Source organism: Arthrobacter sp. MP_M4, from assembly GCF_035984855.1.
GTDB lineage: Bacteria > Actinomycetota > Actinomycetes > Actinomycetales > Micrococcaceae > Arthrobacter.
In genome coordinates this window covers 57,672-112,678 of record NZ_JAXCHX010000005.1, presented here as the reverse complement: position 1 = coordinate 112,678, position 55,007 = coordinate 57,672, and the positions used below count along the sequence as shown (strand labels likewise).

Below are 55,007 nucleotides of genomic sequence, written 5' to 3'. Positions count from 1 at the left end.
CGGCGCTGCTGCGGGTCGCGAAACCGTCGTGGCCGGGCGGCAGCCACAACGGCAGCGACTCCGGACCGGCCCAGTAGTTCACGCCGCGGGCTACGAGCCAGTCTGCCGGGGCAGCCACCGCCTCGGCGGTGCCGGCGGCGAGCTCGCGCGCTTCCTGGAGGTAGGCCGCGAACGGGACCGGCTCGCCAGCGGCATTCAGTGCCCCGGTAACACCGGTTTCCGCGGCGACGAGCACCCACGCTGAAAGATCCCGGACGTCGATGACCTGCGTGGCGTCCGCGGGAATGTCCGGGACCAGCACCGGATCCCCGTCCCGCGCGAAGCGGGCCGGCCAGTAGCCGTAACGGTCCGACCCGTCGCCCGGGCCGCCGATGAGGCCGGCCCGGCAAATGTGCGCCTTCTCCCCCGCGAGTTCCGCCGTCCAATGCTCAATGGCCGATTTGGCTTCGCCGTAGGTTTCGGGGTTCGGTTCCGTGTCCGGAGCGAGCGGCGCCAGCAGCGCGGCGTCCTCGGCGGCCCCGGCCCGGGAGTGGTCGGCATAGACGGACAGGCTGGAAATGAAGGTCCAGTGCCGGGCCGATCCTGCCAGCGCCTCCAGCGCCTCCCGAGCCTGGCCAGGGTGCCGGGACACCTCGATGACGGCGTCCCATCCGCCGGCGGGGGCTTCTGCGCGGGCAGGTGCATAGGCGCCGGCGCCGTCCGACCGGTCCGCACGCAGCCAGGTGGCGGCGTCGGGCGGCGGAACAACGGTGCCGCGCGCCAGGGCAGTCACGTGGTGGCCGGCAGCCAGGGCCGTGCGGACTATTTCTGCGGACAGGAACGCTGTGCCGCCAAGAACCAGGATGCGCATGGCCCCACGCTACGGCGCTAATGTTGAAGGAAACCAGAGCGTTCTGCGCCCGGCGAACGCCGGCCGCACGCACCAGCTCGCAGCAACCCTGATGTAGCAACCCAGGTGTAGCAACCCGATGTAGCAACAAGGAGCACTCCCGCGCCCATGATCAGCCTGACCACTATCGAGCCCATCATCCCTCCGGACATTTCGGCCATCAACGTCCCCGGTGTCCTCATCAGTCTGGGGGTCGGCGTCGCCATCTGGCTGGTGGCGTCGTTCATCATCGCAGGCATCACCAAGCGCGTCGCCGCCGGCAGCACGTTCTTCAAGAAACCGCACTTCCGTTGGGTGGCTCCTGCCTTCCGCGCCCTCGACCATGAACGCCGGGTGCAGCGGGCCAACACCATCGGTGCTCTGCTCAACAGCGTGGTGGGCGTCCTGGTGGCCGTCCTCACCAGCGTCTATGTGCTCAAAAACCTGAACGTGGACGTGGCGCCGATCCTGACCAGCGTCGGTATCCTCGGTATCGCCATCGGCTTCGGCGCACAGCAGCTGATCCGGGATTTCCTGGCCGGAATCTTCATCACCATCGAGGACCAGTACGGCATCGGGGACATCATCGAGACCTCTGAGGTGGTGGGCACGGTGGAGCAAATGAACCTGCGGATCACGCGGGTCCGGGCCGAAGACGGCACCATCTGGTACCTGCGGAACGGCGAGATCCTGCGCGTGGGCAACCGCTCCCAGGGAACCTACCTTCCGCCCGAAACACCGGCTGCCGACGACGCCGACGCTGCGCCGCAGCAGAAGGCCGGAGAATAGAACCATGACCATCCCCAGCGCCGCCGAACCCCGTCAACCCAAGCAGCTGTTGCAGAACGATCCGTTCGCCCGCCCCGGCTACACGGATAACTTCTACGACGCCGTGGGCGGCCACGAAACGTTCGTGAAGCTCATCGATGTGTTTTACGACGGTGTGGCCACTGATCCACTGCTGCGGCCCATGTATCCGGAAGCGGACCTTGGCCCGGCAAAACGTCGCTTCCTGATGTTTCTGGAACAGTATTGGGGCGGCCCGACGACATACGGCGAGGAACGCGGGCACCCCCGGCTGCGGATGCGGCACCAGCCCTTCCGCGTCACTCCGGAGGCGAAGGAGCGCTGGCTGCACCACATGCGCACCGCAGTGGACTCCCTGGAGCTCCCGCCCCTGCACCAAGGAACGCTCTGGGACTACATGGAGCGGGCGGCTCTCTCAATGGTAAACAGCCCATCGGGGCCCTGAAAGCAGAACGTGGAAAGACCCCGGAGGCACTTGGGGGGGATGCCTTCGGGGTCTTTCTGCACCCAGAATACCCGGCCCAGTATGAGTCCGGCAAGGTTTTGGGCGGAAACCGGTGAGCGGCAAAGACCGTTATCCAGCCGGGACGGGGCCGGTTAGGCTGACTCTCATGGCGATCATTCATCAAGCACAGCTGCACCCCACGAAGATGGAACTCCTCGAACGGTGGCTGCCGCTCCAGTCCTGGTATGCAGGCGGCTCGGCCGCCCTGAGCAAGGTGGGCTCGTTCCGCTTTGATGATCCATCCGGTGAAGTGGGGATCGAAACGATGCTCACCGCCGTTGACGGGGCCGTCTTTCAAGTCCCGCTGACCTACCGGGGCGCACCCCTGCCGGACGCGGAGTCGTCCCTCATCGGAACCATGCAGCACTCGGTCCTCGGCGAGCGGTGGGTTTACGACGCGTGCGGGGATCCGAGCTATGCCGCGGCAATCGCCGCGGCCATCCTGGCGGGCGCGCCGCAGGCTGAACAGTACCTCGACGTCGAAGGAAGGCTTGAGGCGCTGCCCCAGTCCGTGATTGTGCACAGCACCGGACAACCCGGATCGGTGCCTCCGGTCGTTGGCCTGGTTACGGCACGGGACACGGATGTGGGAACCGTCGTCCGGGCCGGGGAACTGGAGTTGCTGATCAGCCGGCGGCTCCAGCTAGAGGACGGGCAGGCCGTTACTCACGCCCTCGCCGGCACCTGGGCGGGCCAGGATGCGCCCGTGACCCTCGCGGCTGTCACCTGGCGCTGACGGGGCGGGCGCCACGCGGGTGGCCGGCCGGGGCGTCAGGCTCCGGCCAGTACAGAGGTTCTAGAGCCCGGAACCGGTGCGGGCCAGGACGTGGCCCCGGGCTCCGCTGAGCCGGAACCAGCGTCCGGACCGGTAGAGCTGTTGGTCACCGTCGGCCAGGAAGCCCAGAGTCAAGGCCGCGAAAGCAGCCCCCAGCGGGAGCCCGCCGCTGCCCGGCAGCTCTCTCCCCCACACGGTGGCACGGGCGTTGTTGACGATCAAGGCGCCGGGCTTGGCCGGGATGATGGCGGCGATCTCGGTGATGCCGGCCTCCGCGGACCGTCGCAGGGCGGAATCGGGCAGCGTGGCCACGGCTTCCCACCCCGTACGGGGTGCGCCCACGCCGGCCCACGATTCCGTAAGCGTCACCGGCGGCAGCGGCAGTTCGACGTCGTCGCCGCCGGCGCGTGCCAGCCTGTCCAGCACCGCCGAAATCGGAACTGTAACGTCCGTGTCGGCTGGCTGTGCCAGGGCCATGGTCCGCAGTCCGAGGATTGTCGGCGTCGACTCCCCCAAAAGCCGTGGCCGGAGCACGCACACGTATGCGGCGAGCACCTGCCCTGACGCCTGAAGCCGGATGGCGCCGTCGTCGATCGACTTGGCGCGGGTGGCGAAGGTGCGCAGATCTGCGAGGTCGCGGGGATCGGTGAACTGCAGGGGCTGGGTGAGGAGGTCAGACACAATCCCGACTCTACCGGCTGTGCCTCTTTGGGGTGGTGCCGGAGGGACGTCTAGAGTCGAACCATGACTGAAGCCGAAGCCGGATTGCAGGGCCCGCCCACCCAGGACCCCACCTCCTCGCTCCTCCAACTGCTCAACCTCGGCGAGCTTGAGGGTGCCCGGACGGATGAGGACATCTTCATGGGGCCTTCACAGCAGCAGCCCCGGCACCGCGTGTTCGGCGGGCAGGTGCTCGCCCAGTCCCTGATTGCGGGGAGCCGGACGGTACCCGAGGGCCGCGGCGTGCACTCCATGCACGGATACTTCCTGCGCCCGGGCGATGCCAACAAGCCGATCACCTTCGGCGTCCAGCGGTTGCGGGACGGCCGCTCGTTCTCCGCCCGCCGGGTCCACGCGTATCAGGAGGGCATGCCCATTCTGTCCATGATTGCCTCGTTCCAGGACGAGGACGAGGGGATCGAGCACCAGTCCCAGATGCCCTCCGGGATTCCGGACCCCGAGTCGCTGCCCAGCACGGCCGATCTGCTGGGCAAGTTCGATCATCCGGTGGCGCGGCACTGGGCCTATGAGCGGCCCTTCGACATCCGGCACGTCGACCCGGCGTTGTACGTCTCGGCCAAGGGCGAAAAGGAACCGCGCAACGCCGTGTGGATGAAGACGTTCGGACCGATGCCCAGCGATCCGGAACTGCACCGCGCCGCCCTGGCGTACGCGAGCGACTACACCCTGCTGGAATCCATCCTGCGCAAGCACGGGATGAGCTGGATTACCCCGGGCATGTCCGTGGCCAGCTTGGACCACGCCATGTGGTGGCACCGTCCCGTCCGCGTGGATGAGTGGCTGCTATACGTTCAGGAGTCCCCCAGCGCCCAGAGCGCCAGGGGCCTGGCCACCGGCAAGATCTTCAGCCGCGACGGCCGGCATGTGGCCACAGTAGCGCAGGAGGGCATGATCCGGGTCCCCTCAGACCTCAAAAGCAAGGTCAAAGGCGCGGTCCAGACCAAGGTCCTGGAGCACCAGATGCGCAAGGCCGACCGCGGCTGAACCGCGGCATGATAGAGGCCGGCGCCCTTGCAGGGTGCCGGCCTCTTCTGTCCCCGCTGCGTTCGGCATGGCGCTGATCCACGCCGCGGGCTGCGGGATTAGTCGCGGGTGAGGCGGCGGTGGGTCACCCGGTGCGGCTTGGCTGCATCCGGGCCGAGGCGCTCCATCTTGTTCTCCTCGTAGGATTCGAAGTTGCCCTCGAACCAGTACCACTTGGAGGGGTTCTCCTCGTCACCTTCGTAGGCGAGGATGTGAGTCGCCACCCGGTCCAGGAACCACCGGTCGTGCGAGACCACGACAGCACAGCCCGGGAATTCGAGCAGGGCATTTTCGAGGCTGCTGAGCGTCTCGACGTCGAGGTCGTTTGTGGGCTCATCCAGGAGCAGCAGGTTGCCGCCCTGTTTGAGGGTCAGCGCCAGGTTCAGGCGGTTGCGCTCACCACCGGAGAGCACTCCGGCCTTCTTCTGCTGGTCCGGGCCCTTAAACCCGAAGGCGGCCACGTAGGCGCGGGACGGCATCTCGACCTGGCCGACCTGGATGTAGTCGAGACCGTCGGAGACAACTTCCCACAGGGTCTTGTTCGGGTCGATGCCGCCGCGGCTCTGGTCCGCATAGGAAATCTTCACGGAGTCACCGATTTTCAGTTCGCCGCCGTCGAGGGGCTCAAGCCCCACGATGGTCTTGAACAGGGTGGTCTTGCCAACACCGTTGGGGCCGATGACACCGACGATGCCATTGCGCGGGAGGGTGAAGGAAAGCCCGTCAATCAGGGTGCGGTCCTCGAAGCCCTTCTGCAGGTTTTTGGCTTCCAGGACCAACCCGCCCAGGCGCGGTCCCGGCGGAATCTGGATCTCTTCGAAGTCCAGCTTGCGGGTGCGGTCCGCCTCGGCGGCCATTTCCTCGTACCGCGCGAGGCGGGCCTTGGACTTGGTCTGGCGGCCCTTGGCGTTGGAGCGGACCCATTCGAGTTCCTCGGTGAGGCGCTTGGCCTGCTTCGCGTCCTTCTTGCCTTGGACTTCGAGGCGGGCGCGCTTCTTTTCGAGGTACGTGGAGTAGTTGCCCTCGTACGGGTAGAGGTGGCCGCGGTCCACTTCGGCGATCCACTCAGCCACATGGTCCAGGAAGTACCGGTCGTGGGTGACGGCAAGGACGGCGCCGGGGTAGCTGGAGAGGTGCTGTTCGAGCCAGAGCACGCTCTCGGCGTCGAGGTGGTTGGTGGGCTCATCGAGGAGCAGCAGGTCCGGCTTTTGAAGCAAAAGCTTGCAGAGAGCAACACGGCGGCGCTCACCACCGGAGAGCAGGGTGACGTCGGCTTCCGGCGGCGGGCAGCGGAGCGCGTCCATGGCCTGCTCCAGCTGGGAATCGAGGTCCCAGGCATCGGCGGCGTCGATCGCTTCCTGCAGTTGGCCCATTTCCTCCAGGAGGACATCGTAGTCGGCGTCAGGGCTAGCCATCTCTTCGGAGATGTCGTTGAAGCGCTGAATCTTGCCAATGATCTCTCCGACGCCTTCCTGGACATTGCCCAGGACGGTTTTGTCCTCGTTCAGCGGCGGCTCCTGCAACAGGATTCCCACCGTGTACCCCGGGCTCAGCCGGGCCTCGCCGTTGGAGGGCGTATCCAGCCCAGCCATGATCTTGAGAATGGTGGACTTACCGGCACCATTCGGACCGACAACGCCAATCTTGGCCCCCGGGAAGAAGGACATGCTCACATCGTCGAGGATAAGTTTTTCGCCAACGGCCTTGCGGGCCTTGGTCATTGTGTAGATAAATTCCGCCATACCTACAAATCTAGTGGTTCCGCCGGGATAACTCACATTCCGGCCGCCCCGAAAGTACCGGCGGGCCGCGGGAGAGTCCCGGGGGACGCCCCGAAAGCACCGGCGGGCCGCGGGAAAGTCCCGGGCCGGGTTCCACCTTGCCCCCGGCAGTCTCGGAACGGGAGTATCTGGCGGGGACCGCGCAAGAATCAACCCGGCGGCAAGCCCCCCTCGTCCGCTCCAAGTCGAAGCGCCGGGTTGTTGACCGCACCCATCCCCCCTGCGACTGCCGGGGACCCTCAGGCGGCAGCTCCTTTCAGCTCGCCGGTTTGCTCATCCAGCTCCGATTCCTCCCCCGTGACTTCGTCGACGAAGACGGACGGGGCGGCGGGGCCGTCTTCTTGATTACCTTCCTGATGCTGGTCGTACTCGTCACCGTGGTGGTCCTGGTCATGCTCTGTCCGCTCCAGGTCGGCGCCCTCAGTAACGAAAGGCGACGGTCCTGCAGCTGATTGCGGACCATGGGTGGCGGTCCGGATGTAGTTTGCCGACCCGAACATGAGGTCGTGGCCGACGGCCTCAGCGTCGATCTCTGCCCGGTGATAAATCCGCCCGGCATTCTCCCAGCTCCGCATTTTGAGCTTCCCCACGACGATGACCCGCTGGCCCTTCTTGATGCTGCAGCCCAGGTTTCCTGCCAGCTGCCGGTAGCCCTGAACAGTGAACCAGTTGGTGTTCACATCCACCCAGGCGTTCGCAGCCCGGTCGTAACGGCGGGTGGTCGAGCCGATACGGAATGACGCGGTCGCCACCCCACCCGGCGTTGTCGAACTCGTGATCTCCGTGACGACGAAGCCACGGACAGTGATGTTGTCGCTCATTCTCATGTCCTGTCTCGAATTGTGTGCCTTAGCAGGCTCCTTCAGCTTCGCGCCGGCCCGTGCCCAGCGCGAGGGTCCGGGTCGGCCATGTGGAAAACGCGGCGGCCTGGCCCACGAAGAAGACACGTAGTGGCAGCAATTCAGCAGGAATGCGACGCCGACGCCGCGCGCCAGTTCACCTGACCGCTGATCAGGGGCCCCGCAGCGGCCACCTGCGGCGAATCGGCGTGGACTCGTCCAACAGGCAAATACCCGCACCCGCGAGTGTTCCTGACAACCGGGCCGCGCCCGGCACGGTAAACTCTTGGAGGCGTCCTCCGGCAACGGCCAGGCAGGATCGCCGACGTGCCCCAGTAGCTCAGGGGATAGAGCAGCGGCCTTCTAATCCGCCGGTCGGGGGTTCGATTCCCTCCTGGGGCACCAAGATGCGGCTCTGGCGTGTCGGAATTTCCGCAGGCCAGAGCCGCTGCATTGGGCCGGGTGTAAGCGGAAGCGCCGGTCAATGGAGCAGCTTCGTAAGAACAAACGCCGCTCCCTCAGGCCCCCGACGATATTTTGCGTCGCGGCCCCCGGCGGGCCATCAGCACCCTTAGTATTGATTCACAGGCAGCACGCCAGGGAACGCCTGTGCGCCCTGCCCGCAACCGAAAGGTATGGCCGCCATGACCCAAACACCCCGCGGATTCGATCCCCAGGATCCCAACGACGCCTCCCGCGCCCAGTACCCGGACCAGGCCGCCGCCCCTTCCGTGTACACCGAGCCGGGCTACCCGACCGGGACAGGAGTCCCCGTCGGCGGGACCGATCTTGTGACCGGTGCCCCCGACAATGCAACGCAGGCGCCTCCCGTGGAGACTCCCCCGGCAGGACAGTCCACATCGCCGGCCCCAGAACCGCGCCGGGTCACCCGCGCCGGCATGGTCTGGGCCGCGGTCGCCTGTGCACTGGTGGTCCTGATTCTGCTCATTGCTTTCATTCTGCAGAACCAGGAATACGTGCAAGTGAAGTTCTTTGGTCTCGAGGGCTCCGTGCCGCTCGGTATCGCACTGTTCATCGCGGCGGTAGGCGGCGGCGTGCTCGTTGCCATTGCAGGAGCAGCCCGCATTATTCAGTTGCGGGTCACCGCACACCGCCTGCGCTCCGCCCGGTAAACAGGCGCCGGAACCTTGCCCGCCGCCGGGCCGGTCCTCATGGCAGCGTCAGGATCAGCGGGCCGTCCTTCGTGATGGCCACGGTGTGTTCGCTGTGGGCGGCGCGGCGGCCGTTGGATGAGCGCAGCGTCCATTCATCGCCGTCGTGGATGTACTCGTCCGTGCCGCCCAGGATGAGCATCGGCTCGATCGCGATGACCAGGCCCTCGGTCAGCTTGATGCCGCGGCCGGGCCGGCCGTCATTGGGAACATGCGGTTCGGCGTGCATCGTCTTTCCGATGCCGTGACCTCCGTGGTCGGCCAGCAGTCCGTAACCTGCGCGGCGTGCTGCCCCACCGATGGCGTAACCCAGGTCCCCCATCTTGTTGCCGATCCGGGCCGCCTCGATGCCGCGGGCCAAGGCGGCATCGGTCGCGTCGATCAGGGCCTGGTCGTCTGAGTCGGCCGTGCCGACAATGAAGCTGACGGCTGCGTCGCCGCACCAGCCGTCAAGGAACGCGCCACAGTCCACGCTCAGCAGGTCACCGTCCCGGAGCTGGTAATCATTGGGGATTCCATGCACCACGGCGTCGTTCACCGACGTGCAGATAACCCCGGGAAACGGCACCGACGCCCACCTGGGCCGGTAGTTCAAAAAAGCCGGCGTCGCTCCGGCACCGGCAATCGTCGCAGCGGCCAGCTCGTCAAGTTCTTTGAGGGAAACCCCGACGGCGGCAGCCTCCTTAACGCGTTCAAGCGTATTGGCCACCACCCGGCCTGCCTCGCGCATCAGGACAATTTCGGCTTGGCTCTTAATCATCGACATGCTTTCAACTCTAAGGGCCCGCCGGAGCATGGCTAGAGTGGCCTCATGTCCCCCCTGGAACTCGTCGGCGCCATACGATCCCTGCTGCAGGCCGCCGCCGACCCCGCCCGGGCGGCAGGAGCACAGGCTTATCTGAAGTCCGCACTGCCGTGCCTGGGGGTGCAGGTTCCGGAGGTCCGGCGAATGGTGAAGACCGCCGTCAAAGAACGGCCGCCGGGATCTCTCGAGGACTTGGAGTCCGCCGTGTTGGAGTTGTGGCGGGACGCCCGCTGGCGGGAAGAACGCTACGCCGCCATCGACTTGACGGGGCTGAAGCTCGCCGCGGGTGAGATGGGCATGCTCCCGCTGTATGAAGAAATCATTCGCAGCGGCGCCTGGTGGGATCTCGTGGACGGAGTCTCGCACCGGCTGTGCAACTTGCTGCACGCCCACCGGGAGGACATGTCCGCCGTACTGCTCCGGTGGAGCACGGACCGCGACTTGTGGATCCGGCGGGCCGCCATCACGGCCCAGCTGGGAGCCAAAACGGCGACCGATCCGACGTTGCTCGCGGCCGTTATCGAACCCAACCTCGCAGACCGCGAGTTCTTCATCCGGAAGGCGATCGGCTGGGCGCTGCGTGATTACGCCGCGACCAATCCTGCCTGGGTCAAGGATTTCGCAGCACGGCACGCGGACACGCTGAGCCCGCTTTCACGCCGGGAGGCCTTGCGGAGGCTCAAATGACCGGGCGGGTGGTGATCGGCTCCTCGGACTTGCTGAAGAGCATCTTGGTTTTGGGATCGAGGAAGATCAGGTAGAGGGCGAAGAGCAAAGCAATAATCGCTGCGGCGTTGCGGGCCAGGGCAAGTGCCAGGCCGAGATCCGCGGTCTGCAGGTAGGGGAAGACTTCCAGCTGGTCGGAGATCGCGTAGACCATGAAGAACGACACGATGAAGTAGAGAGCCTTGACCTGCCAGTCGTCCCGGATGCCGGTGACGGCGAAGAGCGGAATGAGCCAGACGACGTACCAGGACTGAATCATGGGGGCGAGCACCACAACGGCAGCGAACGCCAGCGTGAGCCGGCGTATCAGCCGGTCGTAGTCGCCGCGGAAGATCTGCCAGCCGATGATGCCCAGCGCCAGCAGCTTGCCGGCGTCGTACACCCACTTGGCCAGACCCCACCCGTCCAGCCCGAAAGCGTTGAAGATCGAGGCGACAACCAGGCCCAGCAGCCCGACGGGCGCGTACCAGATCCAGATGCTTCCCGGTGCGGAGAGCCCGTTGATCCAGCCGAAGCCGAAGCCGTTGACCAAGCTCATGGCGTACAACATCGCCAGGCTGAAGCCGGCGGTCAGTCCCCAGAAGACGAACTTCCGCGGCCAGCTGGCTCCCTTTCCGGCCCACAACAGGCCGATGAAGGGCAGAAAGACGATGGTGATGGGCTTGACGGAGATCGACAGGGTTACCAGGACCAGGCCACGAATGACGCGCCGGGTGGCGCAGTAGTACAACCCTGCCAGTGCCAGGCCAATCATGAGGGCGTCGTTATGGACACTCGCGATGAAGTTGGTGAGGAAGAGCGGGTTCGCGGCCGTCAGCCACAAGGCGCGGTGCGGGTTGACGCCGTGGAGCTCCGCGAGCTTGGGCACGTAGATGATGCACAACACGATCCCCACCAGCGCGGCCAGCCGGAAGAGCATAATGCTCGCTTCGGGGTGCACGTTGGTGGACCAGACGACGAACTGCTCAATCCAGAGGAAGAGCTGGCCGTACGGAACCGGCGCCTCGGTCCACATCTTGTCGGCACCGAGCTGGAAATAGTTCGAGAGCGCGGAAATCCCGTTCTCGTACGGATTGAATCCTTCCACCATCAGCCGGCCTTGCCCGATGTAGGCGTACACATCACGGCTGAACAGCGGAACGGAAAACATCAGGGGCAGCCCCCACAGGACCACGGCCTGCAGTGTTGCCTTGCGGGCCTCAGCACCCCAGACCCGCACGCGCTGTCCGAGCCTGAGCCAGGCGCGGACAAGGAGCATCCCGCCCACGGCGAGCAACACAATGCACAATCCGACGCCGACGGCTTCCGTCCGCATCCAGATAAACAGCGGAACGCGGCGGAGCTCGGACGCGGGCGCAAGCCAGCCGACCCCCAGCGAACCGATCGCCATGAAGAGGGAACCAACGAATCCTGCCAGCAGGGGCGACCGGGCGTTATCCACCTCGGCAACGGCAGCCGACGGGAGCGTGCCGGCAGCCGTCTTCCCCGCTGCGGGCACAGGCGCCGTCATCTCAGGATCGTCCAATCTGTTGTGGGGCATTTTTCCACCCTCTGCCGGCCGTGCGACCCGGCCCGGGGCATGCCGCGACGGCGAAAAAATGTTGTCCGCCCGCGTACCCGAAATCCTAGCACCGGACCGCGCGGGGACGTCGGAACGGTAGGCTGGGCGCGTGCCTATATCTAATGAACGCATCGTCTGGATCGACTGTGAAATGACCGGCTTGGACACCACGCACGACGCCCTCATAGAGGTGGCCGCGCTGGTGACGGACTCGGAGCTTAATATCCTCGGCGACGGCGTCGACGTCGTCATCAAGCCCGACGACGCAGCCCTGGCGCAGATGAACGACTTTGTCCGCGACATGCACACCCGCTCCGGGCTGCTGGCCGAGCTTCCCGGCGGCAAGACCATGGCCGAGGCCCAGGCCGTCGTCCTGGACTACATCACGAAGTGGGTACCGGACCCCAAGAAAGCCCCGCTGGGCGGCAACTCGGTGGGGACGGACCGGGTGTTCCTGGTCCGTGACATGCCCGAACTGGTGGAGCACCTGCACTACCGGGTAATTGACGTCAGCACCATCAAGGAACTCTCCCGCCGCTGGTACGCCCGCGCCTACTTCCAGTCCCCCGCAAAGCTGGGCGGCCACCGGGCCCTGGGCGATATCCAGGATTCCATCGACGAGCTGCGCTACTACCGCGAAGCCGTTTTCGTTCCTGCACCGGGTCCGGACAGCGCCACGGCGCAGCGGATTGCCAAAAAAGTCATGGGAACCGCCGGGGACCCTGCCGCGGATTCCGTCAACGCCCCTGCCGGGACACCGGCAACCTAGGCCTGCGGACGTAATCTGCGCCACCTTTTCGGGGAAATTTTGTTAAAACTCCGGAAAGTGGCAAAAGCAGCCCCGATCAGCAGGTAAGCTATTTGTCGTTGCCTTTTCAGCCAGCCGGTTCGCCGGAAGGCTTGTCGGGGCACATGGTGGGCGTAGCTCAGTTGGCAGAGCGCCTGGTTGTGGTCCAGGAGGTCGCGGGTTCAACCCCCGTCGCTCACCCTCATGAAGGACGGCAGTGATTGTCCGACCTTAGACGAAGGCCGTACCGGATATCCGGTGCGGCCTTTGTTGTCTGTCCATGGAACCGTGACCGGAAGGAACCGCAATGAAGCGCACGCTCTTTGAAGAAGACCACGAGATGTTCCGTGAAATGGCCGCAGAATTCAACACCCGCGCCGTGGCACCGCATTACGCCCAGTGGGACAAGGACCACATGATGTCCCGCGGCCTGTGGACGGCAGCCGGCGAGCAGGGCCTGCTGGGCCTTGCCGTGCCGGAGGAATTCGGCGGTATGGGCATGGATGACTACCGCTTCCGCGCCGTCCTGGACGAGGAGTTCGCCCGCAGCAACCACCTCGCCGTCGGGCTGGCGTTCCACCTCCACGACGACATGGTCCTCCCCCACCTGCTGGCCTACGGCTCCGATGACCTCAAGAGCCGCTGGCTTCCCGGCATGGTGACCGGTGAGACCGTCACATCGGTGGCGTGGACCGAGCCGGGCGCCGGGTCGGACCTGCGCGGCGTCCGCACCAAAGCCGTGCGCGACGGCGACGACTGGCTGATCAGCGGACAAAAGACGTTCATCGGCAACGGCATCTCCGGCGACGCGTCCCTGGTCCTTGCCCGCACCGACGGCGGCACCGGCCGCGGCAACGCCAACTCGTTCTCCTTGTTCATGGTCCGCAAGGGTGAGGGCTACACCACGGGCAAGCAGCTGGACAAGATGGGCTTGAAGGCCTCGGACACCGCGGAGCTGTTCTTCGACAACGTCCGGGTCCCGCATGCCGACCTCGTCGGCGAGGAGGGCAAGGGTCTGCAGTACTGCGCTGAACAACTCCCGCAGGGCCGGCTCGCGATCGCCGTGGCGAGTTCCGCCGTCGTCCGCGCCATCTACGAGGCCACCGTCCGCTACACGAAAGACCGGAACGCCTTCGGCGAACGGATCATCGATTTCCAGAACAGCCGCTTCGAACTGGCCAACATCCTCACCGAGGTGGAAGTCACCGAAACGTACGTGGACCGGGCAATCCAGGCGTTCAACGCCGGAGAGCTCGACGCCGCCGCCGCGGCCCGCGCGAAATTGTGGGCGTCCGAGCGGGCCAAATCGGTCACCGACCGGTGTCTGCAGCTGCACGGCGGCTACGGCTACATCCTGGAATACCCGGTGGCGCAGGCGTTCCTGGCGGCCAGACTGCTGACTATTTTCGGCGGCACCAACGAAATCATGCGCGACGTCGTCGGCCGCACCATCGCCGGCTGACTGTTCGTCCACCAGCACCCACAGCACCCACAGCACCAGAGGGATTTTCCTGACATGACCGTTCTGCCCATCACGATCTGGGGCGAGCCCGTTCTTCACCGCCGGGCCGCTGAGGTTGAAGTCTTCGACGACGAACTCCGGACGCTCATCGCCGACATGTTCGAGACCAACGACGCCGCCAACGGCGTCGGCCTCGCCGCCCCCCAGGTCGGGGTCGGCAAACGGCTCTTCATCTACAAATATGACAACGACGACGGCGCGCCGCCGTCCGGCGTCGTCGTCAACCCGGTGCTGACGCTCTCCAAAATCTCCGGAGCGCTGCCGGATCCGGACGAGGAAGAGGAAGGCTGCCTGTCCTTCCCCGGCGGGCAATACCCGCTCAAACGCGCGGACTGGGCGCGGGTGCAGGGGTTCGACGGCGACGGAAATCCCGTGGATTTCGAGGCGAGCGAGTGGTTCGCCCGCGTGATCCAGCACGAATACGACCACCTCAACGGCAAGCTCTACGTCAACCGGCTGATCGAACGCTACGCCCGCAGGGCCATGAAGCAGGCCAAGAAGAGCGGGTGGGGCGTCCCCGGGCTGACCTGGATGCCGGGCGTGGACCCGGACCCCTTCGGGCACTAGCGCCCTGGCCCACAGCTTCCAGGGCCCGCGGCTCACCGATTCCGGTCGACGGCCGCCAGGATGGCCTGCCCCAGTTCCGCCGGCTTGGTGAACTGCGGCCAGTGTCCGGTAGGAAGATCCACAAACTCCGCGTCGCGGATCCTGCCAAGTTCGGCAACGTACGGATGGCCCGCGGCGATCATCTCGATAAACATCGACGAGGGGAACTCGCAGGCGATGACAGTGGCAGGGACCTCAAAGCGGCGCTCGTTGGAGAGCCGCTGCTGGTCCTGGGCCACGCCTTTGGGCTGCGGGACGGCCCGGGCCCGGAACATGGCCCGCAGCCCGTCGTCGAGGTCGGTGAGGTCTGCATCCTCGAACAGTTCCCACGGCGGAAGCGGCACGTCGTCGCCGTCGTCCGGCAGGTCATCGTTGATGACCCCGCCGTCGCCAAGCGGGCCGCTGTCAACGTAGATAGCTCTGGCCACGCGGTCGGGCCGGGCGTCCACGGCGCCGTGAATGATGGCGCCGCCGCCCGAGTGGCCCACCAGCACCACCGGGTGAGAGAAGGTGTCGATGGTCGCGACGAGTGCGTCGATGTGTGTCCGCAGTCCGATGCCGGCCCGGGACGCGCTGACCGATTCCAGCCCGGGCATCGTGAGGGGGTGCACCGCATGTCCGGCCGCAACCAGCACCGGGGTCACCTCCTCCCACGACGAGGCGTCCAACCAGAATCCGGGTACCAGGATGATGTCCATGCCGGTACCCTACCTGCCAGGAACGGCCGGCGGCACCGGGCCGGCGAATTTCCGCCCTGTGGGCTAAGCCTTGCCGGACTTTTTCACCATGGCAGCGTGGTCCGGAACGTAGCGGAAGAGATCGCGGGGCGGGCGGGTGTAGTTGATTGCCTTGGGACGTTCCGGCAGGGTCACCGGCTCTCTCCGCACTTCGGTGTAGTCGATGCTGGAGAGCAGATGGGCAATCATGTTGATCCGCGCCCGGCGTTTGTCCTCGGCCTCCACCACATACCAGGGCGATTCTGCGGTGTCGGTCTGCATGAACATGTCGTCTTTGGCCCGGGAGAAGTCTTCCCACCGGAGGATCGCTTCACGGTCCATCGGCGAGAGTTTCCATTGCCGCATCGGATCATCGAGCCGGGACTTGAACCGCCGTTCCTGTTCCGCGTGGCTGATGGAAAACCAGTATTTGAACATCAGGATGCCGTCCTGCACCAGCAGGCGTTCAAAGACCGGGCACTGGGCCATGAAGCGCTTGTGTTCGGCAGGTGTGCAAAAACCCATGACGTGTTCGACGCCGGCACGGTTGTACCAGGAGCGGTCCATGAGCACAATTTCTCCCGCGGCCGGAAGTTGTTCCACGTAGCGCTGGAAATACCACTCGCCGCGCTGCCGGTCGGTCGGGGCCGGCAATGCGACGATCCGGGCGGCGCGGGGGTTCAGGTATTCGGTGACGCGTTTGATTGCGCTCCCTTTGCCGGCGGCGTCCCGGCCCTCAAAGATCACCAGGACACGGGCCCCTGTGCTGCGGACCCATTCCTGCAGCGCCACGAGCTCGGCCTGTAGCCGGAACAATTCGGCCTCGTAGAGGCCAAGGTTCATCCGCTTCGGCCGTTTCGGGCCGCCCTTGCCGGCGCTCTTTTTGCCGGAGCCACCTTTGCCGGAGCCACCTTTGCCTGCGCTACCTGTACTGGCGCCATCCTTGCCCGCGCTGCCCTTGCCGTTTGCCATGGTGCCCGTTCCACTCATTGCGGCGGCTGTCCTGCCGCCTCCGCTGCCGCTTATGCTGCCGCGCCCATTCTCGCGGAGCGGATGATTGCCCACAAGAGGGCGTCACACGGGAAACCCGGCAGCGCCGTGCTCCTATGCTTGGGCCATGGAAGCTCCCAGACCGACGGCAATGCAGCCCATCCTCACGCTCACCGTGAATCCCGCACTGGATATCAGCACGGCCACGGAGCAGGTCACCAGTGGCCATAAGCTGCGCTGCGGCGCCAGCCGCCTCGACCCGGGTGGCGGCGGCGTGAACGTGTCCCGGGTGGTGCAGCGCCTCGGCGGCCGGACTCTGGCCATCTACACCGCCGGCGGGCCCACCGGGGAGGCGTACCGCCGGCTGATTGAAGCCGAACGCGTGCCCACCCTCGCTGTGCCGATCCAGGGAAGCACCCGCCAGGACTTCACCGTCGATGAGACGGACACCGGTAAGCAGTTCCGCTTTGTGCTCCGGGGCCCGGAACTGAGCGAGCCCGAGTGGCGGTTGTGCCTGGCCCTCGTGGCGGATTCCATTCCGGAAGGCGGGTACGTCGTGGCCAGCGGAAGCCTCCCGCCGGGCGTCCCGGATGATTTTTACGCCCGGGTAGCGCGGTTGGCCCGGCTTTCCGGTGCACGCTGCATCGTGGACGCCTCCGGCCCCGCGTTGGACGAGGCCCTCACCGAGGGGGTGTTCCTGGTGAAGCCGAGCAACCGGGAGCTGGGCCTGCACTTCGGCACCACCCTGGCGAGCGATGAAAGCCAGGTGGAGGCGGCCGCGGCGTTGGTTGCGGACGGTTCTGCGGAACACGTCGCCCTGACCCTGGGTGGCGAGGGCGCCGTACTCGCCTCCTCTTCCGGGATTCTGCGGCTTGCCGTGCCGCAGGTGAAGGTCACCAGCACTGTCGGGGCCGGCGACAGTTTCCTGGCGGCGTTTGTTCTTAGGCTGGCCCAGGGCCGGAGCCTGGCGCAGGCGCTCCGGGCGGCCGTCGCCGCGGGAAGCGCCACGGTGACGACATCCGCCACCGAACTCTGCCACCGCGCGGACGTCGAACGGCTGGAAGCGGAGCTGAACGCCCGGGCTTAGCCGGGCACCGCAACCACCGTTTGCTGTCCGGGGCAGGAGTCCAGGATCCGCTTCATGGCATCCTTTTCCGCGGGCGTGACCCACAACAAGTAGGCGGCCTTCACCGAGATCTGCCGGGCGACGTAGTGGCAGCGGAAGGCCTTGTTCGGCGGCAGCCAGGTGGCGGCGTCGGACGCGCTCTTATCCTGGTTGGCCGGACCGTCGACGGCGAGAAGGTTCAGCGGATCGTTGGCCAGATGCTCGCGTTGTTCAGCGGTTAAGCGCTGGGCACCCTTCTGCCACGCGTCCCCCAGGGCCACCACATGATCGATCTGGACGTCTTTGCTGCTGGCGGCTCCCCTGCGGAAGATGGTTTCGCGGCCCGTGTATGGTTCCCGGAAAGCCCCGGAGGCCACCTGGCAGCGGGACTCCTTGGTGAATTGGGCGCCCGCAAGGTCGCGGCGGAGGATGTCATTGCGGGTGTCGCAGCCGTTCCGGTCGGCATCCAGCCAGGCCTGGCCGAAGGCGCTGCGGTCGTAATTGTCCAGGGCCGCCCGGCCCTGCACCGCCAGCGTGTCCAGCACCGCCTCAGCGGGCCCAACCGGAACGGGCCGCACGGGGACGACGGCGTGCATCCAGCCGGTGGCCAGCACCGGCGCCTCGCGGGGGCCGTCCGAGGGCTCGACGACGGCGAACTGGCCCACCGTGAAGAACCAGGCGAGCGCTCCAACAAGGGTGAGGGCCGCAGTGGCAAGCAATGCCCACGCCTGGCGGGACCGCCGTCGAGCCCGCCGGAACTCGGTCCAGGTGAGCGTCACCGGAATCCCCGGACACCCGGGCGGCGTCCGGATGGGCACCGGCCGGGCAGAATTCGTTCCACCTACCGAAGCCTAGGCCGGGCTTCCGGGGTTGCCGTCGTTCTCCACAGTGTGGAGGACAGGTGGCGGGTCAGTTCTCTCTCGTCACGCGCACGAGATCTTCGCTGGCGAGGGCCAGAAGGGATTCGAGCTGCCGGACGCGCGCCTCATCGACCTCACCCGCGGTGTGCTTGGCGCGGGCGTCATCGAGGAGCCGCTTGGCTTCCTTGGCGTTCCGCCGCGCGATGTCCAGGGCATGTTCCAGAGTGGTTTCGTGCTCTACTGACGAGTTTTGTTCCATTGCACCATTGTGGTGCCCTTTCCCGGCCGATTCCAGAGGACTGGCCGGGAAAGGAGCACCGGGTTCAGGCGCGTGCGCTCAGGCCGGGACCTCGACGGGCAGGCCGGCGGCCTCCAGAGTTGCAGCGGCGTCCTTGGCGGGGAATGACGGCGGGTTCACGCCGGCCATTTCCTCCATGACGCGGACCACCTGGCAGCTGTAGCCGAACTCGTTGTCGTACCAGACGTAAAGGACGAGGTTTTTCTCGTTGGAGATCGTCGCAAGGCCATCAACGATGCCTGCGCGGCGGGAGCCGACGAAGTCGGTGGAGACCACCTCGGGTGAATCGATGTAGTCCACCTGCTTCCGCAGGGAGGAGTGCAGCGACATCTCGCGCAGGTACTCGTTGACTTCATCCTTGGTGGTGCCGTTTTCCAGGCTCAGGTTCAGAATGGCCAATGACACGTCGGGAGTGGGAACGCGGATGGAGCTTCCGGTCAGTTTGCCGAGCAGCTCCGGCAGGGCCTTGGCGACTGCCTGGGCTGCGCCGGTTTCGGTGATGACCATGTTCAGCGCGGCGGACCGTCCGCGGCGGTCACCCTTGTGAAAGTTGTCGATCAGGTTCTGGTCGTTGGTGAAGGAGTGGACCGTCTCGACGTGGCCGTGAATGACGCCGTAGCGGTCATTGATGGCCTTCAGCACGGGCGTGATGGCGTTGGTAGTGCAGGACGCCGCGGAGACGATTTTGTCCGAGTCAGTGATCGCGGCGTGGTTGATGCCGTGCACGATGTTCTTCAGTTCGCCCTTGCCCGGAGCCGTGAGCAGCACACGGGACGCGCCCTTGCTTTGCAGGTGCTGGGAGAGCCCGTCAGCGTCGCGCCAGCGTCCCGTGTTGTCCACGATGAGGGCGTCGTGGATACCGTAGGCGGTGTAGTCAACGGTTGCGGGGTTGTCCGAGTAGATGACCTGGATCTGGACGCCGTTGGCGGTGATGGTGTCGTTTTCGAGATCCACCTTGATGGTGCCTTCGAAGGAGCCGTGCACCGAGTCGCGGCGCAGCAGGCTGGCACGCTTGGCGAGGTCGTTGTCCGAGCCGCGGCGCACCACAATGGCGCGCAGCCGCAGGCCGTGCCCGCCGCCGGCCTTTTCGACCAGGAGACGGGCCAGCAGCCGGCCGATGCGGCCGAACCCGTAGAGGACGACGTCGGTGCTGGTGCGGTCGTCGCCGCCGCGCTTGCCAACAACCTCGGCAAGCTCTTCGCGCAGGAACGCGTCGAGAGTGGCTCCGTTGCCTTCGGCGCGGTACTTCTCCGTCAGGCGGGCGATATCGATGGCTGCGGCGCCAAGATCAAGCTGGGTGAGGGCGTCCAGCAGCGGGGCGGTCTCTTCGAGACGCAGTTCTTCCTTGCTCATCCGGCGGGCGAAGCGGTGCGCCTTGAGGATGTTCATGGTGGACTTGTTGATGAGGCTGCGGCCGTGGATGGAAGTGACCACGTTGTTCTCGCGGTACAGCCGGCCGATCACCGGGATCATGGCCTCGGCGAGCGCCTCCCGGCCCATCCACGTATCGAGACAAGAATCTGACGTCTGGCTCACAGAAATACCTTCCTAGAATCCACCCCATACGGCGTCGTATGCGGAAGTCGGCTGCCGGAGGGTGTCCGGAACCTCGGCTCCGGGGATTCGGTCCACCCCGTGCGCCTGTGTCGAGCAAAGAAAAGCCGCCGGCTGCGAACGCAGACCCGGCGGGAGAACGTCTACGTTCACAGATCATTCTACCGGCGGCCGCGCCCGCACCGGCGACCGGTCATGCGTGAAGTCACTCACACGGCGCCGCGGGCAGCTACGCTGGGGCGATGTTCAGAATTGCGGCTCTCCTGGTGGGCGTACTGCTGTGTTCCGGCTGTGCCGCTTCACCGCAGAAGGCACCGGCGTCAGCGCCGACGTCGGCTGCCACCACGACGGCGGCAGCGCCGTTCACCCTGGTGGCGCACCGCGGCGGAGCGCTGGTGTACCCGGAATCCTCCGCGGAGGCCTTCGAGGCAGTGAGCAAGACGGCGTTCCCGATGGAAACGGATTTGCGGCAGCTCCAGGACGGGACGCTGGTTCCGCTGCACGATGAAACGGCCGACAGGACCATGTCGGGTCTGACGGGCGCGCCGGCCGGCATTACCCTGGACCGCTGGAAAGCGGCCCGCATCCGTCATCCTCTGGGCGGTGCGGAGGGCACTCCCACGACATGGGAGGCGATGCTGGATTCGTACGGCGGAAAGAACATCCTGGTTCCCGAGCTCAAGGACCCGGCCATCGACGTGGCAGCCTTCGCGGCGTCCATCCTGAGGCGCGGCGTTCAGGAGAAGGTCATTGTGCAGACGTTCAGCTTTTCCACGGCCCAGGCGTTGGCCCGCGCCGGGCTGCAAGTGCTGTATCTCCTGCCCGCCGGGGACGAACCTGTCCCGGCGTCGATCACAGCCAGCGGAATCGGCTTTGTCGGCCCGCAGAAGGACATCAGTGACGGCTACCTCCGCAAGCTCAAGGACTCAGGCCTGACAGTGTGGCCCTACACCGTCAACGATTCGGCGACTGCGGTGCGGCTCCGGGCCGCGGGCGCGGACGGTGTCTTCACCGACACCCCATGGGAGCTGGCGCAGCAGTTGGCCGACTAGCCCCGCCTAGCGGGCATCCTGAAGAATCATGTCCACGGCCTTTTCCGCGATCATGATGGTCGGGGCCTGGGTATTGGCACTGATCAGGCGCGGCATGATCGAGGAGTCAACCACACGTAATCCCTCCAGTCCGTAAACGTTCAGCCGCGGTGAAACCACAGAAGCATCGGTGGTTCCCATGGAACAGGTGCCCACGGGGTGGTACGAGGTGCGCCCGTAGGAGCGGACAAACTTCACGTATTCGTCACGGCTTTCCACCCGGGCACCGTCACCGATGTGTTCGGCTTTGGTCAGGTCGGCCATCGACGACTGCCCCATGATCTCCCGGCTCTGCTTCACGCCGGCGATCGCCATCTCGAGGTCGTAGTCGTCGGCAAGGTAGTTCGGATCGATCAGTGGCGCCTTACCCGGATCGGACGACACCGGACGGACGGTCCCCCGGCTCCGGGGCCGCAGGAAATACGAGTTCAGCGTCGCGCCGAACCCTGGCTTCAGCACCGCACCCCCGGTCCCCACCCGAGCGGCCGGAAGGAAGTGGAATTGGAGGTCGGGGGTCTTCTCGTCCTTGTTGGCGTAACTGAACCCTCCGGCTTCCACGAGGGTCGATGCGAACGGTCCCGACCGGAATGCCAGGTACTCGACGCCGGCAAAGACGGTCGCCGGGCGCACCTGGTTGAGCCGGTCCATGCTGTGGTAATCCTTGAGCTCGTAGACGATGTCGATGTCGCAGTGGTCCTGCAAATTCTTGCCGACGCCGGGCAGGGCATGGACCGTCTCAATGCCGGCCGCGGCGAGATCCGCGGGGTCACCGATGCCGGAGAGCTGGAGCAGTTTGGGCGAGCCGAAAGCGCCTGCGGAAACAATGACCTCGCGTTTGGCCGTGTAGGTGCGTGCACTGCCGCCCTCGATGGCCTGGACCCCGACGGCCCGGCCATCCTTAATGATCACTCGGGAGACGGTCACGTTGGCACGGACAGTGAGGTTGCTCCGCTTGCGGGCCGGTTTCAGGTAGGCCACGGCCGCGCTGCACCGGCGGCCGTTCTTCGTGGTGGTCTGGTAAAAGCCAACGCCGTACTGCTCGGCGCCATTGAAGTCGCTGTTGTAAGGCAAACCGAACTCCTGGCCCGCCTTCACGAAGGCCGCCGAGAGTTTGTGCGGGCGGAGAAGGTCCGAAACCCCCAGCGGGCCATGGGTGCCGTGGTGCGGGGCGGAGAGCCGGCTGTTGGACTCCGAGCGAACGAAATACTTGCTCACCTCGTCCGCGGACCAGCCTTCGCAGCCATAGTCGGTGACCCAGCTGTCGTAGTCCTCGGCCACGCCGCGGGTGAAGACCTGGGAATTGATGGAGCCCCCGCCGCCCAGCACGCGGCCCTGGGCGAGCGGAATGCGGCGGCCGTTGCTGTGCTTCTGCGGAACGCTGGCATAGTCCCACTGATATGGGCCGCCCTTGAGCTTTGGGAAACCGGCGGGGACGTGGATAAACGGGTGGCGGTCCGATCTGCCGGCCTCAAGCAAAAGAACGCTCACCGAGGGATCCTCACTCAGCCGGCCCGCCAGGACGCTGCCACCACTGCCGCCACCGGCAATTACGTAGTCGAATGTTCCGTCGTCCGGCACCATTGATCCCCAACTCTTCGCTGACTGCAGATTGTCGCTTGAACGTTCCCTGCAGTCTCTGGTCAAGCCGCGATGATGTCAAGCATTCGCTTCACCCTTAGGATGGTCCAATGGGACTCATAATCGCACTTCTTGTCATCTGGCTTGTTCTTTCTATCCTTGGCTTTGCCATCAAGGGCCTGCTGTGGCTGGCCATCATCGGATTGGTCCTGTTTGTGGCCACCGGTGTCTGGGGCTGGCTGAAGCGGAAGACTAACGCCTGATTCACCGCTCTGAGCGGCGGCTGGTACCACTCGGTGCCGGCCGCCGTTTTTTCTTGCCGCGCGGCTGGTGCTTTCCGGGTTACAGCTCCGGGTTACCGCCGGTCCGTTCCAACTCATCGGTGCAGTCCTCGCAGAAGAGTCTGTCAGTGACCACCCCGCACCACTGGCACCTGTGTTCCATGGACCGGGGCTCCACAAGGTAGATATTCATTCCACAATTCTGAGCCAGCGAGCTGAGAGAACCGTGGGGACCGGCTGGCAAAACTCGGCTCCGGGGGCCATTTGCCGGCTCAGCAAAGAAGACTCCCGGCGGAGTTCGTCCGGAGATCGGGCGGAGGTGGTCGCGGCCGGGCCAAGCCGGTGGGCGAGCCGCCCCGGAATACCGCGGATTCCGTGCGATGTGGGTGGATGGGTTGACCGATACGCCGGGTTCTGTGTTCCCGCGCCGTTGCCAGCGCGGAAGTAGCGGCCATCCATCTACGAACGCCGTTGCCGACGCCCTCCAGCAGCCTACCCGGACACTCGGGCGGGCAGCCCTCAAACGTGCCCTGTCTGGCCTTGCTCCGGGTGGGGTTTACCTAGCCTTCCCGGTCACCCGGGAAGCTGGTGGTCTCTTACACCACCGTTTCACCCTTACCTGCCCTGCGGCCCGTGCAAGCACGCGCCGCCTGCAGGCGGTCTGTTCTCTGTGGCACTGGCCTGCGGGTTACCCCGAGTGGGCGTTACCCACCACCCTGCCCTGCGGAGCCCGGACGTTCCTCGAGCCACTTGCGTGACGCGCGGCCGCCTGGTCAACCCATCCGGTGTCCATTCTACGGTCAGCCCCGGGCCCTCCTGCGACGCGGCTCGCTGCCGGGCCTATGATCGTGGCATGGACGAGACCGCCCTAAGCCGGCGCCGGCTGCTGGAAGTGGCAGGAATCGGACTCACCGCGTCCGCGCTGGCCGCCTGCACACCCGACGCTGCGCCTGCCAGCCGGTCCCCTGCGACGCCACAGCCCGCAACAGCCAGCCCGACGCCGTCCCCCGCCCTTCCGCTGTCGGTCCGGACGAGCTCGGGGTCATTTAGGTCAGCCTTCCGTCCCGGGGTCCTGAACCGCTGGTCCCTGGCCGCCCCCGAAATGCCTGCCGGCGCTGCCGCAGCGGAACTGCCGCTGGCCCTGTTCCTGCACGGATTGGGCGGCAGCCATGCCGTCCTGTTCGACGACCTGGCCGCCCACGACGCCCTTCAGCGGCACCTCGACACCGGCGGTGCGCCCCTCGCGGTCGCCGCCGTCGACGGCGGAAACACGTGGTGGCATCCCCGTGCCGACGGCAGCGACACCCAGTCGATGCTGGTGAAGGAATTTGTCCCGTTCCTCGGCGGCCAGGGCTGCGATCTTGGCCGGATCGGACTCTTCGGCCTCTCGATGGGCGGTTTCGGTTCCCTGTTGCTCGCCTCGCAGGGGCGTCTGCCCGGAGTCCGGGCCGTCGCGGCCATGAGCCCGGCGGTCTGGAACGATTACGACTCACGCATGGAGTCCGCCTTCGACAGCCCGGCCGATTTCGCAGCCCACGACGTCTTCGCCCTCCGGCCACGACTTGCCGCGCTGCCCCTGCGGGTCGATTGCGGCACGTCGGACAGCCTCGCCGCCACGGTGCGTGCTTACAGATCAGACCTTCCGGGCGTCGTCGAGGGTGGTTTCCAGCCCGGCGGCCACGACTACAGCTATTGGCGCTCCATCCTGCCCGACGTCTTGTCCTTCCTCGACCGCACCGTTGCCTAAGGCGGCGGCCCGGCGGCGCGGCGCGGCCCGGCGGCGGTTCCTGAAGCGGCTGAATCGCGGCCGGGACCGCGGCCGTCGCCGCTAGGATTGAACGGTGCTGATTCTGCTGCCGCCCTCCGAAGGCAAGACCCCCGCCACCGCCGGCGACGCCGTGGATTGGGCCACGCTGAGCTTCCCGGGCTTGAACGCCTACCGGGCCAAGGTGCTGGAAGGGCTGGGAACGGTGAGCGCCCACGAGGACGCCCTGGCGCTTCTGGGCGTCGGCGCGTCGCTGCGTGCCGACGTCGAACGCAACACAAGACTCGCCGCCGAGCCGGCGGCCCCCGCCCACCAGGTCTACTCAGGCGTGCTGTTTGATGCCCTGGACTACAACTCCCTCACCCCGGTCCAGCGGAAAAAGGCGGACAGCAGTGTGCTGGTGATCTCGGCGCTTTGGGGGGCCATCCGGTTCGGCGACCGGGTGCCCGCCTACCGCCTGTCGATGGGAACCGCGCTGCCCGACGTCGGACGGCTGGCGTCCTTCTGGAAACCGCAGCTGAGTGCGGCCCTGGCAGCCGCCACGGCCGGAGAGTTGCTGGTGGATTGCCGTTCCAGCACATACATCGCCGCCTGGGCTCCGCCGCCGGCGCAGACAGTCGCCGTCAATGTCTTCACCGAGGTCAACGGAGTACGGAAAGTGGTGAGCCACTTCGCCAAACACAGCCGGGGCGAACTCGCCCGGCACCTGCTGACCCGCCGGGGCAAGGCGCCGCAGACCCCTGCCCAGCTCCACAAGGCGGCCGCCGAAAAATGGCCTGCCGAACTGGTTGAGGGCACGGCCCGGAAGCCGCACACCCTAAACCTGATCCTGCCCAACTAACTCTCAGTTGCCGCCGTCATGGGCACCCACAATGGCCGTAGCTGCCAGTCACTTTGGGCGGGCGAGGGTGGCTCAGACCCACTCGGAGGAACGGACCAGAATGCAGCCGGAATCCGGGCAGAAGACGACGTCATCCTCAGCCGCGGCCTTGATTTCGGCGAGGTCACCGGGGCTGAGCTGCATACCGGAGCCCTCGGAGGTTCCGTGGAAAAGGCGCGCCGCGCCGACGCCGCGCCGGGCCAGGGTCTTCTCGTAGACCGCCAGCAGTCCGGGATCCACCCCGCCGGCGAATTCCGCACGCTTGCCGCGGACCACGGTGGCCTCGGCAGCGATCTCCGCGAGCTTCTCGTCGAGTTCAGCGCGGATCGAGCCGAAGGAGCCCTGGATGTCGTCCACGATCTGCTGCTGGCTGGCCTGGCGCAGGCGGAGTGAGTCCAGCCGTTCCAGGACTTCAAGCTCAATGTCCTCCAAGTCAGAACGGCGCTTGTTCAAGGACACCAGGTCCCGCTGCAGAGCCACCAGGTCCTTGGAAAGACCCGTGCCGCTGTTGAGCTTCGCCTCGTCGCGCCCGATGCGGGAAGCGACCTGCTCCACATCCGCTTCTGCCCGCTTCAACTCCAGTTCGGCGTCGTGGACAGCCACCTTCGCGGCGCCCAATTCACCATTGGCCACGCTGAGGGCTGCTTCAAGATCCGTGATCCGGGAGTCGCTTTCAAGGCTTCGGCGGCGGTTGGAGAGGGATTTGAGCTTGGCATCCAGCCCCTGCAATTCGAGCAACTTCAACTGTTCCGCCGGTGCTGCCTTGGCCACTATTTACCTCCGCTAAATCCCTGCCGACCCAAGCCGGGCACCGTGTCGGCGCTCCCTAGACTCTAGCGCCTAGCGTGCTCCCCGGCCTCGCTACGCTCACCCGGGGCCCCTCGCATGCCAAGCTTAGCCCGGAGTCAGAATGAAGTCCCACGGGTCGCTGTTGGTAGTGCTGACCCGGATCTGGACGCTGTGGCCGTGATCGCCCAGCACGTTGGCCAGTGCCTTGGCGGCGGCGGGCAACCACAGCCACTCGCTGGCGAAGTGCGAGACGTCAATCAGGTAGGGCCGGTCGTTGACGGCCGCCTCACGGGCTTCCGAGGCCGGATGGTGCCGCAGATCGGCTGTTAGGTAGACGTCGGCGTGGCTGGCCCGCACCTCGCCGAACAGGGAGTCGCCCGCCCCGCCGCAGACCGCCACTCGGCGGACCAGCCCGTTCCGGTCGCCGGACACCCGCACTCCCCCGGCCACCGCCGGCAGGATACTGAACACTCGGGCGGCGAAGTCACCCAGTGTCACCGCTTCCCCGAGGTCCCCAACGCGCCCGATTCCTTCTTCCGGCAAACCGGTCGCGGCCGGGGAAAGCGGGGCCACGTTCTGCAGGCCCAGGGCATCGGCCAGGACATCCGAGACGCCGCCGACGGCGGAATCACCATTTGTGTGAACCGTTAACAGGGCGGTCCCTGACTCGATAAGGCGGTGCACCGCCCGGCCCTTGGCGCTGGTTGCCGCGACAGAGGTGACGCCTTTGAGCAGCAACGGATGGTGGGTGATGAGCAGCCCCGCGCCGAACGCGATCGCCTCCTCGATCACCTCCAGCGTGGGATCGACCGCAAGGAGGATCTTGTCCACCGCGGCGCCGGGGTGCCCCGCGACGAGGCCCACCTCGTCCCAGTCTTCTGCCAGTGATTCCGGCCACAGTTCTCCGACGGCCAACAGGACCATGGCCAGTGTGGGTACACCGGCAACAGCCCCGGATCCGTGGCCGGCAGCGGTGCTTCCTTCGAAGGGACCGGCTGCAATGTCGGTGTCTAGAGGTTCCATACCCCCAGTTTTACCCTATCGGCGGGCCCGTTTTGCCGACGCCGGGAATCATCGGGGCCCTTCGACCATTGAACAGAACATGAGAACTTTTGTCCTCGGCGGAGGCTGCTTCTGGTGCCTCGACGCCGTCTACCAGAAAACCAAGGGCGTCAGCGCCGTCGTTTCGGGTTATACCGGCGGCCATGACCGCGACCCCGACTACTACGCCGTCTGCTCCGGAACCACCGGCCATGCTGAGGTGGTGGCGGTGACCTTCGACGAGGAGACCGTTCCGGCCGAGGTCATCCTGGACATGTTCTTCGCCCTCCACGACCCCACCACGCTGAACCGCCAGGGATACGACGTCGGAACCCAGTACCGCTCCTCGATGTTCTACGAAACCACCGAAGAGAAGATCCTCTTCGAAGAGGCCATCGAGCGGAACCAGGACTTGTGGGCGCACCCGATCGTCACGGAGGTCAGCCGGCTGCCGGTGTTCCACCGGGCGGAGGAAATCCACCAGGATTATTACGGCAAGTTCCCCGAGCAGGGCTACTGCCAGGTGATCATCAACCCGAAGCTGGCCAAGGCCAGGAAATATTACTCTGCGTGGCTTAATGCTTAGTTAGGCCCGAAGGGCCCTCGTTAGGCTGACCTTAGAATTCCCTCTTCACAGACAGGCACACATACCTATGGCACGGATCTATGACGATGTTACCCAGCTGGTTGGCGGCACTCCGCTGGTCCGGCTCAACCGGCTGACCGAAGGCCTGGACGCCACAGTGGCGGTCAAGCTGGAGTTCTACAACCCGGCCAACAGCGTCAAGGACCGCATCGGTGTTGCGATTGTCGACGCCGCGGAGAAGTCCGGGGCGCTGAAGCCCGGCGGCACCATCGTGGAAGGCACGTCCGGGAACACCGGCATTGCGCTGGCCATGGTCGGCGCCGCCCGCGGCTATAAGGTCATCCTGACCATGCCGGAAACTATGTCCACCGAACGCCGCGTCATGCTCCGGGCGTACGGCGCGGAGATTGTGCTCACACCCGGTTCCGAAGGCATGCGCGGCGCCGTGGAAAAGGCACAAGAGATTGTCGCCACCACGGACAACTCCATCTGGGCGCAGCAGTTCGCCAACGAGGCCAACCCGGAAATCCACCGCCAGACCACCGCTGAGGAAGTCTGGTCCGATACCGACGGCAAGGTTGACATTTTCGTTGCCGGCGTCGGCACCGGCGGAACCGTCACCGGCGTCGGACAGGTCCTCAAGGAGCGCAAACCCGACGTCCAGATCATCGCCGTCGAGCCCAAGGATTCCGCCATCCTGAACGGCGGCGCCCCGGGCCCGCACAAAATCCAGGGCCTCGGCGCCAACTTCGTGCCTGAAATCCTGGACACCAACGTCTACGACGAGGTCATCGACGCCACACTGGAGGACTCTGTCCGCGTGGCCCGCGAGCTCGGCGCGAAGGAAGGCATCCTTGGCGGGATTTCCTCCGGGGCGATCGTCTGGGCCGCCCTCGAGCTCGCCAAGCGCCCGGAGAACGCCGGTAAGCTGATTGTCGCTATCGTCTGCGACTTCGGTGAGCGGTACATTTCCACCGTGCTGTACGACGACATTCGCGGCTGAGTCCGGCCAGATATCCACAAACCTGCAGAAAGGTCTTTGTGAGCTTTTTCGCAAGACTGAAGGAAGACCTCGACGCCGCCCGGTCCCACGACCCGGCGGCCCGGGGTTCTTTTGAGAACTTCTTTGCTTACTCCGGCCTGCACGCGATCTGGGCGCACCGCCTGACGCACCGGTTGTGGCAAAACCCGACGCTGCGTTTCCCGGCACGGTTGATATCACAGCTGGCCAGGTTCGGCACCGGGATCGAGATTCACCCCGGCGCCACGATCGGACGGCGCTTCTTCATTGACCACGGCATGGGTGTGGTCATCGGCGAAACCGCCGAGATCGGTGAGGACGTCATGATTTATCACGGCGTAACTCTTGGCGGCCGTTCCCTCGCTAAAATCAAGCGCCATCCCACGCTCGAAGACCGGGTGGTGATCGGGGCCGGAGCCAAGATCCTGGGCCCCATCACCATCGGTCGGGACAGTGCCGTGGGCGCCAACGCCGTGGTGGTTAAGGACGCCCCGCCGGAATCCATTCTCACGGGAGTTCCGGCCACGTGGCGGCACCGGGACGCGCAGCGGGAGACCAAGCCCGCCGTCGATCCCGCCGAGTACGAGATCGAATACCGGATCTGACCCCGCATAGTCCCGCCGGTAATCCCGCGGGACTATGCGGGAAAACGCTTGTAAATGTTCCAGATCACGACGTCGAATGCCCGGTCCGGCAGCAGGCGGCGCAGCAGCAGGATGGCCCGCGCGCCCTTGCCGACCGGATAGCGGGTTTTCGGCTTCGGCGACGTCGCGGCGTGGACGATCGCATCGGCGATCACCCCCGGAGGTGTGGACATGCTGGACCCGACCGTGGAAGCCAGCGCCGCCGCCACCACTTTGGCCTGGTCCATGTAGGGGCCCCGGCCGGAGGTGGCCAGGAGGCTGTCGCCGGAGATGGTTCCCCACTCCGATTCGGTTCCTGAGGGCTCGATGATGGACACGCCAATGCCGTGGGGCTTCAGCTCAATCCGCAACGAATCACTCAGCCCCTCAACGGCGAACTTCGTGGCGTGGTACCAGCCTCCCAGCGGCTCATACATCTTTCCGCCGATTGAGGACACATTGATGATCCTCCCCCGCCCGGCGGCGCGCATCCCCGGGAGCACCAGCTGGGTCATCCGCGCCAGCCCGAACACGTTGACGTCGAACTGCCGCCGCCCCTCGGCGAGCTCCACCTCCTCAAGCGAGCCGTAGGAGCCGTAACCGGCATTGTTCACCAGGACATCAACCCGCCCGTGGGCGGCAATAACCTGCCCGACGGCGGCACTCATCGAATCCTCGTCGGTCACGTCGAGCGCCACAATGTTCACGCCGTGGGCCTTGAGCGATTCCATCTTCTCCACCCGGCGCGCCCCGGCATAGACGATAAACCCGCGGGCCGCCAGCTTCCAGGCGGCTTCATATCCGATTCCGGTAGAGGCACCGGTAACTAGGGCTACGAGCTGGGTCATCTGCTGCACTCCTGGGACGCTGGCGGGATGTCGACGGTGACGGACACTGCGTGCCTGCCGGAGCGGCCTCCGGGAAACACGAACGGCCGGTGCTCCCAGCGTAATGGGAGCACCGGCCGCAGACGGCAGACGGGAAGCTAGTGGGTGTCTACCGCTTCGATTTCAGCCTTGTCCTCGCCCCAAAGGGTGTGGAAGGTGCCCTCGGCGTCGACGCGGCCGTAGGTGTGCGCGCCAAAGAGGTCACGCTGGCCCTGGATCACCGCGGCCGGGAGGCGCTTGCGGCGCAGACCGTCGTAGTAAGCCAGCGAGGACGAGAACACCGGCACCGGGATACCGAGCTGCACGGCGGTGGAGACCACCCTGCGCCAAGCCGGAAGGACCTCAGCAATCGCCTGGGTGAAGGCCGGTGCGAACAGCAGGTTGGCCGGTTTTTCCTCGGCTGCGTAGGCCTTAGTGATCTCCTTGAGCAGCTCGGCGCGGATGATGCAGCCGCCGCGCCACAGGGAAGCAATCTCGTCCAGCTTCAAGTCCCAGCCGTATTCCTTGGCCGCGGAGGTGAGCATGTCCAGTCCCTGGGCGTAGGAAACCAGCTTGGACGCGTAGAGCGCCTGGCGGACGTCCTCGACGAAGCTGTCCGGGACCTCGACGTCGGCCTCGCCACCGGCGAGCAGCTCCTGGGCCAGCTTGCGCTGTTCTGTCTGGGAGGACAGCGCCCGTGCGAAGACCGATTCGGCGATGCCCGACGTCGGGGACCCCAGTTCAAGCGCGGAGATGACCGTCCAGCGGCCGGTGCCCTTCTGGCCGGCCGCATCCACCACGACATCGACGAACGGCTTGCCGGTCTTCGCGTCCACGTGGCCCAGGACCTCGGCGGAGATTTCGATCAGGAAGGAGGCGAGCTCGCCCTTGTTCCACTCGGCGAAGATCTTGGACTGCTCGGCGGGTTCGAGGCCAGCACCGGAGCGCAGCAGGTCGAAAGCCTCACCGATGACCTGCATGTCGGCGTATTCGATGCCGTTGTGGACCATTTTGACGAAGTGGCCTGCACCGTCGGTGCCGATCCAGGCGCAGCAGGGTTTGCCATCGACATGGGCGGAGATCTTTTCCAGCAGCGGGCCAAGGGCTGCGTAGGACTCCTTCGAGCCGCCTGGCATGATCGAGGGGCCGTTGAGGGCACCTTCCTCGCCGCCGGACACGCCGATCCCGACGAAGTGCAGGTCCTTCCGGGCAAGGGCTGCCTCGCGGCGGCGGGTGTCCTCATAGTGGGAGTTGCCGGCGTCGATGATGATGTCGCCCGGCTCCAGGAGCGGCTCGAGCTGTTCGATGACGGAGTCCACGGGTTTGCCGGCCTTGACCATGATGAGGACGCGGCGGGGCTTCTCCAGCGAGTCGACGAGCTCCTGCAGGGTCTCGGTACGGATGAAGTCGCCGTCCTGGCCGTGCTTGGCCAGGAGTGCGTCGGTCTTCTCGACGGACCGGTTGTGGAGGGCAACGGTGAACCCGTTCCGGGCCAGGTTGCGGGCGAGGTTGGCCCCCATCACCGCAAGGCCGGTGACACCGATGTGTGCTGACATCAAAACTCCAATTCATTTCTGTGCAACAAGTGCAGGCTGTCCCGCACGCGGGCGGAACCTTCGTGGAAAGATCAGTGGCCGTCCATAAACCATATGTATTTCCGGCGGCTGCGGGAAAGCGCCGCCCACGTGGCGGAATAATGGCACGTCATACACAGTCTATGATTTCCCGCGCCTTCTCCGCCGGTTCAGCAGTAACACCGGCTGCAATAGCGTCCCTGACACTATGCTTACGACTATGTCAACCAGCCTCCACCACCGCGCGATTGAGCACCTCGGCACCCGGATTGTCGGGGGCGAGCTTCCGGCCGGCCACATCATGCTGGCCGAGCACCTCGAGGGTGAACTCAAGGTGTCCCGGTCGGTGGTCCGCGAGGCGGTCCGCGTCCTTCAGTCGCTGGGCCTCGTCGAAACCACCAAACGCGTGGGGATCCGGGTGCTGCCGGCCAACCGCTGGAACCCTTTCGACCCGCAGGTCATCCGGTGGCGCCTCGCCGGCGAAGGCCGTGGAGCGCAGCTGCGCTCCCTCGCAGAGCTGCGCACCGCCGTCGAACCCGTGGCCGCCGAGCTCGCCGCTACCAACGCCCCGGCGGAGCTCCGCCGAGAACTCGTGGAAGTTTCCCACGCCATGCGCGACGCCGGCCGCGCGGGGGACGTGCCCCGGTTCCTGGAGCTGGATATCCACTTCCATTCCCTGCTGTTGACGGGCTCCGGAAACGAGATGTTTGCGAACATGGTGGGCCAGGTGGCTGAGACCTTGACCGGACGCACGGTGCACGGCTTGATGCCGGACCATCCCCGCGACACGGCGCTGCAGTGGCATGTAGACGTTGCGGAAGCCATTGCCGCCGGGAACCCGGCAGCTGCCCGGGAGGCTTCTGACCGGATCATGCGTGAGACCATTTCGGAGATGGAGCCGGGGTGGAAGAACCAGCCCCGGATGTTCGTACCCCTGAAGCGGCCTTAGCCACCAAGTGCAGGAGGTGGGGTTCCACTCCGGCGGGGACTCCACTGCGGCCGGGTTCTGAGTCCATAGGATGGTTCCATGACCGAAGTTGAGACCGCCGTCGCCATCGCCGTTCCCCTGGAAGCCGAACATGTGGAACGGATCCGTGCCGTCGACCCGTCCGTGACCGTGCTGTACGAGCCCGAACTGCTCCCGCCCGAACGTTACCCGGCCGACCATCTTGGGGATCCTGCCTTCCGGCGCACCCCGGAGCAGGAGGAACGGTACTGGCAGCTGTTGAACCGGGCGCAGGTGCTGTATGGCTTCCCCAACGACAGCCCGGAGGGCCTGGCCAGGATTGCTGCCAGCAACCCTCATCTGCAGTGGATCCAGGCCATGGCGGCCGGTGCCGGCGGCGCGGTCAAGGCTTCCGGGCTGGACAAGAAGTCCCTCAGGAAACTGAAAATCACCACCTCGGCGGGCGTGCACGCGTTGCCCTTGGCGGAGTTCTCCGCACTGGGTATCCTCAACGGCTTCAAACGCACCGCGGACCTTGCGCGGGACCAGGCGGATAAACTCTGGCCGGAGGTGCGCACCCCCACCCGGCTGGTCAGCGGCTCCCACCTTGTCATCACCGGTCTCGGTGAGATCGGGCTGGAGACGGCCCGGGTCGCGCGTGCGCTGGGCATGAGCGTCAGCGGCACCAAACGCACCGTGGAGGCGCTCGACGGAATCGCGGAGGTAACTGACAACGAGGGCCTTGCCGGGCTGCTGCCGGCCGCCGACGCCGTCGTCAACACGCTGCCGGGTACGGCCAGCACCGAGAAGCTGTTCGACCGGAAGATTTTCAGTGCCATGAAGCCGGGCACCGTGTTCATCAACGTGGGCCGCGGCAGCGTGGTGGATGAGGCCGCCCTGCTGGAAGCACTCGACTCGGGCCAGGTCTCGTACGCGTGCCTGGACGTTTTCGCGGTGGAACCGCTTCCGGCGGAAAGCCCGCTGTGGAGCCACCCCAACGTGCTGGTCTCCCCGCACAGCTCTGCTCTCAGCGCTGCAGAAAACGGGCTCATTACGGATCGCTTCTGCACCAATCTGCGGATCTTCCTCGACGGCGGCGACCTCCCCCATCTGGTGGATCCCGTCCACTTTTACTAAGCGCTGCGGGTATCAAGCGGCCCGACGCCGGGAGGGCTCGTCCCAGCGGCCCGCTCGGCCACGTCTCGTCCCAAGTACTGCCATGATTTAGGCCATCGAATGGGCATTTTCGCCGCATGAGATGGCCATCCAGATGTTTTTTATTTCTTAATGTTCAAGGTATATTCATTACAAGCCTTCCACCGCGGCATCCCCCAATAGTCGCGGTGGAAGGCTTTTCCATTGCCCGGCGTCTGTACCCGCCTTTGCAGGATGGCCCGCCGCAGCGCAGTCAGCCAGCGGCCCGGACGCCGTATCTATGCCACGTCCGCAATGGCCTCCCGGAGCCGCCAGCCGCCGCCCAGGCCATCCCGGATTATTTCCATGGTGGTAAGCGCGGAGCCCGCATTCCGGCCAAGGCGCGCCTGGACCTGCCACACCTCGACATCGACCCGGCTCAGTCCTTTGGGCATCCGCCGCTCCGCTTCCCACCAACTCACGCGCTCGAACCAGCGGACCGGCTCAGCGCCAATAATCCATTCGCGGCCGCCTCGCAGCACTGCCTTGGGCCGGCCGTCCGGCCCCGATTTCACCATCACGTGTTCCATGCATGTCACGGTAGGGCGGGGGTGCGACAATATTCCGTGCGCATCTCCCGGCCGGGATGCAAGCCGCCTGACGGGCCGGGATCAGCCGACCACCGAGTAAGCGGAATGCCGGGATCAGCCGACCACCGAGTAAGCGGAATGCCGGGATCAGCCGACCACCGAGTAAGCGGAATGCCTGAAATAGTGGTTACGCCGTGGTTCACGGCGGGGATCCACGTGGGGCGGCGGAATGAACCATGGGATGCCGGCGCTGACCTGGATGGTCCATTTTTCCTTGTGAACCAGGTGGTGGTGATGTGAACAGAGAAGGGTGCCATTTTCTGTGCCTGATGTCCCGCCCCGCGACCAATAGGTGATGTGGTGGGCTTCGCACCATGACGCCGGAATGGTGCAACCCGGAAAGGCACACCCCAGGTCCCGTGCGGTGATGGCTTTGCGGACGTGGGGCGGAAAGACCCGCGAGGCCCTGCCGACGTCCAATATCCTGCCTTCTCCCCCCAGCACCACCGGGATGATGTCGGCGTCGCAGGCGATCTTCCGAACGGTCGATGCGGTGACCGGCCCGGTGAACAGGAAGCTTCCCCCGGTACTGGCAGTACGGCCTTCCAGTTCTTCGAGCAGGTCCCGGTAGGCAATGGTGACCATCACCTGCGGCCGGAGCCCACCTGCGGAAGGGAGCGTTCCGGACGCCAGGGCCACTGAACAGGCGCCCACGAGGCCGTCGAGATGCTTTTGCGGCCGGGATCGGCTGTCCAGGCCGTTCTCTGCCGCTTCCTGGCCGGTTCCGCCGAGCGGGCCGGACTGGGTGCGCGGATTCGTGGCGGTGTTCATGACCGTCAGCAACCGCTCGAACTGCTCTGCGGTGGCGAAGATTTCGACATGCTGCAGCCCAAAACGCGGCCGGCGAACGAAGGCGCCCTGAACCTGCCGCAACACTTCCTCGGCAGGCTCCGCGCCGTCCTGATCCAGGGCGTCAGCCCATCGGCGGGCCACCCGAACTAGAAAGTCGGGGTCATGCTCGATCGCCGTCCGGGTCAGGGCGTGTTCCATGCGCTGGACGGCTTCGGCGGTGCACCGGTGCCGGACCCGATCCAATGCGCTGGTGATGAGACTTGCCGAATGCGAGGCCACGGAGCCGGCCGCCACTGCCCCGCCCAGTTCCCCGTGACGGGGTGGCACCGGCTGCCCGGTGATGCCGGTCTGCGGCAGGATGCTCGCGCTCAGGCACAATCGGCGCCGGACTTCCGCGGCGCTGACTCTCAAGCTGGCCCGCAGGAACTCGGTGGAATTGCGGTAGCCGTCGTCCGCCGGTTGCGCCGCCGGGCCGCGGGCGGCTTCTTCTGCAGACCATCCAGTGGCCCACGAGGTCACCGCCGAACCCCCTGCAGCTGTTTCCTTTCGGGCGCGGTCCACGGCGCCTGCCGCGATGACCTGAAAGTATTCCATCACCCGGGAGATATCCTCAACGCGGCGTGCAAAGTCGGCAGCCCCGGCGAAACCCAGCAACGCGGCGTCTCCCGCCGCCGTCGAACTCATCGACTGAAGGAGCCTCAGAACGTGGTCCAGGTCCGGCCCGGTCTGCTGGCCGGCGGTCTCGACAGATTCCCGGAAGGGAAGGAAATCCTCGGTGGTCTCCATAAACTCAATGCTGCCACTGGGGTGTGACAAAAAGGGCTGGAACCGGACGCCGATCACTCAGTCCAGGTGGCTGACCCCTGTGCTGGAACTGTTGTGAGCTAAGGGATGTTTGCAAACTCTAACGGGTGGTGGCAACGCCCACGGCTGGAGATCGCACTACATCCCTGTGCGCCGCGAGACCTCGTCTGCGACGGTCAGGAGGGCCGCTTCGAACGCTGCCAATTCCTTCTCGGAGAGGCCCGTGGTGGATGAAGCGATCATTGTATTGAACTGGGTGTGAATGTCCGCCACCACCGAGTGTCCGTTATCGGTCAGCTCCAGGCACAAACTCCGCCGGTCGTTGGGATGAGCAAGCCGTTCAAGCCACCCCAGATTTACCAGCCGGGTTGAGATCGCCGTAATGGCGCCAGTCGTCAGTTCCATGTGTTCGGCGAGTTGCTTCGGTGTCACGCTGGCCTGCTCGGCGATCCAGAACAGGGCCCGCAGTTCACTGGGCGACAGGCCGTAGTCGGTGGCAATTTTCTCGCGGTTGCGCTCCAGTGCTCGAACAAATCTCACGGCTGCATGGGGAAAGCCTGCGAGGGCGTGCGTCGTGCGCGGTGTTTCCCGTCCCATCACTCCTCCTGATCGAGGCCTCTATGCCTCGGTTGATCTGCCTAGTTCCTTGGTGGAAAAAGTTACATAAGTGACCTAGTAACTTACTGACTAAGACAACTATAATTCATGGTACGGCCGGGTTTTCGAAAACCGCGCCCGGACACCACACAACGATGGAGGATCCGTGATTACTGACTCTCTAACAAAGGGCCAATACGATACCGTCTACAACTTCCTGTCTCTGGTCATCGCGTCGCAGCTGTTCACGGCACTATTTCTGCTGATCGCGTTGCCGCGGATCCTGCCGCGTTACCGGCAAGCGATAACGGTGGCCATCATCGTCTGCGGCATCGCTGCCTACCACTATTTTCGGATCTTTGACTCCTTCCGGGCGTCGTTCGTGACTGAGGCAGTGGGCGGCGAGGGAGACTATACGCAGGCCGTCGGCCAGTCGTTCAACGAGGGATACCGCTACGTCGACTGGCTGCTGACGGTGCCGCTGCTGCTGTTTGAACTCATTGCCGTGCTCGCGCTCGCGCGATCAGCTCAAAAACGACTCATCCGGCAACTCATCCCGGCTGCCGCGCTCATGATCATTCTCGGCTACCCGGGCGAAATCAGCGGCGACAACGGCATTCGCGGACTCTTCGGCCTGCTCTCGACCATCCCGTTCGTCTACATCCTGTACGTCCTGTTCGTGCAACTCACCAAGTCCCTGGGCAATCAGCCCGCAGCGGTGCGGGGCACCCTCAGCCGGCTGCGCTTCCTCCTCCTTGCGAGCTGGCTTGTCTACCCGATCGCGTATCTGCTCCCATTGCTGAACATTGCGGGCTCGGATGCATGGGTGTTCAAACAGGTGGGCTACTCGGTCGCTGACATTGCGGCGAAGGCAGTCTATGGGCTCATTATCTTCTATGTTGCCCGGGTGAAGTCCTACGAAGACGACCCGGAGTTTGCCAAAATCGAAATGTCGAAGGAAGATGCCGTGGCAATCCACAGGTAGCCCTCCATGGTCACTGAGGCCAGCCGCTCCCGAGATCTGCGCGGCACACCAGGATGAGCACGGCAAAAACCCCGCCAGGCGGCCGGATGGCTCTCTACTGACGGGGTTTTGCTGGTGGGTCCTACCGGGATCGAACCGATGACATCCACGGTGTAAACGTGGCGCTCTACCAGCTGAGCTAAAGACCCAAACCGTTGATTCCGCGTTCGCACGCTTCAACCAACGAACAGTTACATTACCGGATGAACCCTGCCCGGCGCCAATCGGAACAGCGCCCACCGATGAGCTTTCCCTGCGGTGCCGCGGCGGGTTTGAGCCGGTTCAGAGTGGTGGTAGTTCGGCAGCCAGCCAAGTGAGCGCCGCGCTGACGCCGGCATCGAGTTTGATGGTGGCGAGATCATCCCCGCGGGTCTGGCCCCGGTTAATGATGACAACCGGTTTTCCGTGCTTGGCCGCGTGCCGGGCAAAGCGCAGTCCGCTCATGACCGTGAGAGAGGAACCGGCAACCACGAGGGCGGCCGCCTCATCCACCATGTTGTAGGAGCGTTCGACGCGGTCCTTGGGGACGTTTTCGCCGAAGTAGACGAAGTCGGGCTTGAGCGTGCCGCCGCAGGCAGGGCAGTGAGCCACCACGAAACTTTCGATCAGGGCAACATCCTCCACCGTGGCGTCGGCATCCGGTGCCATTTCGACTGCCCCGGCGGCCAGCGCCCGGTCCAGGAAGTCAGGGTTGAGCTCCGTCAGCACCCCTGCCAGCAGCGCTCGACTGTATCTGCGGTGGCAGGCGAGGCAGACAACCTGGTCAAAGCGGCCGTGGAGGTCCACCACGTTGACACTTCCGGCATCCTCGTGGAGCCGGTCGACGTTCTGGGTGATGAGCCCGGTGATAAGCCCGCGCTGTTCGAGGCGGGCGACGGCGGCGTGGCCGTCGTTGGGGTCGGCCCGGCGCAGATGGGACCAGCCGATGTGGTTGCGGGCCCAGTACCGGCGCCGGTTGTCCGCCTCAGCGATGAATTCCTGATACGTCATGGGTGCCCGGGGAGCGGCGCCCGGCCCGCGGTAGTCCGGAATACCGGAGTCCGTACTGAGCCCCGCACCGGTCAAGAGGGCGAAACGCTCCCCCGCGAGGATGCCGTGGATGTCCTGCAAGACCGTGAGTTCGTCGACGGCCGGTGCGCTCACGGGCACCGGAGGCAGGCTGGCAAATCCAGTCATGCCGATCCCGGGCCGCCGCGTTCGCACGGGGTCAGCTCCCGACAAGTCCCGACAGGGCGGCGCGGTAAGCCCCGAAGTCCCGGGCCTGGCCGCGGGGATTCACCACCACGTAGCGCACAATGCCGTTCGAGTCGATGATGAAGGTTCCACGCTTGGCCATGCCGCTTCCGGCGTCGAACACGCCGTATTTTTGGGCGACGGCACCGTGCGGCCAGAAATCCGCGAGCAAATCGAAGGAGAAGCCTTCCTGCCCGGCGTACGCCCGCTGGGCGAACTTGCTGTCCACCGAAACGCCCAGCACTGCGGCGTCGGCGTCTTCGAAGAGTGCCAGATTGTCCCGGAGTTCGCAGAGTTCACCCGTGCAGATGCCGGAGAAGGCGAATGGAAAGAACACCACGACGACGTTGCGGCCCCGAAGCTCCGACAGCCGTACCGGCTCGCCGAATTGATTCAGCAGTTCAAAGTCCGGAGCTGCCTCGCCGACAGCGGGCACGCCGGAGGCTGCTGCTGACGCCTCCCCCAGGGTGTCAACCCCTCCGGGTTGGGTCACTTGTTTTTCCGCGTAACCAAACGGGTGGCACTCCAGTCCTTGGAGACGCCGGCGGACGTGGTGTAGTGCAGGCCGGCGGTAGGCGCAGCATCCTGGATGTCAGCAGGTGAGACGTACCCCACCCGGCCTGACTTCGGCGTCAGAACCCACACAACGCCGCCCTCGGTGAGGGTGGTCCGCGAACCTACCAGGGTGTCCACGAGATCACCATCGTCGGAGCGCCACCAAAGAATCACGGCGTCAACCACTTCGTGGTCGTCCTCGTCGAAGAGTTCGGAGCCGGTGAGATCTTCGATGTCGTCGCGCAAATCAAAGTCGACGTCGTCGTCATAACCGAATTCCTGAATCAGGTCCCCGGTTTTGAAACCCAGTTTTTCCGCCACATTTACCGAAGTGGCGGCGTCGGCCTCGCTCACGTGTTGCTCCTATGCTTGGTGTCTTTAACAGCTCTAGTGATTTCCATTACTCCAAGCCAACACCCTTTGCGCTTGCGCTTCAAGCTGTTGGCACCGCGATCCGCCATATTCTGCGTCACACACGGCCGTCAGGGCGCCGCCGGGCGGCGCATCCTCACATCACCAGTATGCGGGTCATTTATCACCGCGCCCCCATGGGACAGCTACGCATCCCCGAGCTGTCGGAGCTAGAGTGGCTGATGACGACTACGCCCGAGAGGGCGGACGACCCGCTGACGAAGGCGGGCATAGTTGTGATTGGACCTTGCCCGGCGCACATGACCGGGCGGATGTAACCGATACGTCGCACACGTCGCGTTCACGCCGGGCAGTTACCCTGCCGCAGCTGAGGGCGCCGGGGGATGCGCTCAAAGAGAGGTTGGACGTGGCTGCAGGAGAAGAGACCTCCCATATCCTCAGCGGGTTGACAAACCAGCTGCCTGATCGTGATCCGGAAGAGACCGCCGAATGGCTGGAGTCCCTGGATGCGTTGATTCAGGATCAGGGCACCGAGCGTGCCCAGTACATTATGCGCAGCCTGCTTCAGCGGGCCGGCGCGCAAAGCGTGGGTGTTCCGATGGTCACCACCACCGATTACGTCAACACCATCCCGGTGGACCAGGAAGCAGAGTTCCCCGGTGACGAGGAAATCGAGCGTAAGTACCGTGCGTGGCTGCGGTGGAACGCCGCGGTCATGGTGCACCGTGCGCAGCGGGCCGATATCGGCGTCGGCGGGCACATCTCGACCTACGCCGGGGCCGCGACCCTTTACGAGGTCGGGTTCAACCACTTCTTCCGCGGCAAGGACCACCCCGGCGGCGGGGACCAGGTGTTCTTCCAGGGCCACGCCTCCCCCGGCATGTACGCCCGGGCGTTCATGGAAGGCCGCCTCTCCGAGGAGGACATGGACGGGTTCCGGCAGGAGAAGTCCAAGGAAGGCCACGCGCTGTCCTCGTACCCGCACCCGCGGCTGATGCCGGAGTTCTGGGAGTTCCCCACGGTCTCGATGGGCATCGGCCCGATGAACGCGATTTACCAGGCGCAGTCCAACCGGTACCTGCACAACCGCGGCATCAAGGACACCTCCGACCAGCAGGTCTGGGCGTTCCTGGGCGACGGCGAAATGGACGAGCCCGAGTCCCGCGGCCTGCTCCAGCTCGCCGCGAACGACAAGCTCGATAACCTGAACTTCGTGATCAACTGCAACCTCCAGCGCCTCGACGGACCCGTCCGCGGCAACGGCAAGATCATGCAGGAACTGGAGGCGTTCTTCCGCGGCGCGGGCTGGAACGTCATCAAGGTCGTCTGGGGCCGGGAGTGGGATGACCTCCTGTCCAAGGACGAGGACGGTTCGCTCGTGAAGATCATGAACGAAACCGTCGACGGCGATTACCAGACCTACAAGGCCGAGTCCGGCGCGTTCGTCCGCGAGCACTTCTTCGGCCAGACCCCGCAGACCAAGGAAATGGTCCAGGACCTCACCGACGACCAGATCTGGAACCTCAAGCGCGGCGGCCACGACTACAACAAGGTCTACGCCGCGTACAAGGCCGCGACCGAATTCAAGGGCAAACCCACCGTCATCCTGGCCCACACGGTCAAGGGCTACGGCCTGGGCACCCACTTCGAGGGCCGCAACGCCACGCACCAGATGAAGAAGCTCACCCTCGCGGATTTGAAGGCCTTCCGCGACCACCTGCGCATCCCCATCACCGACGACCAGCTCGAAGCTGACCTCTACCGGCCCCCGTACTACCACCCCGGCATGGATTCCCCCGAGATCCAGTACCTCATGGAACGCCGCCGCGCGCTGGGCGGATTCGTCCCCGAACGCCGCTCCAGGCACAGCGAGCTCACCCTCCCGGAGGACAAGGTCTACGAGGTCGCCAACCGCGGCTCCGGCAAGCAGCTGGCGGCCACCACCATGGCCTTCGTCCGCCTGCTCAAGGACCTCATGCGGGACAAGGACTTCGGCAAGCGGATCGTTCCGATCATCCCGGACGAGGCCCGCACCTTCGGCATGGACGCGTTCTTCCCGACCGCCAAGATCTACAACCCGAACGGCCAGAACTACCTGTCCGTTGACCGTGAGCTGGTCCTAGCGTACAAGGAGTCCATCTCCGGGCAGATCGTACACGCCGGCATCAACGAAGCCGGTTCGGTCGCCGCGTTCACCGCTGCGGGCACCTCCTACGCCACCCACGGCGAACCGCTGATCCCGATCTACGTCTTCTACTCGATGTTCGGTTTCCAGCGGACAGGGGACTCGTTCTGGGCAGCCGCGGACCAGATGACCCGCGGGTTCATCATCGGCGCCACGGCCGGCCGCACCACCCTCACCGGCGAAGGCCTGCAACACGCCGACGGCCACTCCCCCATACTCGCCGCCACCAACCCGGCCGTCCTCACCTACGATCCGGCCTACGGGTACGAGATCGGCGTGATCATGCGCGACGGCCTCAACCGCATGTACGGTCCGGGCCTGGCCGATAACGACCCGTCACGGAACGTGATGTACTACATCACCGTCTACAACGAGCCGATCTCCCAGCCCCCGGCGCCGGCAGAACTCGACGTCGAAGGCATCATTAAAGGCATCTACCTGCTGGCACCGGCCAAAATCGACGGCCCCCGCACCCAGATCCTAGCCTCCGGCGTGTCAGTCCCCTGGGCCCTGGAAGCCCAGAAGGTTCTCGCCGAGGACTGGGGCGTCTCCGCCGACGTCTGGTCCGTGACGTCCTGGTCCGAACTGCGCCGCGATGCCATGGCCGCCGAGGAAGACGCCTTCCTCAACCCCGGCAAACCCGCACGCGTTCCGTTCGTCACCGAACAGCTCGCCGGCGCCACCGGCCCGATCGTAGCCGTCACCGACTACATGAAAGCCGTGCCGGACCAGATCCGGCAGTTCATCCCGAACGAGTTCGCCTCCCTCGGCGCCGACGGTTTCGGCTTCTCCGACACCCGCGCAGCAGCCCGCCGCTTCTTCAAAAACGACATCCACTCCGTGGTTGTCCGTTCCCTGCAGATGCTCGCCCGCCGCGGCGAGGTCGACGCCCAAGCCCCGGCCCAGGCCATCGAGAAGTACCGCCTGCACAACGTCAACGCCGGCACCACCGGCAACGCGGGCGGCGACTCCTGATGGACGCCCGCTAAGCCAGTCCAGAGTACGACGGCGGTCCCCACCGGAAGGCGGGGGCCGCCGTCGTCGTTTCCTCCCTCATCCCGCTGGGCGGCAGGACTCCCGCCCGCGGGCTGGGCACTGTGATCCAGCACAAGGCCGGTTGTAGCCTTTGCACAAATGGAGCTTGCGCGGCAGCCACCGTATGCTCGATGCATGTCCGAGCCGATCACCACTCCCGCAAAACGCAAGCCCGCCTCCAGGGCGATGTCTCCGGAGAAGGTTGAAACGCTCAAGAAACTCCGGGCGAGCGTCGGCCAGCTCTCCACCACCACGCTGCGCCAGCTCGAGAAATCCCTGCCGTGGTACAGCCGGCTGAACTCTGACGAACGCTCGGCTTTGGGCATGGTGGCCCAGAACGGCATCGCCGCGTTTGTCACCTGGTTTGAGCGGCCCAGCTCGCCGTCGTGGATCCTTTCGGACGTCTTCGGCACCGCTCCCACTGAACTCACGCGCTCCATCAGCCTGCAAAAGGCCCTTCAGTTAATCCGGATCGTGGTGGAAGTGGTTGAGGACCAGGTCCCCGTGATCGCCCCCGAAGCGGATCAGGGCGCGCTGCGAGAAGCGGTCCTGCGGTACTCCCGGGAGGTGGCGTTTGCGGCCGCGGACGTCTATGCCCGCGCCGCCGAGACCCGCGGTTCGTGGGACACCCGGCTGGAAGCGCTCATTGTGGACGCCATCCTCCGTGGCGAAAATACCGATGCCCTCCGCTCCCGGATCGCCGCCCTGGGCTGGAAAGCACAGGAGCGCTTCACGGTCATGGTGGGCAATACCCCGTCCGAACCAAACGCCAGCTACGTCAGCGAATTGCGCCGCACTGCCGGGCGCTTCGCCGAGGACGCCCTCGTGGGCATCCAGGGTGACCGGCTCATCCTCATCCTCGGCGGGGTGCACGACCGGGAGACCGCTTTCCTGAAGCTCGCCGAACTCTTCGCCCCCGGTCCGGTGGTTTACGGCGCTGAGGCCGGCTCGCTGCTGGAGGCCAGCGGTTCGGCCCAGTCCGCGTTTGCGGGCCTGACCGCTGCCCGTGCCTGGCCCTCCGCGCCCCGCCCGGTTGCCGCCGATGATCTCCTGCCGGAGCGAGTGATCTCCGGTGACGACGCCGCCCGCCGCTCCCTCGTCAAGAACATTTACCGCCCCCTCCTCGCCGCGTCCAACGGCCTGGTGGAGACCCTCGGGACCTACCTCGAACTGGGCCACTCGCTGGAAGCGACTGCCCGCGAACTCTTCGTCCACGCCAACACTGTGCGGTACCGGCTCAAGCGGGTCTGCGACGTCACGGGCTGGGATCCGCTGCTGCCCCGGGAGGCCTTTGTGCTGCAGACAGCCCTTGTTGTCGGCCGCCTCGCAGCCCAGCCCAAGCCGGCCACGGAGCGCCAGCCGACCCGCCACAACCCCTGAGCAGTTGTAGACTTCCTACAAAGTGACCCGATGAGCTTGGTGCATCAATACACCGAGAAACACCCCGTAGTTTGGAAAGCTGGTTACGTGCTTGCAATCGTTTGCCCTGGACAGGGCTCCCAGACCCCCGGATTCCTGGCCCCTTGGCTGGAACTGCCGCCCGTTGCAGGCCACCTGGCGGCCCTGAGCGACATCGCAGGGATCGATCTTGCCGCCCACGGCACCACTTCGGATGAAGAAACCATCAAGGACACAGCCGTCGCGCAGCCCCTGATCGTCGCCGCCGGGCTGGTGGCCGCGCAGTCGCTGTTCGACGTCGAATTGGGCACCCTGCCGGTCATCCTTGCCGGTCACTCCGTCGGTGAGATCACGGCCTCGGCGCTGGCCGGCGTGCTCACCGAGTCCGAAGCCATGACCTTCGTCCGGGAACGGGCGAACGGCATGGCCGCTGCCGCCGCAGCGACGCCGACCGGCATGAGCGCCGTCGTTGGCGGGAACCCGGCAGAGGTCCTGGCCGCCATCGAGGGCTTCGGCCTGACACCGGCCAACGTCAACGGAGCGGGCCAGACCGTCGCCGCCGGAACCCTGGAGCAACTCAAGGCCCTCGCGGAGAACCCGCCGGCCAAGGCCCGGGTTATCCCGTTGAAGGTTGCCGGCGCCTTCCATACCTCGCACATGTCCCCCGCGGTCGCGGCGCTGCAGGCCCTCCGGCCCACGCTGCACCCGCGCGACCCGCAGGTACCCCTCCTGTCCAACTTCGACGGCGCGGAAGTCACCGACGGTGGTGCCGCCGTCGACAGCCTGATTGCCCAGGTGTCCCGCCCGGTCCGCTGGGACCGCTGCATGGAAACGCTCGTGCAACGCCGCGTGACCGGCGTGATTGAACTGGCACCGGCCGGCACTCTCGCCGGGCTCGCCAAGCGCGGCATGCCGGGCGTGAAGACCGTGACTGTCAAGACCCCGGACGACCTCCCCGCCGCCCTGGCCCTATTCGCAGAACTGGAAGGACAGGCATGAGCGTGCCCACGTTGAAGCAGGCCCCCCTGCACGAGAACACCCGCGTGATGGGAGTCGGCGCCTACCGGCCCGACGTCATCGTCACCAACGATGACGTCTGCCAGTGGATCGATTCCTCCGACGAGTGGATCCGCCAGCGCACCGGCATCATCACCCGGCACCGTGCCTCCGCTGACGTCAGCGTGATCGACATGGCGGAAGGCGCTGCCCGCGAAGCCCTGGAGAAGGCCGGCATCGAGGCGTCCCAGCTCGGCGCCGTCATCGTCTCCACGGTGACGCATCCCTACGCGACGCCGTCGGCCGCAGCCAGCCTCGCAGACCGCCTCGGCGCGACGCCTGCACCTGCCTTTGACATCTCCGCCGCATGCGCCGGGTACTGCTACGGCATCGCCCAGGCCGATTCCCTGGTCCGCTCCGGGGCGGCGGACTACGTCCTTGTGGTCGGCGCGGAGAAGCTCTCGGACGTCATCGACAACACCGAGCGCACCATCTCCTTCCTGCTCGGTGACGGTGCCGGCGCCGTGGTGATCGGCCCTTCCGACACCCCGGGCATCGGCCCGTCGGTGTGGGGCTCGGACGGCAGCAAATGGAACGCGATCGGCATGACCAACTCCATGCTGGACCTGCGCCAACAGGCCATGGCAGGCAAACCGGGCGGTTCGCTCAGTGCCGAGGAAGCCGCCGTCACCGACGCGGCCGTGTGGCCGACGCTGCGCCAGGACGGCCAGACGGTCTTCCGCTGGGCAGTCTGGGAGATGGCCAAAGTGGCACAGCATGCACTGGACGCCGCCGGCATCACCGCCGACGACCTCGCGGCTTTCATTCCGCACCAGGCCAACATGCGGATCATCGATGAAATGGCTAAAAAGCTGAAGCTGCCGGAGAACGTCCTGATCGCACGGGATATCGCCGACGCCGGCAACACCTCCGCGGCCTCCATTCCCCTGGCCACCCACCGCCTGCTGAAAGAGAACCCCCAGCTCAGCGGCGGCTTGGCACTGCAAATCGGCTTTGGCGCCGGACTCGTCTTTGGCGCCCAAGTGATCGTGCTTCCGTAAGCCTTTCCTCAGCTTCATATCCCAGAGCAGACCGAATCCTCGGTTTGAGTCATTTCCGCCCAGGGCTGCCGGCACGCCGGCCGTCCGGGCAATAACAAGAAAAGGAGCCAACATGGCTAGCAACGAAGAGATCTTGGTCGGCTTGGCTGAAATCGTCAACGAAGAGACCGGCCTGGCCCCCGAGGCTGTGGAGCTGGACAAGTCCTTCACCGAGGACCTGGACATCGATTCCATCTCGATGATGACGATTGTGGTCAACGCTGAAGAGAAGTTCGGTGTCCGCATCCCGGACGAAGAGGTCAAGAACCTCAAGACCGTCGGCGACGCCGTCAGCTTCATCGCGAACGCACAGGCCTAAGTAGGGCCCGGCCGGTCCGGGGGAGCAACCGCACCCCCGGACCGCGCCACTTGCAGCACCCTCCCCTTGCAGCACCCCAGATTTTTTCAAACGCAGGCCCCGGCACGCTTTCTGCAAGCACCGGAAACGGCAGGCGCACCGACAGAGAGTGATCCCATGGCACGCAAAGTAGTCATTACCGGTCTGGGTGCCACCACACCCATCGGCGGCGATGTCCCCACGATGTGGAAGAACGCGCTGAAGGGCGTCTCGGGCGCGCACACGCTCGAAGATGACTGGGTGGCCAAATACGAGTTGCCCGTCCACTTTGCCGCCCGCGCGTCGACTCCCGCCACGGACGTCCTGGCCCGGGTTGAAGCCAAGCGCATGGACCCGTCCACGCAGTTCGCCGTCGTGGCCTCCCGCGAGGCCTGGGCCGACTCGGGCATCACAGAAATCGACCACGACCGCCTCGCGGTGGCTTTTGCCACCGGCATCGGCGGCGTCTGGACCCTCCTGGACGCGTGGGACACCCTGCGCGAAAAGGGCCCCCGCCGGGTCCTGCCCATGACCGTGCCCATGCTGATGCCCAACGGCCCGGCCGCGGCGGTCAGCCTTGATCTGGGCGCCCGCGCAGGCGCCCACACGCCCGTCTCCGCCTGTGCGTCCGGCACTGAAGCCGTTCACATGGGCTTGGACCTGATCCGTTCCGGCAAGGCCGACGTCGTTGTCTGCGGCGGCGCAGAGGCCGCGATCCACCCGATGCCGATTGCCGCGTTCGCGTCCATGCAAGCGCTGTCCCGCCGTAACGACGATCCCGAACACGCCTCGCGCCCGTACGACCGCGACCGTGACGGCTTCGTGATGGGCGAGGGCGCCGGCGCCCTGGTTCTGGAAGCCGAGGAACACGCACTGGCCCGCGGCGCCCGGATTTACGCCGAGCTCGCCGGAACCTCCGTCACTGCCGACGCCTATCACATCACCGCCCCGGACCCGCAGGGCCTGGGCGCCACCCGCGCGCTCAAAGCCGCCATGTTCGACGGCCGCATCCAGCCCGAAGACGTGGTGCACGTCAACGCGCACGCCACGTCCACGCCGGTCGGTGATAAGCCCGAGTACGCTGCGCTTAAGGCCGCCCTCGGCAAGCATGTGGACGACGTCGCGGTCTCGGCCACAAAGTCCCAGATGGGCCACCTGCTCGGTGCCTCCGGTGCCGTGGAAGCTGTGCTGACCGTGATGGCCGTCTACGACCGTAAGGTGCCCGTCACGATCAACCTGGAGAACCAGGATCCCGAGATCCCGCTCGACGTTGTCACCTCCGCCCGTGAGCTGCCCTCCGGGAGCATTGCGGCGCTGAGTAACTCCTTCGGCTTCGGCGGCCACAACGCTGTGATCGCCGTGCGCAGCGTCTGACTCCCGCTGCTGCAGCCTCCGGCAACGACTGATGGCGGCAATGTTCTTCGTGAACATTGCCGCCATCGGTCATTTGGCACAGCTATGGTGAATGTTTGGTGCTCCTGCGGAAGTGGCCTAGCCCACTTGATGGAGCCAGCGCACCGGAGCGCCGTCGGCAGCGTGCCGGAAAGGCTCCAGCTCCTCGTCCCAGGCTTCGCCGAGCGCCAGTGACAGTTCGTGGTAGACCGCGGAGGGATCCCCGGCGCCGGACTCATAGGCGTACCGGATGCGGTCCTCGGAGACCATGATGTTGCCGTGTACGTCCGTGACGGCGTGGAAGATGCCAAGCTCCGGAGTGTGCGACCAACGTCCGCCGTCGACGCCCTGGCTGGGCTCTTCCGTAACCTCGTAGCGCAGATGGGCCCAGCCCCGGAGGGCAGACGCCAATTGAGCCCCCGTGCCCGGATTTCCGGTCCACGACAGCTCGGCCCGGAACATTCCGGGCGCTGCTGGCTGAGCAGTCCACTCAAGGTCGGTCCGCTTGTCCACAACGGACCCTATGGCCCACTCAACGTGGGGGCACAGGGCAGTTGGGGCCGAGTGAACAAACAACACACCGCGGGTCAGTGCAACAGACATTCCATCCTCCATAGCTGTAGGTACGTCTTCCCCAACGACCTCTGCCTGGATGTTTGTCTACTGCGCGGGTCCCGTCATGCTCTGGGTGGTCCTTGCCAGACTATTAAGTTGCCGCCCGGTTCCTGAGGTTCAAGCGCTGATGCTCAAGACCATCAAGTGGCGCTTGAGAGTTGCCGGGCGTGAGTCCCATTGTGCCGTACCCCACCTCATTACGCCAGCGACCTTCGGCGCGTCCTCCCGGGCACGCCACGCGGCGTGTCGTATGTGGACATAGTGCGCGTCGGCCCTTTTGTCGGCGCCCGTCTCAGGCCCGCGGGTGAGCCTGCTGGTAGCTCTGCCGGAGCCTCTCCACGGAGACGTGCGTGTAGATCTGGGTGGTGGCCAGGCTGCTGTGACCCAAAATTTCCTGTACGGCGCGGAGGTCAGCTCCGCCGTCGAGCAGATGCGTGGCGGCAGAGTGCCGAAGGGCGTGCGGACCGGTTGCGGCCGTGTCCCCCAGTGCCTCCAGCAGATCGTGGACCACACTGCGGACCTGCCGCTGGTCCGCACGTCTGCCGCGGGCCCCCAGGAAGAGCGCCGCGCCCGAGGTGGCCGTGGCAAGGGCCGGCCGGCCACGGCGGAGCCAGTCGTCGGCGGCGAGCGCCGCCGGCAGGCCGTACGGCACAGTTCGTTCCTTGTTGCCCTTGCCGAGCACCCGGAGAGTTCTCCTGTCGGGATCGAGGTCGTCCACGTCGAGTCCGGCCAACTCGCCGACCCGGATCCCGGTGGCGTAGAGGAGTTCCACCATGGCCCGGTTCCGCAACGGCAGGGGCCGTCCCCCGGCCGCGGCGGCCTCTGCGCCTTCGACGAGCCGAAGCACCTGCTGCTGATGCAGCACGCCAGGCAGCGATTTTTCCCGTTTCGGGGCCTTTAAGCGCAGGGCGGGGTCCGCGGCGAGCAGTTCCTCACGCACGGCCCAGGCGGTAAACGCCCGGGCGGTGGCGGAGCGGCGCGCCAGCGTGGCGCGGGACATGCCTGCCTCGCTCTGCACGCCGAGCCAGTGCCGTAGAGTGCCAAGTTCCAGCCCAGCGAGATCCTCGACTCCCTCGGAGGCCGCATGCTCGAGGAGGCTGCCGACATCGGAGAGGTAGGCACGTACCGTGTGGGCGGAACGCCCCCGTTCGGCTTCCAGGTACCGGCCGAAGGCCTGGGCGGCTGCGGCCAGTGCGGCCGGGATCTGCTGTGTGGGCACTCCCCTACTCTCGCAGGAAACACCCGGCGATCAAGGAGCCGCACGGCGAGCCGCCATCAGCCCGCAGCGGCGGAGCGCTTCCAGCCGCCGCGGTACGTCTCAGCCAGGCCCAGCAGCCCCAGCCGGCCCAGCCCGGCACGGACGGAATCGGCGCTGAGGCCAGCGACGACAGTGAGTTTTTCGATGGAACTCGTGGTCCGCATGGGCAGGGCGTCCAGCAGGATGAGGTCTTCCAGCGTCAGCCCGTCCTGCACGGCCGCCGGGCCGTTCCTGACCTCGGGCAACAATTCGCCACTGGGGCCGGAGAGCTCCGCGATCTCCCCCGCGTCGGTGACGCAGACAGCACCGCCTTCCCGGAGCAACCGATGACAGCCCGCGGAATTTGCGCTGTGCACTGACCCCGGCACGGCACCGACAGCCCTGCCCAGGGTTTCCGCATGGTGTGCCGTGTTCAACGCGCCTGATCTCCACCGTGCCTCCACCACGACGGTGACGGAAGCCAGCGCGGCGATCAACCTGTTGCGCTGCAAGAATCTGTAGCGCGTGGGCGCGGAGCCCGGCGGGACCTCGGCCACCACCGCGCCCTGGTTCGCAACGGCACGCAGGAGGTCCTCGTTGCCGGCCGGGTAAAAGCGGTCCACTCCCCCGGCCATGACAGCAATGGTGGGCATGCCGGCGCCAGCGCCCGATCCACCGGCGAGGGCTGCGCGGTGGGCGTGGGCATCAATACCGTAGGCGCCGCCGGAGATGATCGTGAACCCCCGTTGGACTAGTGCATAGGCAAGATCGCCCGTGACCGCGGCGCCATAGGCGGTGCTGTCCCGGGAACCCACCAACGCAATGGACCGCGCTGCCCGGGGAAACTCCTGCTCGCTGCCGCGCCACCAGAGACACAGCGGTTCCTGTAATCCCAGGTCGGCCAGTTGGCCGGGCCACAGCCCGTCGGAGGGAATGATCAAGCGTCCCCCGAGCCGCTGCATGGTGGCGAGGTCCCGGGCCGGAGCCAGGTCCGGGGCTCTCGGCGCCCAGCGCTTCCGGGCCGTTCCCAACCCTGTCCAGCCGCTGCCCGAACCGTTCTCGTCCAGCAGCTGGAACATCTCGCGCTCCACCTCGGGCCCAGCCGCCAGCTGGCCGGTGGCGATCCTGAGCGCGTCCTCCGCCCCGGCAACCCGCACGAGCGCAAGTCCGGCGGCGTCCTGGGGTTCGAACAGCCGGGATAGCGCAGCCCGGGCGGTGCGTTCTGTCTCAGCCATGGTTTGTCCTTTCACGAGCTGGCGTGGGGTTCTGCAGCCGCACTCCGGGGCGGCGGGAGGCAAAATGACGGTCAAGCGGCGGCATCGGCCTGCCGGAGGCTGAGGGCCAGTCCGATGTCGTCCGCTGCCGGGGCGTCACGCTGTCCCAGGTCCGCGAGGGTCCAGGCGAGACGCAACACCCGGTCATAGCCGCGGGCCGTCAGAGACCCGCGTTCCATGGCACGGTCAAGAATCCGGGTTGTCGGGGCAGGGAGCCGCAGGACACCCCGCAGGACGCGGCCGGGCACCTGGGCGTTGGTCTCCATGCCATAGGGCAGCAGCCGTCCGAGTTGGCGCTCCCGTGCGGCGTGCACCCGGGCCGCGATGGAGGCGGTGTCCTCCTCGGCCTCTGGCTTGCCGAAGTCGGCCAGGGATACCCGCTCAACCTGCAGCTGGATGTCCACCCTGTCCAGCAGCGGGCCGGACAGGCGGGCCAAGTACCGCCGCCGCATGGTGGGCGTGCAAACACAGTCCACACCCTTGCCTGTGGCTTTGCCGCAGGGACAGGGATTTGCTGCGAGCACCAGCTGGAAACGGGCCGGGTACGCTGCCGTTCCAGCCGACCGGTGCAGCACCAGCTCGCCGCTCTCCAGCGGCTGCCGGAGCGCATCCAGGACCCTGCGCTCATACTCCGGTGCCTCATCAAGGAACAGCACCCCGCGGTGGGCACGGGATGCAGCACCGGGCCGCGGCAGCCCGGAGCCACCGCCGATGATGGACGCTGACGTGGCCGTGTGATGCGGGTTCTCGTATGGAGGCCTGCGCACGAGTTGGAGGGAAGCTGAGGTCAGCGAGCAGAGCGAATGGATGGCGGTCACCTCCATGGCCTCCGCGTCGCCGAGGTCCGGAAGGAGCCCGGGAAGCCGTTCAGCCAGCATCGTTTTTCCCGCACCGGGAGGACCGGTCAACAGCAGATGGTGTGCGCCGGCGGCGGCGACCTCCAGCGCCCTCCTTGCCTCCCCCTGCCCGGCGACGTCGCGCATATCCAGTGGTGGTGAGGGCGTCGTTCCTGGATCAGCTCCGGCGCCGTCACGTTCGAGTTCTGGCTCGACATCAAGAGCCAGATCCTGCGGATCGGCGCCGAAGTCGAAGGCCAGGCGGGCCAGCGTGGCATAACCCTGCACGCGGGCGCCGGGAACGAGGGCTGCCTCGGCGGCATTCGCCTGCGCTACGACGACGTCGGTGTAGCCGGCCCGGACCGCCGCCATGACGGCCGGAAGAACACCCCGGACGGGCCGCAGCCTGCCGTCAAGTCCCAGTTCGGCGATGAACACTGTCCGTCCGGTGGAACGGACATCGTTGGATGCCAGGAGAGCGGCCATGGCGATGGCCAGGTCGAAGCCGGAGCCGCGTTTGGGCAGCGACGCGGGGATGAGGTTCGCCGTGATCTTGCGGCGGCTCAAAGGTATCCCGGAATTCTGCGCAGCCGACCGGATCCGTTCTTTGGCCTCGTTGAGCGAAGCGTCCGGCAGGCCCAGGATGATGAACGCCGGGAGGGTCTGGCCGATGTCGGCTTCCACCTCGACGATGTAGCCGTTCAGCCCCACGAGCGCCACCGAGTAGGTCCGGCCGAGCGCCACCTATGCCACCCCTTTGAGGTGTTCAACGGCAGGTTCGCCGCTGCCGTCGTCGAGAACCGCCACGACATCCACCCGGCGCGGCGGCTGCAGCAGTCCATGGTGGCGGCACCAGGCCGCGGCCAGGCGGTGCAGCCGCGCCAGTTTGTCCGCACCCACGGCTTCGAACGGGTGGCCATACGCGAGGGACGTGCGTGTCTTCACTTCGGCGAAGACCAGAGTGCCGCCGTCGACGGCGACAATGTCGATCTCGCCCTCGGGACACCGCCAGTTGCGGTCCAGGATCCGCATCCCCTGAGCCTCGAGGTAGCCGGAGGCGAGTTCCTCACCGCGACGGCCCAGCACGTCCTTTGCTCTCATGTATCCAGCGTGCGGGCGGCACAGCGGGCAACCCAGAGCGTCAGGGCCCTATGTGGATAGCCGGAGCTTATCTCGTGGTGTGGAGGAGAAGTGGGCGCGCGTCCACCGGCCGGACCCGGCTACGGCCGGGTAACCGATGAACGGACGGGTCAGTTGCCCAGGTCGCCGACCTTGGGCAGGGCCAGTTCCTCATTGCGCGGAAGTTCCTCGACGTTGACGTCTTTGAACGTGATCACGCGGACGCTTTTGACGAAGCGGGCGGAGCGGTAAACGTCCCAGACCCAGGCGTCCTGCAGGGTCAGATCGAAGTAGACCTCGCCGTCGGCGCTCCGGGCCTGCAGGTCAACGTGGTTGGCCAGATAGAAACGCCGTTCGGTCTCGACCACGTAGGTGAACAGTCCGACAACGTCGCGGTACTCGCGGTAGAGCTGCAGCTCCATGTCGGTCTCATAGTTTTCAAGGTCCTCGGCACTCATGGTTCCATCTTGCACCATCCGGCGCGGGCTGCGCGCCACGGTCCCGGTGGGCTGGACCCCGGCGGCGGAAACCGGGCGGGCCGCCAGGGGGCCTCAGTCGCTGAGCAGCTGCCAGCTCACCCGGTGGTAGGGCGTGGGACCGGCGGCGCGGAGTGCGTCCTTGTGAATGGCGGTGCCATAGCCTTTGTTCACGTCCCAGCCAAAGGCGGGGTGCTCGGTATGCAGGCCGCGCATGATTCCGTCACGTTCCACCTTCGCAAGAATGGACGCGGCGGCGACGCTCAGGCACTGCATGTCCGCCTTGACCAGGGTGTGCACGGGCGCGTCGCAGCCCGGCTCAGCGGGGCCGTCGTCGAACAGGGACGGTTGGGACTGCGGCGACAGCCAGTTGTGGCTGCCGTCCAGCAGCACAACGTCGGGGGTCACCCCGGCGGCGAGGATGGCAAGCCAGGCCCGCGTTCCGGCGAGCCGGAGTGCGGCGACGATGCCGACGTCGTCAATCTCCTTGGCCGTTGCGTGCCCGACGGCGGATGCCACACTCCAGCTCCGCACCAACGGAACCAGGCGTTCGCGGTCCGCAACCTTGAGCAGCTTGCTGTCCCGCACGTCGGCGAGCAGTGTCTGCTGCTGAAGATCCACTACCGCGATGCCCACGCTGACGGGTCCGGCGAGGGCGCCGCGGCCTACCTCGTCGACGCCGGCCACCAGGCGGGCGCCGGAGCTTCGGAAGCGGCGCTCGTAGTCGAGGGTGGGGGCTTCGGACATGGTTCAGCCGCTACTTT

The 55,007-nt window shown here is 65.9% G+C and carries 57 protein-coding genes, 3 tRNA genes and 1 other RNA gene (2 of these 61 cut by a window edge); 28 read left to right on the top strand and 33 right to left on the bottom strand.

Annotated elements, in window-relative coordinates; genetic code table 11:
* Positions 1-850, bottom strand: partial view of an NAD-dependent epimerase/dehydratase family protein gene (locus RCH15_RS06805; protein WP_326959334.1) — the 5' portion only. The gene continues 197 nt to the left of window position 1, outside the view; only the first 850 of its 1,047 coding nucleotides appear in the window; its start codon is at positions 848-850; its stop codon lies beyond the left edge, outside the window.
* 147 nt (positions 851-997) lie between these two features.
* Between RCH15_RS06805 and RCH15_RS06800 the strand changes: the two genes are divergently transcribed.
* The 3 genes from RCH15_RS06800 (at position 998) to RCH15_RS06790 (ending at position 2,916) form a co-directional block, all read left to right on the top strand.
* A complete protein-coding gene (locus RCH15_RS06800; RefSeq protein ID WP_326959331.1) occupies positions 998-1,657 on the top strand; it encodes a mechanosensitive ion channel family protein in 660 nt (219 codons plus the stop codon).
* Positions 1,658-1,661: 4 nt separating this feature from the next.
* Positions 1,662-2,120, top strand: a complete 459-nt coding sequence (locus RCH15_RS06795; RefSeq protein WP_326959329.1) for a globin — start codon at positions 1,662-1,664, stop codon at positions 2,118-2,120.
* A 166-nt stretch (positions 2,121-2,286) separates the two neighbouring features.
* Positions 2,287-2,916, top strand: coding sequence for a CG0192-related protein (locus RCH15_RS06790; protein WP_326959327.1), 630 nt, complete (start codon positions 2,287-2,289; stop codon positions 2,914-2,916).
* A 60-nt stretch (positions 2,917-2,976) separates the two neighbouring features.
* On the opposite strand, the gene RCH15_RS06785 is transcribed toward RCH15_RS06790, so the two are convergent.
* Positions 2,977-3,636 carry a hypothetical protein gene (locus RCH15_RS06785; protein ID WP_326959325.1) on the bottom strand — a complete coding sequence of 220 codons (660 nt, stop codon included), beginning with the start codon at positions 3,634-3,636 and terminating at the stop codon, positions 2,977-2,979.
* Positions 3,637-3,699: 63 nt separating this feature from the next.
* Between RCH15_RS06785 and RCH15_RS06780 the strand changes: the two genes are divergently transcribed.
* The gene (locus RCH15_RS06780) at positions 3,700-4,680 is read left to right on the top strand and encodes an acyl-CoA thioesterase (RefSeq protein WP_326959323.1); all 981 of its coding nucleotides are present in this window, start codon (positions 3,700-3,702) and stop codon (positions 4,678-4,680) included.
* A 98-nt stretch (positions 4,681-4,778) separates the two neighbouring features.
* Here the strand turns inward: RCH15_RS06780 and ettA are convergent, their stop codons facing one another.
* The gene (gene ettA, locus RCH15_RS06775) at positions 4,779-6,461 is read right to left on the bottom strand and encodes an energy-dependent translational throttle protein EttA (RefSeq protein ID WP_326959321.1); all 1,683 of its coding nucleotides are present in this window, start codon (positions 6,459-6,461) and stop codon (positions 4,779-4,781) included.
* Positions 6,462-6,739: 278 nt separating this feature from the next.
* Complete coding sequence (locus RCH15_RS06770; protein WP_326959319.1) at positions 6,740-7,321, bottom strand: single-stranded DNA-binding protein; 582 nt, start codon at positions 7,319-7,321, stop codon at positions 6,740-6,742.
* Between the two features lie 347 nt (positions 7,322-7,668).
* Here RCH15_RS06770 and RCH15_RS06765 point away from each other — a divergent pair.
* Both RCH15_RS06765 and RCH15_RS06760 read left to right on the top strand, forming a co-directional pair.
* A tRNA-Arg gene (locus RCH15_RS06765) sits at positions 7,669-7,744 on the top strand.
* Positions 7,745-7,983: 239 nt separating this feature from the next.
* Complete coding sequence (locus tag RCH15_RS06760) at positions 7,984-8,472, top strand: LapA family protein (protein ID WP_326959317.1); 489 nt, start codon at positions 7,984-7,986, stop codon at positions 8,470-8,472.
* 37 nt (positions 8,473-8,509) lie between these two features.
* Here the strand turns inward: RCH15_RS06760 and map are convergent, their stop codons facing one another.
* The gene (map, locus tag RCH15_RS06755; protein ID WP_326959315.1) at positions 8,510-9,277 is read right to left on the bottom strand and encodes a type I methionyl aminopeptidase; all 768 of its coding nucleotides are present in this window, start codon (positions 9,275-9,277) and stop codon (positions 8,510-8,512) included.
* 45 nt (positions 9,278-9,322) lie between these two features.
* Between map and RCH15_RS06750 the strand changes: the two genes are divergently transcribed.
* Positions 9,323-10,003: a DNA alkylation repair protein gene (locus RCH15_RS06750; protein WP_326959313.1), complete on the top strand. Its 681-nt coding sequence runs from the start codon at positions 9,323-9,325 to the stop codon at positions 10,001-10,003.
* On the opposite strand, the gene mptB is transcribed toward RCH15_RS06750, so the two are convergent.
* Positions 9,996-11,552, bottom strand: a complete 1,557-nt coding sequence (gene mptB / locus RCH15_RS06745; RefSeq protein ID WP_326959443.1) for a polyprenol phosphomannose-dependent alpha 1,6 mannosyltransferase MptB — start codon at positions 11,550-11,552, stop codon at positions 9,996-9,998. The two genes, RCH15_RS06750 and mptB, sit on opposite strands and share 8 nt — an antisense overlap.
* 202 nt (positions 11,553-11,754) lie before the next feature.
* Here mptB and orn point away from each other — a divergent pair, with 202 nt between their 5' ends.
* From orn to def, 4 genes are all read left to right on the top strand, one after another.
* On the top strand, positions 11,755-12,372 hold the full coding sequence (gene orn / locus RCH15_RS06740) for an oligoribonuclease (protein WP_442784507.1): 618 nt from the start codon (positions 11,755-11,757) through the stop codon (positions 12,370-12,372).
* A 146-nt stretch (positions 12,373-12,518) separates the two neighbouring features.
* Positions 12,519-12,591, top strand: a tRNA-His gene (locus RCH15_RS06735).
* Positions 12,592-12,697: 106 nt separating this feature from the next.
* Complete coding sequence (locus RCH15_RS06730; protein WP_326959309.1) at positions 12,698-13,852, top strand: acyl-CoA dehydrogenase family protein; 1,155 nt, start codon at positions 12,698-12,700, stop codon at positions 13,850-13,852.
* A 54-nt stretch (positions 13,853-13,906) separates the two neighbouring features.
* On the top strand, positions 13,907-14,479 hold the full coding sequence (gene def / locus RCH15_RS06725) for a peptide deformylase (RefSeq protein ID WP_326959307.1): 573 nt from the start codon (positions 13,907-13,909) through the stop codon (positions 14,477-14,479).
* Between the two features lie 32 nt (positions 14,480-14,511).
* Here def and RCH15_RS06720 read toward each other — a convergent pair whose 3' ends face one another.
* Both RCH15_RS06720 and ppk2 read right to left on the bottom strand, forming a co-directional pair.
* On the bottom strand, positions 14,512-15,216 hold the full coding sequence (locus tag RCH15_RS06720) for an alpha/beta fold hydrolase (protein ID WP_326959305.1): 705 nt from the start codon (positions 15,214-15,216) through the stop codon (positions 14,512-14,514).
* A 63-nt stretch (positions 15,217-15,279) separates the two neighbouring features.
* A complete protein-coding gene (gene ppk2, locus RCH15_RS06715) occupies positions 15,280-16,077 on the bottom strand; it encodes a polyphosphate kinase 2 (protein ID WP_326959441.1) in 798 nt (265 codons plus the stop codon).
* 274 nt (positions 16,078-16,351) lie between these two features.
* On the opposite strand from ppk2, the gene RCH15_RS06710 reads away from it, so the two are divergent.
* Entirely contained in the window at positions 16,352-17,311 is a 960-nt protein-coding gene (locus RCH15_RS06710) for a 1-phosphofructokinase family hexose kinase (protein ID WP_326959303.1), read from the top strand.
* On the opposite strand, the gene RCH15_RS06705 is transcribed toward RCH15_RS06710, so the two are convergent.
* The 3 genes from RCH15_RS06705 to RCH15_RS06695 all read right to left on the bottom strand — a co-directional run bounded on the left by RCH15_RS06705 (position 17,308) and on the right by RCH15_RS06695 (position 20,023).
* The gene (locus tag RCH15_RS06705) at positions 17,308-18,108 is read right to left on the bottom strand and encodes an HNH endonuclease family protein (RefSeq protein WP_326959301.1); all 801 of its coding nucleotides are present in this window, start codon (positions 18,106-18,108) and stop codon (positions 17,308-17,310) included. The genes RCH15_RS06710 and RCH15_RS06705 overlap by 4 nt on opposite strands.
* Positions 18,109-18,238: 130 nt before the next feature.
* Positions 18,239-18,448 carry a hypothetical protein gene (locus tag RCH15_RS06700; protein WP_326959299.1) on the bottom strand — a complete coding sequence of 70 codons (210 nt, stop codon included), beginning with the start codon at positions 18,446-18,448 and terminating at the stop codon, positions 18,239-18,241.
* Between the two features lie 78 nt (positions 18,449-18,526).
* The gene (locus RCH15_RS06695) at positions 18,527-20,023 is read right to left on the bottom strand and encodes a glyceraldehyde-3-phosphate dehydrogenase (protein WP_326959298.1); all 1,497 of its coding nucleotides are present in this window, start codon (positions 20,021-20,023) and stop codon (positions 18,527-18,529) included.
* A gap of 260 nt (positions 20,024-20,283) precedes the next feature.
* On the opposite strand from RCH15_RS06695, the gene RCH15_RS06690 reads away from it, so the two are divergent.
* Positions 20,284-21,093: a glycerophosphodiester phosphodiesterase gene (locus tag RCH15_RS06690; protein WP_326959296.1), complete on the top strand. Its 810-nt coding sequence runs from the start codon at positions 20,284-20,286 to the stop codon at positions 21,091-21,093.
* A gap of 6 nt (positions 21,094-21,099) precedes the next feature.
* On the opposite strand, the gene RCH15_RS06685 is transcribed toward RCH15_RS06690, so the two are convergent.
* The gene (locus RCH15_RS06685; protein ID WP_326959294.1) at positions 21,100-22,713 is read right to left on the bottom strand and encodes a GMC family oxidoreductase; all 1,614 of its coding nucleotides are present in this window, start codon (positions 22,711-22,713) and stop codon (positions 21,100-21,102) included.
* A 107-nt stretch (positions 22,714-22,820) separates the two neighbouring features.
* Between RCH15_RS06685 and RCH15_RS06680 the strand changes: the two genes are divergently transcribed.
* A complete protein-coding gene (locus RCH15_RS06680) occupies positions 22,821-22,973 on the top strand; it encodes a hypothetical protein (RefSeq protein WP_326959292.1) in 153 nt (50 codons plus the stop codon).
* 79 nt (positions 22,974-23,052) lie between these two features.
* Here RCH15_RS06680 and RCH15_RS06675 read toward each other — a convergent pair whose 3' ends face one another.
* Positions 23,053-23,184, bottom strand: coding sequence for a hypothetical protein (locus tag RCH15_RS06675; protein ID WP_326959290.1), 132 nt, complete (start codon positions 23,182-23,184; stop codon positions 23,053-23,055).
* Positions 23,185-23,378: 194 nt separating this feature from the next.
* An RNA gene (rnpB, locus tag RCH15_RS06670) (RNase P RNA component class A) lies at positions 23,379-23,772 on the bottom strand.
* Between the two features lie 72 nt (positions 23,773-23,844).
* On the opposite strand from rnpB, the gene RCH15_RS06665 reads away from it, so the two are divergent.
* Together RCH15_RS06665 and RCH15_RS06660 are read left to right on the top strand one after the other, a co-directional pair.
* Positions 23,845-24,738 carry an alpha/beta hydrolase gene (locus tag RCH15_RS06665; protein WP_326959288.1) on the top strand — a complete coding sequence of 298 codons (894 nt, stop codon included), beginning with the start codon at positions 23,845-23,847 and terminating at the stop codon, positions 24,736-24,738.
* 94 nt (positions 24,739-24,832) lie between these two features.
* Positions 24,833-25,597, top strand: a complete 765-nt coding sequence (locus RCH15_RS06660) for a YaaA family protein (RefSeq protein ID WP_326959286.1) — start codon at positions 24,833-24,835, stop codon at positions 25,595-25,597.
* A 72-nt stretch (positions 25,598-25,669) separates the two neighbouring features.
* Here RCH15_RS06660 and RCH15_RS06655 read toward each other — a convergent pair whose 3' ends face one another.
* Together RCH15_RS06655 and RCH15_RS06650 are read right to left on the bottom strand one after the other, a co-directional pair.
* The gene (locus tag RCH15_RS06655; protein ID WP_326959284.1) at positions 25,670-26,407 is read right to left on the bottom strand and encodes a zinc ribbon domain-containing protein; all 738 of its coding nucleotides are present in this window, start codon (positions 26,405-26,407) and stop codon (positions 25,670-25,672) included.
* Between the two features lie 123 nt (positions 26,408-26,530).
* Positions 26,531-27,448, bottom strand: a complete 918-nt coding sequence (locus tag RCH15_RS06650; RefSeq protein WP_326959281.1) for a Nif3-like dinuclear metal center hexameric protein — start codon at positions 27,446-27,448, stop codon at positions 26,531-26,533.
* A 79-nt stretch (positions 27,449-27,527) separates the two neighbouring features.
* On the opposite strand from RCH15_RS06650, the gene msrA reads away from it, so the two are divergent.
* The 3 genes from msrA (at position 27,528) to epsC (ending at position 29,678) form a co-directional block, all read left to right on the top strand.
* Positions 27,528-28,052 (top strand): peptide-methionine (S)-S-oxide reductase MsrA, encoded by a 525-nt coding sequence (gene msrA, locus RCH15_RS06645; protein ID WP_326959279.1) that lies wholly within the window; start codon positions 27,528-27,530, stop codon positions 28,050-28,052.
* Positions 28,053-28,119: 67 nt separating this feature from the next.
* Positions 28,120-29,055, top strand: coding sequence for a cysteine synthase A (gene cysK, locus RCH15_RS06640; RefSeq protein WP_326959277.1), 936 nt, complete (start codon positions 28,120-28,122; stop codon positions 29,053-29,055).
* A 38-nt stretch (positions 29,056-29,093) separates the two neighbouring features.
* The gene (gene epsC / locus RCH15_RS06635) at positions 29,094-29,678 is read left to right on the top strand and encodes a serine O-acetyltransferase EpsC (RefSeq protein WP_326959275.1); all 585 of its coding nucleotides are present in this window, start codon (positions 29,094-29,096) and stop codon (positions 29,676-29,678) included.
* Positions 29,679-29,710: 32 nt separating this feature from the next.
* Here epsC and RCH15_RS06630 read toward each other — a convergent pair whose 3' ends face one another.
* Positions 29,711-30,544: an oxidoreductase gene (locus RCH15_RS06630; protein ID WP_326959273.1), complete on the bottom strand. Its 834-nt coding sequence runs from the start codon at positions 30,542-30,544 to the stop codon at positions 29,711-29,713.
* 137 nt (positions 30,545-30,681) lie between these two features.
* Positions 30,682-32,118: an NADP-dependent phosphogluconate dehydrogenase gene (gene gndA, locus RCH15_RS06625; RefSeq protein WP_326959271.1), complete on the bottom strand. Its 1,437-nt coding sequence runs from the start codon at positions 32,116-32,118 to the stop codon at positions 30,682-30,684.
* A gap of 238 nt (positions 32,119-32,356) precedes the next feature.
* Between gndA and RCH15_RS06620 the strand changes: the two genes are divergently transcribed.
* Together RCH15_RS06620 and RCH15_RS06615 are read left to right on the top strand one after the other, a co-directional pair.
* Positions 32,357-33,085 carry a FadR/GntR family transcriptional regulator gene (locus RCH15_RS06620; protein ID WP_326959269.1) on the top strand — a complete coding sequence of 243 codons (729 nt, stop codon included), beginning with the start codon at positions 32,357-32,359 and terminating at the stop codon, positions 33,083-33,085.
* Positions 33,086-33,163: 78 nt separating this feature from the next.
* Positions 33,164-34,219 carry a D-2-hydroxyacid dehydrogenase gene (locus RCH15_RS06615; RefSeq protein WP_326959267.1) on the top strand — a complete coding sequence of 352 codons (1,056 nt, stop codon included), beginning with the start codon at positions 33,164-33,166 and terminating at the stop codon, positions 34,217-34,219.
* 296 nt (positions 34,220-34,515) lie between these two features.
* Here RCH15_RS06615 and RCH15_RS06610 read toward each other — a convergent pair whose 3' ends face one another.
* The 3 genes from RCH15_RS06610 to RCH15_RS06600 form a co-directional block, all read right to left on the bottom strand.
* Positions 34,516-34,806: a hypothetical protein gene (locus RCH15_RS06610; RefSeq protein WP_326959265.1), complete on the bottom strand. Its 291-nt coding sequence runs from the start codon at positions 34,804-34,806 to the stop codon at positions 34,516-34,518.
* Positions 34,807-34,953: 147 nt separating this feature from the next.
* Entirely contained in the window at positions 34,954-36,444 is a 1,491-nt protein-coding gene (locus RCH15_RS06605) for an HNH endonuclease signature motif containing protein (RefSeq protein WP_326959263.1), read from the bottom strand.
* A 156-nt stretch (positions 36,445-36,600) separates the two neighbouring features.
* Entirely contained in the window at positions 36,601-37,059 is a 459-nt protein-coding gene (locus tag RCH15_RS06600) for a MarR family winged helix-turn-helix transcriptional regulator (protein ID WP_326959261.1), read from the bottom strand.
* A 166-nt stretch (positions 37,060-37,225) separates the two neighbouring features.
* On the opposite strand from RCH15_RS06600, the gene RCH15_RS06595 reads away from it, so the two are divergent.
* Positions 37,226-38,044 (top strand): bacteriorhodopsin-like, encoded by an 819-nt coding sequence (locus tag RCH15_RS06595; RefSeq protein WP_326959259.1) that lies wholly within the window; start codon positions 37,226-37,228, stop codon positions 38,042-38,044.
* A gap of 112 nt (positions 38,045-38,156) precedes the next feature.
* Here RCH15_RS06595 and RCH15_RS06590 read toward each other — a convergent pair.
* The 4 genes from RCH15_RS06590 to RCH15_RS06575 form a co-directional block, all read right to left on the bottom strand.
* Positions 38,157-38,232 (bottom strand) — tRNA-Val (locus RCH15_RS06590).
* A 133-nt stretch (positions 38,233-38,365) separates the two neighbouring features.
* A complete protein-coding gene (locus RCH15_RS06585) occupies positions 38,366-39,259 on the bottom strand; it encodes an NAD-dependent protein deacetylase (RefSeq protein ID WP_442784504.1) in 894 nt (297 codons plus the stop codon).
* Positions 39,260-39,290: 31 nt separating this feature from the next.
* Positions 39,291-39,809 (bottom strand): peroxiredoxin, encoded by a 519-nt coding sequence (locus RCH15_RS06580; RefSeq protein ID WP_442784503.1) that lies wholly within the window; start codon positions 39,807-39,809, stop codon positions 39,291-39,293.
* Entirely contained in the window at positions 39,806-40,225 is a 420-nt protein-coding gene (locus RCH15_RS06575; protein WP_224046791.1) for a DUF3052 domain-containing protein, read from the bottom strand. The genes RCH15_RS06580 and RCH15_RS06575 overlap by 4 nt, the downstream gene beginning before the upstream one ends.
* 424 nt (positions 40,226-40,649) lie before the next feature.
* Here RCH15_RS06575 and aceE point away from each other — a divergent pair, with 424 nt between their 5' ends.
* From aceE to fabF, 6 genes are all read left to right on the top strand, one after another.
* Positions 40,650-43,403 carry a pyruvate dehydrogenase (acetyl-transferring), homodimeric type gene (gene aceE / locus RCH15_RS06570; protein WP_326959254.1) on the top strand — a complete coding sequence of 918 codons (2,754 nt, stop codon included), beginning with the start codon at positions 40,650-40,652 and terminating at the stop codon, positions 43,401-43,403.
* A 195-nt stretch (positions 43,404-43,598) separates the two neighbouring features.
* A complete protein-coding gene (locus RCH15_RS06565; protein WP_326959252.1) occupies positions 43,599-44,843 on the top strand; it encodes a PucR family transcriptional regulator in 1,245 nt (414 codons plus the stop codon).
* A gap of 87 nt (positions 44,844-44,930) precedes the next feature.
* A complete protein-coding gene (locus RCH15_RS06560) occupies positions 44,931-45,860 on the top strand; it encodes an ACP S-malonyltransferase (protein WP_326959250.1) in 930 nt (309 codons plus the stop codon).
* On the top strand, positions 45,857-46,918 hold the full coding sequence (locus RCH15_RS06555; protein WP_326959248.1) for a beta-ketoacyl-ACP synthase III: 1,062 nt from the start codon (positions 45,857-45,859) through the stop codon (positions 46,916-46,918). The genes RCH15_RS06560 and RCH15_RS06555 overlap by 4 nt, the downstream gene beginning before the upstream one ends.
* Positions 46,919-47,030: 112 nt before the next feature.
* Positions 47,031-47,276 carry an acyl carrier protein gene (locus RCH15_RS06550; protein ID WP_326959246.1) on the top strand — a complete coding sequence of 82 codons (246 nt, stop codon included), beginning with the start codon at positions 47,031-47,033 and terminating at the stop codon, positions 47,274-47,276.
* A gap of 156 nt (positions 47,277-47,432) precedes the next feature.
* A complete protein-coding gene (gene fabF / locus RCH15_RS06545; protein WP_326959244.1) occupies positions 47,433-48,668 on the top strand; it encodes a beta-ketoacyl-ACP synthase II in 1,236 nt (411 codons plus the stop codon).
* Positions 48,669-48,785: 117 nt separating this feature from the next.
* Here the strand turns inward: fabF and RCH15_RS06540 are convergent, their stop codons facing one another.
* The 8 genes from RCH15_RS06540 to lepB form a co-directional block, all read right to left on the bottom strand.
* Positions 48,786-49,289, bottom strand: a complete 504-nt coding sequence (locus tag RCH15_RS06540) for a DUF3145 domain-containing protein (protein WP_326959242.1) — start codon at positions 49,287-49,289, stop codon at positions 48,786-48,788.
* A 304-nt stretch (positions 49,290-49,593) separates the two neighbouring features.
* Positions 49,594-50,520: a tyrosine recombinase XerC gene (locus RCH15_RS06535; protein ID WP_326959240.1), complete on the bottom strand. Its 927-nt coding sequence runs from the start codon at positions 50,518-50,520 to the stop codon at positions 49,594-49,596.
* 56 nt (positions 50,521-50,576) lie between these two features.
* Positions 50,577-51,773, bottom strand: a complete 1,197-nt coding sequence (gene dprA / locus RCH15_RS06530; RefSeq protein WP_326959239.1) for a DNA-processing protein DprA — start codon at positions 51,771-51,773, stop codon at positions 50,577-50,579.
* 71 nt (positions 51,774-51,844) lie between these two features.
* A complete protein-coding gene (locus RCH15_RS06525) occupies positions 51,845-53,392 on the bottom strand; it encodes a YifB family Mg chelatase-like AAA ATPase (protein ID WP_326959237.1) in 1,548 nt (515 codons plus the stop codon).
* Positions 53,393-53,749: a YraN family protein gene (locus tag RCH15_RS06520; protein WP_326959235.1), complete on the bottom strand. Its 357-nt coding sequence runs from the start codon at positions 53,747-53,749 to the stop codon at positions 53,393-53,395.
* A 149-nt stretch (positions 53,750-53,898) separates the two neighbouring features.
* Entirely contained in the window at positions 53,899-54,225 is a 327-nt protein-coding gene (locus RCH15_RS06515; protein ID WP_326959233.1) for a DUF2469 domain-containing protein, read from the bottom strand.
* Between the two features lie 93 nt (positions 54,226-54,318).
* Positions 54,319-54,990 (bottom strand): ribonuclease HII, encoded by a 672-nt coding sequence (locus RCH15_RS06510; protein WP_326959232.1) that lies wholly within the window; start codon positions 54,988-54,990, stop codon positions 54,319-54,321.
* Positions 54,991-55,000: 10 nt separating this feature from the next.
* Positions 55,001-55,007 carry the final stretch of a signal peptidase I gene (gene lepB, locus RCH15_RS06505; protein ID WP_326959230.1) on the bottom strand. It continues 977 nt past the right edge of the window, so only the last 7 of its 984 coding nucleotides appear in the window; its start codon lies beyond the right edge, outside the window; its stop codon occupies positions 55,001-55,003.

Coding starts and splice junctions, on each gene's coding strand:
- RCH15_RS06800 (WP_326959331.1), top strand. CDS start 998: ATGATCAGCCTGACCACTATCGAGCCCATCATCCCTCCGGACATTTCG.
- RCH15_RS06795 (WP_326959329.1), top strand. CDS start 1,662: ATGACCATCCCCAGCGCCGCCGAACCCCGTCAACCCAAGCAGCTGTTG.
- RCH15_RS06790 (WP_326959327.1), top strand. CDS start 2,287: ATGGCGATCATTCATCAAGCACAGCTGCACCCCACGAAGATGGAACTC.
- RCH15_RS06780 (WP_326959323.1), top strand. CDS start 3,700: ATGACTGAAGCCGAAGCCGGATTGCAGGGCCCGCCCACCCAGGACCCC.
- ettA (WP_326959321.1), bottom strand. CDS start 6,461: ATGGCGGAATTTATCTACACAATGACCAAGGCCCGCAAGGCCGTTGGC.
- RCH15_RS06770 (WP_326959319.1), bottom strand. CDS start 7,321: ATGAGCGACAACATCACTGTCCGTGGCTTCGTCGTCACGGAGATCACG.
- RCH15_RS06760 (WP_326959317.1), top strand. CDS start 7,984: ATGACCCAAACACCCCGCGGATTCGATCCCCAGGATCCCAACGACGCC.
- map (WP_326959315.1), bottom strand. CDS start 9,277: ATGTCGATGATTAAGAGCCAAGCCGAAATTGTCCTGATGCGCGAGGCA.
- RCH15_RS06750 (WP_326959313.1), top strand. CDS start 9,323: ATGTCCCCCCTGGAACTCGTCGGCGCCATACGATCCCTGCTGCAGGCC.
- mptB (WP_326959443.1), bottom strand. CDS start 11,552: ATGACGGCGCCTGTGCCCGCAGCGGGGAAGACGGCTGCCGGCACGCTC.
- orn (WP_442784507.1), top strand. CDS start 11,755: ATGACCGGCTTGGACACCACGCACGACGCCCTCATAGAGGTGGCCGCG.
- RCH15_RS06730 (WP_326959309.1), top strand. CDS start 12,698: ATGAAGCGCACGCTCTTTGAAGAAGACCACGAGATGTTCCGTGAAATG.
- def (WP_326959307.1), top strand. CDS start 13,907: ATGACCGTTCTGCCCATCACGATCTGGGGCGAGCCCGTTCTTCACCGC.
- RCH15_RS06720 (WP_326959305.1), bottom strand. CDS start 15,216: ATGGACATCATCCTGGTACCCGGATTCTGGTTGGACGCCTCGTCGTGG.
- ppk2 (WP_326959441.1), bottom strand. CDS start 16,077: ATGAACCTTGGCCTCTACGAGGCCGAATTGTTCCGGCTACAGGCCGAG.
- RCH15_RS06710 (WP_326959303.1), top strand. CDS start 16,352: ATGGAAGCTCCCAGACCGACGGCAATGCAGCCCATCCTCACGCTCACC.
- RCH15_RS06700 (WP_326959299.1), bottom strand. CDS start 18,448: ATGGAACAAAACTCGTCAGTAGAGCACGAAACCACTCTGGAACATGCC.
- RCH15_RS06690 (WP_326959296.1), top strand. CDS start 20,284: ATGTTCAGAATTGCGGCTCTCCTGGTGGGCGTACTGCTGTGTTCCGGC.
- RCH15_RS06685 (WP_326959294.1), bottom strand. CDS start 22,713: ATGGTGCCGGACGACGGAACATTCGACTACGTAATTGCCGGTGGCGGC.
- RCH15_RS06680 (WP_326959292.1), top strand. CDS start 22,821: ATGGGACTCATAATCGCACTTCTTGTCATCTGGCTTGTTCTTTCTATC.
- RCH15_RS06675 (WP_326959290.1), bottom strand. CDS start 23,184: ATGAATATCTACCTTGTGGAGCCCCGGTCCATGGAACACAGGTGCCAG.
- RCH15_RS06665 (WP_326959288.1), top strand. CDS start 23,845: ATGGACGAGACCGCCCTAAGCCGGCGCCGGCTGCTGGAAGTGGCAGGA.
- RCH15_RS06650 (WP_326959281.1), bottom strand. CDS start 27,448: ATGGAACCTCTAGACACCGACATTGCAGCCGGTCCCTTCGAAGGAAGC.
- msrA (WP_326959279.1), top strand. CDS start 27,528: ATGAGAACTTTTGTCCTCGGCGGAGGCTGCTTCTGGTGCCTCGACGCC.
- cysK (WP_326959277.1), top strand. CDS start 28,120: ATGGCACGGATCTATGACGATGTTACCCAGCTGGTTGGCGGCACTCCG.
- RCH15_RS06630 (WP_326959273.1), bottom strand. CDS start 30,544: ATGACCCAGCTCGTAGCCCTAGTTACCGGTGCCTCTACCGGAATCGGA.
- gndA (WP_326959271.1), bottom strand. CDS start 32,118: ATGTCAGCACACATCGGTGTCACCGGCCTTGCGGTGATGGGGGCCAAC.
- RCH15_RS06620 (WP_326959269.1), top strand. CDS start 32,357: ATGTCAACCAGCCTCCACCACCGCGCGATTGAGCACCTCGGCACCCGG.
- RCH15_RS06615 (WP_326959267.1), top strand. CDS start 33,164: ATGACCGAAGTTGAGACCGCCGTCGCCATCGCCGTTCCCCTGGAAGCC.
- RCH15_RS06610 (WP_326959265.1), bottom strand. CDS start 34,806: ATGGAACACGTGATGGTGAAATCGGGGCCGGACGGCCGGCCCAAGGCA.
- RCH15_RS06605 (WP_326959263.1), bottom strand. CDS start 36,444: ATGGAGACCACCGAGGATTTCCTTCCCTTCCGGGAATCTGTCGAGACC.
- RCH15_RS06600 (WP_326959261.1), bottom strand. CDS start 37,059: ATGGGACGGGAAACACCGCGCACGACGCACGCCCTCGCAGGCTTTCCC.
- RCH15_RS06585 (WP_442784504.1), bottom strand. CDS start 39,259: ATGACTGGATTTGCCAGCCTGCCTCCGGTGCCCGTGAGCGCACCGGCC.
- RCH15_RS06565 (WP_326959252.1), top strand. CDS start 43,599: ATGTCCGAGCCGATCACCACTCCCGCAAAACGCAAGCCCGCCTCCAGG.
- RCH15_RS06555 (WP_326959248.1), top strand. CDS start 45,857: ATGAGCGTGCCCACGTTGAAGCAGGCCCCCCTGCACGAGAACACCCGC.
- RCH15_RS06550 (WP_326959246.1), top strand. CDS start 47,031: ATGGCTAGCAACGAAGAGATCTTGGTCGGCTTGGCTGAAATCGTCAAC.
- fabF (WP_326959244.1), top strand. CDS start 47,433: ATGGCACGCAAAGTAGTCATTACCGGTCTGGGTGCCACCACACCCATC.
- RCH15_RS06540 (WP_326959242.1), bottom strand. CDS start 49,289: ATGTCTGTTGCACTGACCCGCGGTGTGTTGTTTGTTCACTCGGCCCCA.
- dprA (WP_326959239.1), bottom strand. CDS start 51,773: ATGGCTGAGACAGAACGCACCGCCCGGGCTGCGCTATCCCGGCTGTTC.
- RCH15_RS06520 (WP_326959235.1), bottom strand. CDS start 53,749: ATGAGAGCAAAGGACGTGCTGGGCCGTCGCGGTGAGGAACTCGCCTCC.
- RCH15_RS06515 (WP_326959233.1), bottom strand. CDS start 54,225: ATGAGTGCCGAGGACCTTGAAAACTATGAGACCGACATGGAGCTGCAG.
- RCH15_RS06510 (WP_326959232.1), bottom strand. CDS start 54,990: ATGTCCGAAGCCCCCACCCTCGACTACGAGCGCCGCTTCCGAAGCTCC.